The 57671-nt window shown below is 51.5% G+C and carries 59 protein-coding genes and 1 other RNA gene (2 of these 60 only partly in view); 20 read left to right on the top strand and 40 right to left on the bottom strand.

The window, feature by feature from the left end:
* From ftsI to rsmI, 5 genes are all read right to left on the bottom strand, one after another.
* Positions 1–528 carry the beginning of a peptidoglycan glycosyltransferase FtsI gene (gene ftsI / locus ACXAD4_RS01775; RefSeq protein WP_475238222.1) on the bottom strand. 1251 nt of this gene lie to the left of the window's left edge, so only the first 528 of its 1779 coding nucleotides appear in the window; it begins with the start codon at positions 526–528; its stop codon lies off the left edge, out of view.
* Entirely contained in the window at positions 528–848 is a 321-nt protein-coding gene (gene ftsL / locus ACXAD4_RS01770; protein WP_187461043.1) for a cell division protein FtsL, read from the bottom strand. Before ftsL ends, ftsI begins: the two co-directional genes overlap by 1 nt.
* Complete coding sequence (gene rsmH, locus ACXAD4_RS01765; RefSeq protein WP_317523711.1) at positions 845–1792, bottom strand: 16S rRNA (cytosine(1402)-N(4))-methyltransferase RsmH; 948 nt, start codon at positions 1790–1792, stop codon at positions 845–847. Before rsmH ends, ftsL begins: the two co-directional genes overlap by 4 nt.
* Positions 1793–2104: 312 nt before the next feature.
* Positions 2105–2493, bottom strand: an RNA gene (rnpB, locus tag ACXAD4_RS01760) — RNase P RNA component class A.
* Between the two features lie 245 nt (positions 2494–2738).
* Positions 2739–3599 carry a 16S rRNA (cytidine(1402)-2'-O)-methyltransferase gene (rsmI, locus tag ACXAD4_RS01755; protein WP_475238219.1) on the bottom strand — a complete coding sequence of 287 codons (861 nt, stop codon included), beginning with the start codon at positions 3597–3599 and terminating at the stop codon, positions 2739–2741.
* A 61-nt stretch (positions 3600–3660) separates the two neighbouring features.
* Here rsmI and ACXAD4_RS01750 point away from each other — a divergent pair, with 61 nt between their 5' ends.
* Genes ACXAD4_RS01750 through ACXAD4_RS01735 form a run of 4 tightly spaced genes read left to right on the top strand, consistent with a single transcriptional unit; the run spans position 3661 to position 6994 of the window.
* Positions 3661–5487, top strand: a complete 1827-nt coding sequence (locus ACXAD4_RS01750; protein WP_475238217.1) for a penicillin-binding protein activator — start codon at positions 3661–3663, stop codon at positions 5485–5487.
* Positions 5488–5515: 28 nt separating this feature from the next.
* Complete coding sequence (locus tag ACXAD4_RS01745) at positions 5516–5839, top strand: YraN family protein (RefSeq protein WP_475242686.1); 324 nt, start codon at positions 5516–5518, stop codon at positions 5837–5839.
* Positions 5840–5842: 3 nt separating this feature from the next.
* Positions 5843–6433, top strand: coding sequence for a phosphoheptose isomerase (locus tag ACXAD4_RS01740; protein ID WP_107300027.1), 591 nt, complete (start codon positions 5843–5845; stop codon positions 6431–6433).
* A gap of 21 nt (positions 6434–6454) precedes the next feature.
* The gene (locus ACXAD4_RS01735) at positions 6455–6994 is read left to right on the top strand and encodes a BON domain-containing protein (protein ID WP_475238215.1); all 540 of its coding nucleotides are present in this window, start codon (positions 6455–6457) and stop codon (positions 6992–6994) included.
* A gap of 96 nt (positions 6995–7090) precedes the next feature.
* Here ACXAD4_RS01735 and sspB read toward each other — a convergent pair whose 3' ends face one another.
* From sspB to zapE, 8 genes are all read right to left on the bottom strand, one after another.
* Positions 7091–7582, bottom strand: coding sequence for a ClpXP protease specificity-enhancing factor (gene sspB, locus ACXAD4_RS01730; protein WP_475242685.1), 492 nt, complete (start codon positions 7580–7582; stop codon positions 7091–7093).
* Positions 7583–7584: 2 nt separating this feature from the next.
* A complete protein-coding gene (gene sspA / locus ACXAD4_RS01725) occupies positions 7585–8223 on the bottom strand; it encodes a stringent starvation protein SspA (protein ID WP_475238213.1) in 639 nt (212 codons plus the stop codon).
* A gap of 85 nt (positions 8224–8308) precedes the next feature.
* Positions 8309–9046, bottom strand: a complete 738-nt coding sequence (locus ACXAD4_RS01720; protein WP_317523717.1) for a cytochrome c1 — start codon at positions 9044–9046, stop codon at positions 8309–8311.
* Positions 9043–10308, bottom strand: a complete 1266-nt coding sequence (locus tag ACXAD4_RS01715; RefSeq protein ID WP_475238212.1) for a cytochrome b — start codon at positions 10306–10308, stop codon at positions 9043–9045. The genes ACXAD4_RS01720 and ACXAD4_RS01715 overlap by 4 nt, the downstream gene beginning before the upstream one ends.
* Positions 10308–10898: a ubiquinol-cytochrome c reductase iron-sulfur subunit gene (gene petA, locus ACXAD4_RS01710; RefSeq protein ID WP_107300021.1), complete on the bottom strand. Its 591-nt coding sequence runs from the start codon at positions 10896–10898 to the stop codon at positions 10308–10310. The genes ACXAD4_RS01715 and petA overlap by 1 nt, the downstream gene beginning before the upstream one ends.
* Before the next feature lie 438 nt (positions 10899–11336).
* On the bottom strand, positions 11337–11729 hold the full coding sequence (gene rpsI / locus ACXAD4_RS01705; protein ID WP_107300020.1) for a 30S ribosomal protein S9: 393 nt from the start codon (positions 11727–11729) through the stop codon (positions 11337–11339).
* A 15-nt stretch (positions 11730–11744) separates the two neighbouring features.
* Positions 11745–12173, bottom strand: a complete 429-nt coding sequence (rplM, locus tag ACXAD4_RS01700; protein WP_107300019.1) for a 50S ribosomal protein L13 — start codon at positions 12171–12173, stop codon at positions 11745–11747.
* Between the two features lie 285 nt (positions 12174–12458).
* Positions 12459–13556, bottom strand: a complete 1098-nt coding sequence (zapE, locus tag ACXAD4_RS01695; RefSeq protein ID WP_475242684.1) for a cell division protein ZapE — start codon at positions 13554–13556, stop codon at positions 12459–12461.
* 243 nt (positions 13557–13799) lie between these two features.
* Between zapE and zapG the strand changes: the two genes are divergently transcribed.
* The 3 genes from zapG (at position 13800) to degS (ending at position 16985) form a co-directional block, all read left to right on the top strand.
* The gene (zapG, locus tag ACXAD4_RS01690; protein WP_317523719.1) at positions 13800–14249 is read left to right on the top strand and encodes a Z-ring associated protein ZapG; all 450 of its coding nucleotides are present in this window, start codon (positions 13800–13802) and stop codon (positions 14247–14249) included.
* A gap of 110 nt (positions 14250–14359) precedes the next feature.
* Complete coding sequence (locus ACXAD4_RS01685) at positions 14360–15727, top strand: Do family serine endopeptidase (protein ID WP_475238209.1); 1368 nt, start codon at positions 14360–14362, stop codon at positions 15725–15727.
* A gap of 190 nt (positions 15728–15917) precedes the next feature.
* The gene (degS, locus tag ACXAD4_RS01680) at positions 15918–16985 is read left to right on the top strand and encodes an outer membrane-stress sensor serine endopeptidase DegS (RefSeq protein WP_475238207.1); all 1068 of its coding nucleotides are present in this window, start codon (positions 15918–15920) and stop codon (positions 16983–16985) included.
* 204 nt (positions 16986–17189) lie between these two features.
* On the opposite strand, the gene murA is transcribed toward degS, so the two are convergent.
* From murA to mlaF, 7 genes are read right to left on the bottom strand one after another with little or no spacing between them, the layout of a single operon-like run.
* Positions 17190–18446, bottom strand: coding sequence for a UDP-N-acetylglucosamine 1-carboxyvinyltransferase (gene murA, locus ACXAD4_RS01675; protein WP_475238204.1), 1257 nt, complete (start codon positions 18444–18446; stop codon positions 17190–17192).
* A 10-nt stretch (positions 18447–18456) separates the two neighbouring features.
* Positions 18457–18714, bottom strand: coding sequence for a BolA family iron metabolism protein IbaG (gene ibaG, locus ACXAD4_RS01670; RefSeq protein ID WP_107300014.1), 258 nt, complete (start codon positions 18712–18714; stop codon positions 18457–18459).
* A 20-nt stretch (positions 18715–18734) separates the two neighbouring features.
* Positions 18735–19046 (bottom strand): STAS domain-containing protein, encoded by a 312-nt coding sequence (locus ACXAD4_RS01665; RefSeq protein ID WP_475238202.1) that lies wholly within the window; start codon positions 19044–19046, stop codon positions 18735–18737.
* Positions 19039–19683 carry a phospholipid-binding protein MlaC gene (gene mlaC / locus ACXAD4_RS01660; protein ID WP_475238201.1) on the bottom strand — a complete coding sequence of 215 codons (645 nt, stop codon included), beginning with the start codon at positions 19681–19683 and terminating at the stop codon, positions 19039–19041. Before mlaC ends, ACXAD4_RS01665 begins: the two co-directional genes overlap by 8 nt.
* A gap of 12 nt (positions 19684–19695) precedes the next feature.
* Entirely contained in the window at positions 19696–20172 is a 477-nt protein-coding gene (gene mlaD / locus ACXAD4_RS01655) for an outer membrane lipid asymmetry maintenance protein MlaD (RefSeq protein ID WP_475238199.1), read from the bottom strand.
* 37 nt (positions 20173–20209) lie between these two features.
* On the bottom strand, positions 20210–20989 hold the full coding sequence (mlaE, locus tag ACXAD4_RS01650; protein ID WP_475242683.1) for a lipid asymmetry maintenance ABC transporter permease subunit MlaE: 780 nt from the start codon (positions 20987–20989) through the stop codon (positions 20210–20212).
* Positions 20989–21813, bottom strand: a complete 825-nt coding sequence (gene mlaF, locus ACXAD4_RS01645; protein WP_475238197.1) for a phospholipid ABC transporter ATP-binding protein MlaF — start codon at positions 21811–21813, stop codon at positions 20989–20991. The genes mlaE and mlaF overlap by 1 nt, the downstream gene beginning before the upstream one ends.
* Before the next feature lie 453 nt (positions 21814–22266).
* Here mlaF and ACXAD4_RS01640 point away from each other — a divergent pair, with 453 nt between their 5' ends.
* The 12 genes from ACXAD4_RS01640 (at position 22267) to mgtE (ending at position 31646) form a co-directional block, all read left to right on the top strand.
* Positions 22267–23235: a calcium/sodium antiporter gene (locus tag ACXAD4_RS01640; RefSeq protein ID WP_475238194.1), complete on the top strand. Its 969-nt coding sequence runs from the start codon at positions 22267–22269 to the stop codon at positions 23233–23235.
* Positions 23236–23249: 14 nt separating this feature from the next.
* Positions 23250–24221 (top strand): KpsF/GutQ family sugar-phosphate isomerase, encoded by a 972-nt coding sequence (locus tag ACXAD4_RS01635; protein WP_475238191.1) that lies wholly within the window; start codon positions 23250–23252, stop codon positions 24219–24221.
* A complete protein-coding gene (gene kdsC, locus ACXAD4_RS01630; RefSeq protein WP_187461030.1) occupies positions 24221–24772 on the top strand; it encodes a 3-deoxy-manno-octulosonate-8-phosphatase KdsC in 552 nt (183 codons plus the stop codon). Before ACXAD4_RS01635 ends, kdsC begins: the two co-directional genes overlap by 1 nt.
* Entirely contained in the window at positions 24769–25326 is a 558-nt protein-coding gene (gene lptC / locus ACXAD4_RS01625) for an LPS export ABC transporter periplasmic protein LptC (RefSeq protein ID WP_475238189.1), read from the top strand. The genes kdsC and lptC overlap by 4 nt, the downstream gene beginning before the upstream one ends.
* Complete coding sequence (gene lptA, locus ACXAD4_RS01620) at positions 25313–25816, top strand: lipopolysaccharide transport periplasmic protein LptA (RefSeq protein WP_475238186.1); 504 nt, start codon at positions 25313–25315, stop codon at positions 25814–25816. The genes lptC and lptA overlap by 14 nt, the downstream gene beginning before the upstream one ends.
* A gap of 6 nt (positions 25817–25822) precedes the next feature.
* The gene (gene lptB / locus ACXAD4_RS01615) at positions 25823–26548 is read left to right on the top strand and encodes an LPS export ABC transporter ATP-binding protein (protein WP_475238184.1); all 726 of its coding nucleotides are present in this window, start codon (positions 25823–25825) and stop codon (positions 26546–26548) included.
* A gap of 109 nt (positions 26549–26657) precedes the next feature.
* The gene (locus tag ACXAD4_RS01610; RefSeq protein ID WP_475238182.1) at positions 26658–28148 is read left to right on the top strand and encodes an RNA polymerase factor sigma-54; all 1491 of its coding nucleotides are present in this window, start codon (positions 26658–26660) and stop codon (positions 28146–28148) included.
* Positions 28149–28174: 26 nt separating this feature from the next.
* Positions 28175–28462: a ribosome hibernation promoting factor gene (hpf, locus tag ACXAD4_RS01605; RefSeq protein ID WP_107300001.1), complete on the top strand. Its 288-nt coding sequence runs from the start codon at positions 28175–28177 to the stop codon at positions 28460–28462.
* A 3-nt stretch (positions 28463–28465) separates the two neighbouring features.
* A complete protein-coding gene (gene ptsN / locus ACXAD4_RS01600; RefSeq protein ID WP_475238180.1) occupies positions 28466–28915 on the top strand; it encodes a PTS IIA-like nitrogen regulatory protein PtsN in 450 nt (149 codons plus the stop codon).
* A 40-nt stretch (positions 28916–28955) separates the two neighbouring features.
* Positions 28956–29807: an RNase adapter RapZ gene (gene rapZ / locus ACXAD4_RS01595; RefSeq protein ID WP_475238178.1), complete on the top strand. Its 852-nt coding sequence runs from the start codon at positions 28956–28958 to the stop codon at positions 29805–29807.
* Complete coding sequence (locus ACXAD4_RS01590) at positions 29804–30079, top strand: HPr family phosphocarrier protein (protein ID WP_475238177.1); 276 nt, start codon at positions 29804–29806, stop codon at positions 30077–30079. The genes rapZ and ACXAD4_RS01590 overlap by 4 nt, the downstream gene beginning before the upstream one ends.
* A 208-nt stretch (positions 30080–30287) precedes the next feature.
* A complete protein-coding gene (gene mgtE / locus ACXAD4_RS01585; protein WP_475238176.1) occupies positions 30288–31646 on the top strand; it encodes a magnesium transporter in 1359 nt (452 codons plus the stop codon).
* Positions 31647–31885: 239 nt separating this feature from the next.
* On the opposite strand, the gene pmbA is transcribed toward mgtE, so the two are convergent.
* A complete protein-coding gene (gene pmbA, locus ACXAD4_RS01580) occupies positions 31886–33229 on the bottom strand; it encodes a metalloprotease PmbA (RefSeq protein ID WP_475238173.1) in 1344 nt (447 codons plus the stop codon).
* Positions 33230–33399: 170 nt separating this feature from the next.
* On the opposite strand from pmbA, the gene yjgA reads away from it, so the two are divergent.
* Complete coding sequence (gene yjgA, locus ACXAD4_RS01575) at positions 33400–33924, top strand: ribosome biogenesis factor YjgA (protein ID WP_107299995.1); 525 nt, start codon at positions 33400–33402, stop codon at positions 33922–33924.
* A 171-nt stretch (positions 33925–34095) separates the two neighbouring features.
* Here the strand turns inward: yjgA and tldD are convergent, their stop codons facing one another.
* From tldD to ACXAD4_RS01480, 19 genes are all read right to left on the bottom strand, one after another.
* Positions 34096–35544, bottom strand: a complete 1449-nt coding sequence (gene tldD / locus ACXAD4_RS01570; protein WP_475238171.1) for a metalloprotease TldD — start codon at positions 35542–35544, stop codon at positions 34096–34098.
* A 43-nt stretch (positions 35545–35587) separates the two neighbouring features.
* Positions 35588–36412 (bottom strand): carbon-nitrogen hydrolase family protein, encoded by an 825-nt coding sequence (locus ACXAD4_RS01565; RefSeq protein ID WP_475238170.1) that lies wholly within the window; start codon positions 36410–36412, stop codon positions 35588–35590.
* A gap of 62 nt (positions 36413–36474) precedes the next feature.
* Positions 36475–40359, bottom strand: a complete 3885-nt coding sequence (locus ACXAD4_RS01560; protein ID WP_475238169.1) for a YhdP family protein — start codon at positions 40357–40359, stop codon at positions 36475–36477.
* Positions 40360–40373: 14 nt separating this feature from the next.
* Positions 40374–41843, bottom strand: a complete 1470-nt coding sequence (gene rng / locus ACXAD4_RS01555; protein ID WP_317523745.1) for a ribonuclease G — start codon at positions 41841–41843, stop codon at positions 40374–40376.
* 8 nt (positions 41844–41851) lie between these two features.
* Positions 41852–42430 (bottom strand): Maf family protein, encoded by a 579-nt coding sequence (locus ACXAD4_RS01550; protein WP_475238167.1) that lies wholly within the window; start codon positions 42428–42430, stop codon positions 41852–41854.
* A 107-nt stretch (positions 42431–42537) separates the two neighbouring features.
* Positions 42538–43026, bottom strand: a complete 489-nt coding sequence (gene mreD / locus ACXAD4_RS01545) for a rod shape-determining protein MreD (RefSeq protein ID WP_317523747.1) — start codon at positions 43024–43026, stop codon at positions 42538–42540.
* A complete protein-coding gene (gene mreC / locus ACXAD4_RS01540) occupies positions 43016–43876 on the bottom strand; it encodes a rod shape-determining protein MreC (RefSeq protein ID WP_475238164.1) in 861 nt (286 codons plus the stop codon). The genes mreD and mreC overlap by 11 nt, the downstream gene beginning before the upstream one ends.
* A gap of 40 nt (positions 43877–43916) precedes the next feature.
* Entirely contained in the window at positions 43917–44960 is a 1044-nt protein-coding gene (gene mreB, locus ACXAD4_RS01535; RefSeq protein WP_039464726.1) for a rod shape-determining protein MreB, read from the bottom strand.
* 198 nt (positions 44961–45158) lie between these two features.
* A complete protein-coding gene (locus tag ACXAD4_RS01530; protein ID WP_475238162.1) occupies positions 45159–50048 on the bottom strand; it encodes a DUF6701 domain-containing protein in 4890 nt (1629 codons plus the stop codon).
* Entirely contained in the window at positions 50023–50481 is a 459-nt protein-coding gene (locus ACXAD4_RS01525) for an MSHA biogenesis protein MshP (protein ID WP_475238159.1), read from the bottom strand. The genes ACXAD4_RS01530 and ACXAD4_RS01525 overlap by 26 nt, the downstream gene beginning before the upstream one ends.
* A complete protein-coding gene (locus ACXAD4_RS01520) occupies positions 50453–51241 on the bottom strand; it encodes a PilW family protein (protein ID WP_475238157.1) in 789 nt (262 codons plus the stop codon). Before ACXAD4_RS01520 ends, ACXAD4_RS01525 begins: the two co-directional genes overlap by 29 nt.
* On the bottom strand, positions 51241–51789 hold the full coding sequence (locus ACXAD4_RS01515) for a type IV pilus modification PilV family protein (protein ID WP_475238155.1): 549 nt from the start codon (positions 51787–51789) through the stop codon (positions 51241–51243). The genes ACXAD4_RS01520 and ACXAD4_RS01515 overlap by 1 nt, the downstream gene beginning before the upstream one ends.
* Positions 51776–52294, bottom strand: coding sequence for a pilus assembly FimT family protein (locus tag ACXAD4_RS01510; protein ID WP_475238152.1), 519 nt, complete (start codon positions 52292–52294; stop codon positions 51776–51778). Before ACXAD4_RS01510 ends, ACXAD4_RS01515 begins: the two co-directional genes overlap by 14 nt.
* A gap of 114 nt (positions 52295–52408) precedes the next feature.
* The gene (locus tag ACXAD4_RS01505; protein ID WP_475238150.1) at positions 52409–52939 is read right to left on the bottom strand and encodes a type II secretion system protein; all 531 of its coding nucleotides are present in this window, start codon (positions 52937–52939) and stop codon (positions 52409–52411) included.
* Between the two features lie 24 nt (positions 52940–52963).
* Complete coding sequence (locus ACXAD4_RS01500) at positions 52964–53542, bottom strand: prepilin-type N-terminal cleavage/methylation domain-containing protein (RefSeq protein WP_475238149.1); 579 nt, start codon at positions 53540–53542, stop codon at positions 52964–52966.
* Between the two features lie 43 nt (positions 53543–53585).
* A complete protein-coding gene (locus ACXAD4_RS01495; protein ID WP_475238148.1) occupies positions 53586–53993 on the bottom strand; it encodes a hypothetical protein in 408 nt (135 codons plus the stop codon).
* A gap of 55 nt (positions 53994–54048) precedes the next feature.
* Positions 54049–55269 (bottom strand): type II secretion system F family protein, encoded by a 1221-nt coding sequence (locus ACXAD4_RS01490; RefSeq protein ID WP_475238146.1) that lies wholly within the window; start codon positions 55267–55269, stop codon positions 54049–54051.
* 27 nt (positions 55270–55296) lie between these two features.
* Positions 55297–57012 (bottom strand): GspE/PulE family protein, encoded by a 1716-nt coding sequence (locus tag ACXAD4_RS01485; RefSeq protein WP_475238145.1) that lies wholly within the window; start codon positions 57010–57012, stop codon positions 55297–55299.
* A gap of 2 nt (positions 57013–57014) precedes the next feature.
* A protein-coding gene (locus ACXAD4_RS01480) for a tetratricopeptide repeat protein (protein WP_475238143.1) crosses the window boundary here: on the bottom strand, positions 57015–57671 show its 3' portion. 597 nt of this gene lie beyond the right edge of the window; only the last 657 of its 1254 coding nucleotides appear in the window; the start codon falls outside the window, past its right edge; its stop codon occupies positions 57015–57017.

The raw sequence follows: 57671 nt of genomic DNA, 5'->3' as shown, positions 1-57671 counted from the left end.
TGCAGGGTAGAAACGGCGGGATTCGTCTTTAAGGCCAATGCCGGGTAGTTTGAGTTTGCTGACGTAGGCAGCCATTGCGGGGCTGACCTGACGTTGCAGGTAGATAAAACGGCGTTTGCTGTTCTTCTCGAGGCGCGTCATCAGACCTTGGCGATCCAGCCCCAGTACATCAGCCAGCGCATACCAACGCTCGGCCTGAGCCAAGCCACCATTTTTGAAAATCTGGACCGGATCAGCCCATACCGCCTGGACAGGGACGCTGACAGCCAGCTGTTCGCCGTTACGATCGGAAATAATACCGCGGGCAGAAGGGAGCGCCTTGACCCGCAGCGAGCGCAGGTCACCTTCCTGGATAAGCTTGCCAGGCTCTAGGACCTGGATATAGGCCGAGCGCGCTATCAGCGCGACCATTGCCAGTAAAATACATGTACAAATAACACCAAAGCGCCACGGGATGAATGCCGGTGGCGCTTTTTGGCGACGTTGATTCTGTTTGTCAGAACGCTTGAAGGATTTTGTTATTTTCATTATTTAACAATAATTTCGCTATCACGGGATGGACGCTGCATTTCCATCTCCTGTTCGGCTAGACGTTCAATTCGACTGTGCTCGGCCAATGAACTTTCTTCAAGGATCTGATTTCGCCACTCGATATCGAGCTGATCCCGCTCAATAAGCAATTGCTCCTGCTGGGCAATCAGTTGGCGTGAATGGTGGGTGATCAAAACCACCCCCATGGCAGAAATCAGTACCAGAACCAACATTATCAGCGGAATACGGCCGACAGAGATCAAATCCCGGCCAATGATCTGGGCCAGGTTGTTTGTTGGTTCCGGCTGCTGGTTCATAGGCGTTCAGCCAGTCGCAGTACAGAACTACGGGAGCGAGCATTGTCGCTCACTTCATTTTTCGATGGCTTGATCGCTTTACCGACCGGCTTGAGATCAGCACTACCCAGTGCTTTGATCTGCTCTTCCGTCAATGGCAAGCCTGCTGGGACTTCCGGCCCCTTGCTCTGCTTGCGGATAAAGCGCTTAACCATACGATCTTCCAGCGAGTGGAAGCTGATCACCGACAGGCGACCACCGGTTGCCAAGATATTCACTGCACCTTTCAGGGCTGTTTCAATCTCTTCAAGCTCGCTATTGATGTAAATACGGATTGCCTGGAAGCTTCGGGTAGCCGGGTGCTTATGCTTATCCTTGAACGGTGACACATCCGCGATCAGCTTGGCCAGCTGAGTGGTACGAGTCAACGGCTCGTTTTCAGGATCTTCACGGTAAGCCACAATGCCACGGGCAATACGCTTGGCAAAACGCTCTTCACCAAACTCTTTTAATACCCAAGCAATATCATCGGCTTCGGCTTCTGCCAGCCAATCAGCGGCAGAAATGCCCGATGTTGGGTCCATACGCATATCAAGCGGCCCATCGCGCATAAAACTAAAGCCACGTTCGGCATCGTCCAACTGCGGCGAGGAAACGCCCAGATCCAATAGCACACCATCAACACGACCGATCAGATCGCGCTCTTCCATGTATTTTTCCATGCCAGAAAACGGGCCATGAATAATATTGAAGCGTGGATCATCAATCTTCTGGGCTTCGGCAATCGCCTGGGGATCGCGGTCAATACTGTAAAGGCGTCCGTTTTCACCTAGCTGGGATAGGATCAGGCGGCTGTGTCCACCGCGACCAAATGTACCATCGATGTAGATACCATCTGGCTTGATGGCCAAGCCATCAACAGATTCATGAAGTAAAACCGAGACGTGCTCAAACTGTTCAGACATAAGTAATTATTCAGCTCTTGTAAAAGCGAGCCAACCCGTTAGTCAACAAGTAGGCATAAAATCCAGTAACAGTGGAAATTCATTAACTTAGGCTATTAAAACACTGTTTTAAAAGCATTTTCCGCAAATTCCCACCGCAAAGTGTACGTATTTGATAAAAAAGATGTCAAGCCGAGGGCCGCAATTCTAACAATCACTTGAAATTTATCGCGGAGGCTAAAGCAGAGGCCAACGGTAAAATCACCGGGCCCAAAACGACAAAAGGTGATGTAAAGCCTCATTTGAGACCTCACATCACCTTTCGTACTTAAAGGGGTGAGTTGGCCGATGAGCCGGGTTCTGTCCCGCTTGCGCGGTGGTAACCATTCCTCTAGGCCTGCAATCACTCACAGGCTCAAGCAACCTACCCGTCCCCAACGCGGGCCACGCCATTAGGGACCTATTTGGTCTTGCTCCGGGTGGAGTTTACCGTGCCACGAACTATTACTAGCCGCGCGGTGCGCTCTTACCGCACCCTTTCACCCTTACCTGTGCACCACTCCGAAGAATGGGCCATCGGCGGTCTGCTCTCTGCTGCACTGGTCGTAGGCTCACGCCTCCCAGACGTTATCTGGCACCCTGCCCTGTGGAGCCCGGACTTTCCTCCCCCCCGTCAGTCTCCCAAAGGACATCAACGAGGCAGCGGTTACCTGGCCAACTCAGGCGGGCGATTGTATAGGACTTAGTTCACAGTTACCAGTGAAAAAGCCGACAAAAGCGCGAAGCGGTGGAAATAGCAACAGCGGTCCTGGGTCCTGGGTCCTGGCGGCAGCGCTCGCTATACAAATATCAACTAGCAAGCTCTTGCTCCTGCTTTTTCGCTTTTCCTAGGACCGAGGACCATTTTTTCCTAGGGCCCACTACTCCTAGGAACAAGGATCTAGGAACTAGCATCTCCCCCCAATAATTAATCTAGATTTTCCAGTCCCCACTTATACAGCGCGTTCTTCTTCACGCCGTGGATTTCTGCCGTCAGGGCCGCGGCCTTCTTGAGCGGTAGTTCCTTGACCAGCAGGCCTAGGGTACGCAGGGCATCAGCCGGTAGATCTTCTTTCTCGGCACGATGGCCTGCCACCAGCAGTACCATTTCCCCACGGGTACGGTTGCTGTCTTCACCCAGCCAGTCAATCAGCTCACCCAGCGGCGCGCCGTGGATAGTCTCGTAGGTCTTGGTCAGCTCGCGGGCCAGCACGACCTGACGCTCTGGGCCGAGGACAACCAGCATGTCTGCCAGCGAGTCCATGATACGGTGCGGTGACTCGTAGAAAATCATGGTGCGCTCGTCATTGGCCAGCTCCTGGAAGCGATCACGACGGCCCTTGCTTTTTGGCGGCAGGAAGCCTTCGAAGCTGAAGCGATCCGACGGCAGACCGGCACCACTCAATGCGGTAACCACCGCGCAAGGTCCTGGAAGTGGGACAACTTTAACACCCGCCTGACGACAACGATTGACAAGATGGTATCCTGGATCACTGATCAGCGGCGTACCGGCATCGGATACAAGAGCGATACTGGTACCACCCTGAAGTTTCTCGATCAGATAGTCAGCTTTTTGCTGCTCGTTGTGATCGTGAAGCGCAAAGGTGCGGGTCGAGATCGAAAAATGGGTCAGCAGGCGCGATGTGTGTCGCGTATCCTCGGCGGCAATCAGATCGACATTTGCCAATACGTCCAATGCACGCTGAGTGATATCCGCCAAATTACCGATTGGAGTAGGTACGATGTACAAAGTTGCGACATCTACCGTGCATGAATTGGTCTCACTCATTTGTCTAAGATCTCATCTGCAATTAATATAGAGAGTAATTTGTCACAGTTGAATGAATTCAATGCTCAATTTTACCCATAAGCGTAAAAGTGTATCACGACTGTTAGCCCCTGTAGCCCTTGCCGTGCTTCTGGCAAGCTGTAGTACCTCTAACCAACCTGTCGTGGTCACCGATATTACAGCTGCCGCTACTGATAGCGCAGCCAATTATCTGATCAAAGCCGAGTCAAGTGAAGGTGCCGAGAGCATCAACTGGAATATCCTGGCACTCAAAGCATTGATCAAGGAAGGCCAATGGAACCAGGCCGAGCAATTGGCCGACCGCCTGAGCCGGATGAACATGGATCCGCTGCAGATGGCCGAATGGCAGTTGGCACGTACGACCCTGCGCTACCAGCAAGGTCAGCCTAAAGCCGCCCTTGATTCACTCAACTTCCAGCCATGGTGGACGCTGGCAGACAGCCAGTACCTGCGCTACCACATGCTGCGTGCCGAGCTGTTCCGCCAGACCAACCAGTCACTCAATGCGGCCCGCTCCCGCACTGCTTTGGATCAATACCTGAGCAATGACAAGAAAGCGGCCAACTGGCAGAACCTCTGGCAGGACTTGTCCAACTACAACAATAACCAGCTGCAATCTGTCACCCTCGCCGGTGATGAAGAAGTGCTGCGCGGCTGGATCCAGTTAGCCGTCCTGAAAAACACCTACTCACAGCGCCCAGCCAAGCTTAAGGCAATGGTCGAAGAGTGGCTGGGTAGCAACCCATATCACCCGGCGAACCAGTACCTACCGACTGATCTCGACAGCATCATGTCGCTGGAAATTGCCCAGCTAGACAACGTGGCGCTATTGCTGCCACTGACCGGCCGTTTCGAGCAGTCAGGCAAGGCCGTTCGCGATGGCTTTATCAATGCCATGCTCGACGATTCCGGCCGCGAAGCCGAAACTGAGCTGACCGTCTACGATACCGAGGCAGAAAGCATGGCTTCAATTATGGCCAAGCTTGAGCAAAGCGGTGTAGAAATGGTGATTGGCCCACTGCGCAAGAACAAAATCACTGAGTTCCAGCGCGCCAACAATAGCAACATTGCCTTGCTGGCACTGAACGAGCCGGATCCAAGCCAGCTTACTCAAGACAACGCGTGTTACTTCTCGCTATCTCCGGAGCAAGAAGCCGAGCAAGCTGCCCGCCACCTGTTTGCCAAAGGACATCAATATCCGATGGTCTTGGCGCCGGGCAACAGCTACGGTGAGCGTGTCAGCAATGCCTTCATCGAGCAGTGGCAGCAGCTGACCGGCAAGACGCCGGCGACCCGACAGTTCAGCTCACGCAAGCAGATCCAGCAAGAAATTGCCTCGGTATTTGGCTTGACCGACAGCCAGAGCCGTATCCAGCAAATGCAGCAAGTATTGGGCATGGAGCTGGAAGCAGAGCCGCGTAGCCGCCGTGATACCGATGCGGTTTACCTGATTGCCAACGTCAATGAGCTAACACTGCTCAAGCCGTTTATCGAAGTGGCGATCAACCCGGATGCCTCGCAACCGAAGCTATATGCCAGCTCGCGCAGCTACCCTGATCGCAACGCAGATACCTCGGAAATCCGTGGCATCGAGTTCAGCGACATCCCATTGCTGGTTGATGCCAACCACAACTTCATGAACCGCTATGAAGAGCTGTGGCCGGATAGCAAGAATACCGATGTTCGCCTCCACGCCTTCGGGATGGATGCCTACAAAATGGTGTCCGAGCTACCGCAGATGCGTGTGGTCGATAACTACAGCACCCAGGGCAACACCGGTCAGCTCAGCCTTGATGACCAGTGCGTGATCCAGCGCCAGCTGAGCTGGGCAATCTATACCGGGAACGGTATTGAGCCAGCTCAATAAGCGCCAGCTAGGGCAAACCTACGAGGCCATGGCCGAGCAGTATCTCTGCCGCCATGGCCTGCAACCCCACACCCGCAACTTCCAGTGCCGCAGTGGCGAAATCGACCTGATCATGCGCCATCAGCAGTGCTGGGTCTTTGTCGAAGTCAAATTCCGCAAAAACAATCATTACGGTTCGGCCGTAGAAGCGGTAAACTGGCGCAAGCAGCAACGCGTTAAGCGTGCTGCCTTGTTTTGGCTAAAGAAAAATGGCTTTGCCATTGAACATACTGAGTTTCGATTTGATGTGGTCTCACTCGAGGGCACGCCACCGCAAATCGAATGGTTTACCAACACCCTAGTAGAAGGTTAATCCATGCTAGAGAGCATCAAAGAAAGTTTCACCGAAAGCATCCAAACCCAGATTGCCGCCGCCGAGGCTCTGCCAGACGCAATTTCCCAGGCAGCCCAGGTCATGGTGCAAAGCCTGCTCAATGGCAACAAGATCCTCTGCTGCGGTAATGGTGGCTCGGCGGCAAACTCACAGCACTTTGCCTCCTGCCTGATCAACCGTTTCGAGACCGAGCGCCCAAGCCTTCCGGCTTTGGCTCTGACGGCAGATACCACAACACTGACAGCTGTTGCCAACGACTACCACCACGATGAAATCTTCTCCAAGCAAGTCAGAGCCCTGGGGCAAGGTGGCGATATCCTGTTTGTGCTATCAACCAGCGGTAACAGCAAGAACATTATCAAGGCAATGGAAGCGGCACTGACCCGTGATATGACCATCATTGCCCTGACCGGCAAAGACGGTGGCGAAATGGCAGGACTGCTGGGGATCCAGGATGTCGAGATCCGTATTCCGTCCCAGCGCACGGCTCGTATCCAGGAAGGCCAACTACTGGTGGTTCACTGCCTGTGCGATCTTATCGACAAGGTTCTGTTCCCCCACCACGAAGGATAAGTACGACTAAGGAAGGTAACCATGAACTGGCGTCCGCTAATTGTCCTCCTGCTGGCGTTCGGCCTGCAGGCCTGTGCCGCGCTTGACCCGGCAGATACTCGCTCGACCAAACAGCAATGGTATGACCAAGAGATCGAAATGGAAGTCGGAGGGCTCGCCAACAAGCCGCCCTATCGCCAGCATGCCCGGGTCAATGCTATCGCTGTTGAAGGCAAGGTGCTGCTCGTTGGCCAGGCTACCGAGCAAACCTACAGTCACCAGCTGGAGCAGCAGATCCGTGAGCTGAAAAACGTCAACACTGTTTACAATCAGATCCAGATCCGACCGCTGCCACAATTTGGTGAATTCAGCAAAGACAGCTGGCTGACGACTAAGGTCAAGGCACAGCTCATCGGCAGCAAGCAATTACGTGATGCGACCATCAAGGTGATCACCGAAAACGAAGAAGTGTTCCTGCTCGGCTATGTCAGCCGCGAACAAGGTAATATTGCAGCAGAGCTCGCTCGCAATGTTTCCGGCGTCAAGAAAGTCGTCAAAGTTTTCGAATATCCAGATAACTAAGACGACTCCAAGCAAGCGAAGTCCAAAAAAGAAAAACGCAGCTAATGCTGCGTTTTTTTATGCTAATAGTTAACCTATAAATGGCAAACTACACGATTATTTCACCACACGAAGGCTTGGACGGCCACGAGGACGTGGTGGCTCATCATCAGGTTCGATATCCGAAACAGCTTCGGCCACAGGCTCAACAGGTGCTAACGCGTCCTGATGATCTTCTGCAATCTCTTCCACTTCTTCGATATCCGCCATATCTGTCGCATAAGCAGGCTCAGGCTCGAACATGGTGCCAGCACCATTTTCACGCGCATAGATAGCCATTGCAGCATAAAGCGGAACGATAACCGAGTGAGGACGACCGCTGAAGCGGGCACTGAAGCTGATCGCCTCGTTACCCAACTCCAGATTACCCACAGCACGCGGGGCTACGTTCAGGACAATCTGTCCGTCACTAACGAATTCCATCGGAACCTTGACACCCGGTAGCGTAGCATCGACCACCAAGTGAGGGGTCAAATCGTTGTCTACCAACCAATCATAGAAAGCGCGTAGCAAATATGGTCGACGCGGTGTCATGTTGTCGATGTCCATCATTAGCTGCCAGCCAAACGCATTTCGCGCTCAGCTTCAGTCAATGAAGCCAAGAATGAATCACGTTCGAAAACGCGGGTCATGTAGTTTTTAACTTCTTTAGCGCCAGCACCAGTCAGTTCGATGCCCATTTCAGGCAGACGCCATAACAGCGGAGCCAGGTAGCAATCAACCAAGCTGAACTCGTCGCTCATGAAGTAAGGGAACTCAGCAAATACAGGAGCAAGAGCCAGCAGCTCTTCACGCAATTGCTTACGTGCTTTATCAGCTTCGTCGGCAGAGCCTTTGTTGATCTTCTCAGCCAATGTGTACCAGTTACGTTCGATACGGTACATCATCAAACGGCTGTTACCACGAGCAACAGGGTAAACAGGCATCAATGGTGGATGAGGGAAACGCTCATCCAGATACTCCATAATGATACTTGCTTGGTAAAGTGCAAGCTCACGGTCAACCAAAGTCGGCACTGAGTTGTACGGGTTTAGGTCTAGCAAGTCTTCAGGCAGGTTTTTTGGGTCAACCAGCTCGATTTCAACGCTTACACCTTTTTCTGCTAGTACGATACGCACCTGATGGCTGTAGATGTCAGAAGCATCAGAATACAGAGTCATCACAGAGCGTTTATTGGCAGCAACAGCCATTAACCCCTCCAGTATACTTAAATACACAAAAAGCAACGGGGGCACCGGCCCCCATTGCGAGATTCTAACCCACTAGATTACCTGATCAGTGGACATCACGCCAATATTCTTTCTTCAACAGTAATGTTAGTACAAAGAATATGACAATAAAGCCCATGACCCAGTAACCCAGACGCTGGCGTTCCAGCTTCATTGGCTCTGCTGAATATTCGAGGAAATTGACCAGATCGCGAACAGCCTCGTCATATTCTTCGTCATTCAACTCACCCGTGCCGTCAGATTTGATACCGACATATTCCTGTACTTCCTCACCGTCAATCAGGCGGGTTTCGTACACTTTAGTCGGGACACCTTGCAGCTCTTCCAAAACATGTGGCATCCCCACACTCGGGAAGACAACGTTGTTGACTCCAAACGGACGACTAGGATCCGCATAGAAGGAGCGCAGGTAAGTGTAAAGCCAGTCGCTACCACGAACACGGGCAACCATAGTCAGATCCGGGGCCGGAGCACCGAACGAAGCTGCAGCGTATTCGGTCGGGATAGCATTGACCATCAGATCACCAATTTTGGCTTCCGGATCAAACACCATATTATCCATCATCAAGTTGGCAGGGATACCAAGATCCGTCGCCACTCGCTCGTAGCGCTGGTACTGGGTCGCATGACAGCCGAAGCAGTAGTTCATGAAGGTCTGGGCACCACGCTGAAGCGAGGCTTTGTCCGTCAGATCATTGCCGGCTTTGTCCAGTGGCACCGATGGTCCCGCCGCCATAGCCAGAGACGGCAGCAGGGCAAATAGCATGACAATCAACTTCTTCATTTGAATGTTACCCTCTCTGGTAATGGTTTGGTTGCTTCATTCTTGCTGTAGAAGAACAGCAGGACGAAGAACATGAAATACGCAAAGCTGAAGATCTGCGCCAGGATGGTGTATGTCGGCGTTGCCGGCAGTGCACCCAGAATACCCAAAGCAATGAAGCTGATAGTGAACTGGACAATGTTCGCCAGGTGCAGCTTGCTGCGGTAGCGGTATGAACGCACCTTACAGCGATCCAGCCATGGCAGCAGGAACAGCACCACAATCGAGGCTCCCATCGCAATAACACCCAGCAGCTTGTCCGGCACCGCACGCAAGATGGCGTAGAACGGTGTGAAGTACCATACCGGTGCAATGTGCTCAGGGGTCTTCAACGGGTTGGCCGCTTCAAAGTTAGGTGGCTCAAGGAAGTAGCCGCCCATCTCTGGGTTGAAGAAGATCACGTAGCTGAACAGGAAGGCGAATACCGCAATACCGACCATGTCTTTCACTGTCCCGTATGGGTGGAAAGGAATCGAGTCGATAATGTCGTATTTCTTGCTGTAGTAGCTATGGAACGGGAACTGGGTCTTGTAGTCATCGCCCTTAGTGCCTTTCGGCAGCTTGGTTTCGATACCGTCAGGGTTGTTAGAGCCCACTTCGTGCAACGCGAGAATGTGCAGAACAACCAGCAGCAGCAACACGATAGGCAATGCGATAACGTGAAGGGCAAAGAAGCGGTTCAGGGTCGCACCGGAGATCACGTAGTCACCACGGATCCAAAGTGTCAGATCATCACCGATCACCGGAATCGCACCGAATAGAGAGATGATTACCTGGGCACCCCAGTAAGACATCTGGCCCCATGGCAACAGGTAGCCCATAAAGGCCTCTGCCATCAGTACCAGGAAGATCAGCATACCAAACAACCACAGTAGCTCACGTGGCTTCTGGTAAGAGCCGTAGATCAAGCCACGGAACATGTGCAGGTAGACCACGACAAAGAAAGCCGAGGCACCTGTCGAGTGCATATAACGCAGCAGCCAGCCGTACTCAACATCACGCATGATGTATTCGATCGAGGCAAACGCCCCGTCGCCGGAAGGCACGTAGTTCATGGTCAGCCAGATACCGGTAATGATCTGGTTTACCAGTACCAGCATGGCCAATGATCCGAACAGATACCAGAAGTTAAAGTTCTTCGGCATCGGGTATTCCGACAAATGCTTTTTATAGGCATTCATCATCGGCAGGCGTTTTTCAACCCATCCAAGTAAAGCGTCCATTAGGCAGCCTCCTCATCTACACCGACCAGAATGGTATTGTCATCCAGGAACGTATGAGGCGGCACGACCAGGTTCAATGGTGCTGGCACCCCCGCAAAAACCCGGCCAGCCATGTCAAACTTCGACCCGTGGCATGGGCAGAAGAAACCGGCCGAAATACCGCTAACCTGCTCACTGAAGGTATTTGGTAAATAGGTAGGTGAACAGCCTAGGTGAGTACAGATACCTACGGCTAGAAAGATTTCAGGTTTAACTGAACGAAATTTATTTTGGGCATATTCGGGCTGCTGCGGTTCCGCCGAAGACGGATCACGAAGCTGGCCATCATGGCCACCCAATTCATTTAAAACAGCATCGCTACGGCGGACTACCCAGACAGGTTTACCACGCCACTCGACGCGAACCATCTGGCCTTCTTCCAACTTGCTGATATCAACTTCAACTGGCGCACCCGCGGCTTTTGCTTTCGCGCTCGGGTTCCAAGATTTGATAAAAGGCACGGCTACAGCGGCTGCACCTAAGCCTCCAACAACCGAAGTCGTCGCAGTCAGGAAGCGGCGTCGGCCGTTACTTACTGGCGCATTGCTCATCCAACATTCTCCCATGTGCTCCCGCTCTGGATTATTATTATGTCCTTGTGCGTCCCTGGAGCTTACGGCTAACTTTCAAACGGAAAGAAACAACAGCAGCAACCCCTTCCAACCCGGAAGGTTAAAGTGGCGGTATAAAGCTGTTGCTTATCACGCCAAATGATAAAGAAAACCCCACTTTTTGACAAGATAAAGCTACTTTTTCGCAACAAATGTGAGAGGTATGTTCTTTTTGTTACTTTGTGTAATGCAAACGGCTGTTGTACAGCAAATTTAAACTGGAGAAAGGATCAAACAAAGGTGTGGATATAGGCCTCAGCAAGGCCAGTTTGTTGCTCAGATGTGACAGGGATAACAGGATTTTCAGGCAATAAAAAAGCCCAACCCGAAGGTTGAGCTTTTGCACACAGTTTCCAGAATAAATTCTGAAGCGTAAAATTAACGCTTAGAGAACTGTGGACGACGACGTGCTTTACGTAGACCAACTTTCTTACGCTCAACTTTACGTGCGTCACGAGTTACGTAACCCGCTGCGCGTAGTGCTGGACGTAGAGTCTCATCGTATTCCATAAGTGCACGAGTGATACCGTGACGGATAGCGCCTGATTGACCAGTGATACCACCACCTTTAACAGTGATGTATAGATCTAGTTTCTCAATCATTTCAACTAGCTCAAGTGGCTGACGAACAACCATGCGAGCAGTTTCGCGACCGAAGTATTCTTCGATGCTACGCTTGTTGATTACGATGTTACCAGTACCCGGTTTAATGAAAACGCGAGCAGCTGAGCTTTTGCGGCGACCAGTGCCGTAGTATTGATTCTCTGCCATTGTCATCTTCCCCAATTAGATGTCTAGAACTTTAGGCTGTTGTGCAGCGTGGTTGTGCTCAGTACCCGCGTAAACTTTCAGCTTACGGTACATAGCACGGCCTAGAGGACCTTTAGGAAGCATGCCTTTAACAGCAGTCTCGATAATCATTTCTGGTTTCTTATCAAGAAGCTTGTCGAAGCTGATAGACTTCAGACCACCGATGTAGCCAGTGTGGTGGTGGTACATCTTGTCAGTGCGCTTAGCACCAGTTACTGCAACTTTTTCAGCGTTGATAACTACGATGTAGTCACCAGTGTCAACGTGCGGAGTGTACTCCGGCTTGTGCTTACCACGTAGACGAGATGCGATTTCAGTTGCTAGACGACCAAGAGTTTTACCTTCAGCGTCAACAACATACCAGTCACGTTTTACAGTTTCTGGTTTAGCAACGAAAGTTTTCATGCTAATTCTTACCCAAAATTAAATAGTTTCACTTTACAGGAGCAGCATTGCTCCCTCTGTACAGAGCCCTCTCATCACCCCTTCGAGTGGTTGGCACTCCCGGCTTTTGCCGTTACAGGTACGGTGGGTCGCAAGATTATAGGGAAGGGTGGAGAAAAAATCACCTTTTTTTGAAAAAAAATTGCGATTTTTTCTCTGGCAGGCTTTAAGGCCCAAAACAACAGGTTATCAACCACCTTTTCGGGCTATTTCCCTATCGTTGAACCTTGTCAGTACAAACCATTCTTATGGGAGATGCGGGCTGGCCAAGTAATCGTGGCTCTGCATCTCGATAAGCCTTGAACAACAGCGCTTGAACTCGAAAGCCAGCCTTTCGCCCTGATAAAGCTGGGCCAGTTCGACCTCGGCCGAGATGATCAGTTTGACATTGCGCTCATAGAATTCATCAACCAAGGCAATAAAGCGTCTTGCTGAGTCACTGTCGTCCTCTTGCATCTGGGTCACTTCTGATAACAAGACGGTATGGTAGATCTGCGACAACTCCATGTAATCACTCTGACTGCGGGCAGTCTGGCACAGGGTGGCAAAATCAAAGTGGATCACCCCTTCTCCCTCATGCCGGATAGGCAAGGTCCTGTTATTGACCTCTACAGTCCCCCCCGTCCGGTGCTCACCGGCAGCCAACTGCTGGAAATAATGCAGCATGTTCTGTTCGGCCTGCTCATCAAGCGGGAAATGGTAGATTTCGGCCTGCTCAAGTGTGCGCAGGCGATAATCTACCCCCGAGTCGACATTGACCACTTCGCAATGGGTATGGATAAGGTCGATAGCCGGGAGGAAACGTGCCCGCTGCAGGCCATTACGGTAAAGCTCGTCAGGCGGGATATTCGATGTAGCCACCAAAGTAATTCCCCGGCGGAACAGGGCTTCGAACAAGGTGCCGAGGATCATCGCATCGGTAATATCCGAAACAAAAAACTCATCAAAACAAATGATATCGGTCTCGGCAGCAAACCGTTCGGCCACCACTTCCAGCGGATCGCTTTGCTGCTCCAGCTGCTTCATTTCCTGATGCACCCGGTGCATGAAACGGTGGAAGTGAACCCGCATCTTGCGCTCTGTCGGTAAGCAATCGAAGAACGTATCGACCAGGTAGGTCTTGCCTCGCCCAACACCGCCCCAGAAGTAGAGCCCTTTCACCGGTACCGGCGGTTCGGCCGGGCGGCGCATCAGGCGATCAACCCAACTTTGCGTGACTTCCGGCTTCGGCACCTGAAGTCGATGGTACAAATCATCCAGGTGGCTAACGGCCATTGCCTGAGCCGGATCGGCAACGAAATCGCTACGCTTAAGATCTTGTTGGTATTTTTGTTGTGGGGTCATCCTTGTAAAGCCCAAACCGTCATTCTCCGTATGCGAGATAGTACCATGCTGCTTCATGTACATGTATAGTATCTAGACAAGTTGATGAGCAGATGAAGTTGACGTGCTATTCAGCACCAATTAAATCTCGATGTTATACAACAGGCGTGATGATGTACGTACACCACTCCCCCAGCAGGCTAGCCTGCCTGTGGTACGTTATCCCCCTGTCCCTATATAAGAGAAGAGCAAAAGGAGTTTTTCATGGCTTGGATTTATGCGCTGCTGATTTTCATTGCCGGTGCCATTGTCGGTGCCTTTGCCACGAGGCTGAGCAACAAAGGTTTGAAACAGCAAAAAGAACTGAAAAAAGAGCTGGATAAGTCAAAATACGAACTCGAGCAATTCCGCCAGGAACTGGTCGATCATTTCGCCCAGAGCTCAGAGCTACTTGATAACATCGCCAAAGACTACAGCAAGCTTTACGAGCACATGGCGAAAACCTCAACCGAGCTAATGCCAAACCTACCAGAGCAAGACAACCCGTTTGCACACCGCATCAGCACACTGGAAGCGGTAAAAGAAGTAAAAGACAGCCAAGACGAGCAACCTCGCGATTACGCCAACGGCGCAACGGGCCTACTAAAGGACCAAAAACCTGAAGTAGTTACCGAAGAGCCAAAGCCTGCGGCTGAAGAATCAAAGGCAAGCTAAGAAAATTCTTAGGAACTAAACACCAGTTTTCAAGTCTGAGATTAAGCAGCCATATCAACACACTAGGATGTGTGGCTGCGATTGGACTTGAAAACCGGAGTTTAGTAATAATGAAAAAAACATTACTTGTTTTAAGTGCCCTGACTATCGGCATCAGCTCAGTTATTACCCCAGTGACGGCGACCGCCGCCCTTCCCCAGTCAGTCAGCAACCAGCAGGTCCCCAGCCTAGCTCCGATGCTAGAGCAAGTGACCCCAGCTGTCGTCAGCATTGCCGTTGAAGGTAAACAAGTATCCAGACAACGCTTACCAGAAACCTTCCGCTTCTTTTTCGGCCCCGACTTCCCTGAAGAACAAATGCGCGAACGCCCGTTTCGTGGTTTGGGCTCGGGGGTGATTGTCGATGCCGACAAGGGCTATATCGTCACCAACCACCACGTCATCGGTGGTGCGGATAAGATCATGGTACAGCTGCACGATGGCCGTGAAGTCACTGCCGAGCTGATCGGCAGCGACGAGATGTCAGATATCGCTCTGCTCAAACTCAAAGACGTCAGCGATCTGACCGAAATTAAACTGGCCGACTCAGACAAACTGCGGGTCGGTGATTTCGCGGTTGCCATCGGTAACCCGTTTGGCCTCGGCCAGACAGTTACCTCAGGGATCATCTCAGCCCTGGGCCGCAGCGGTCTGAATATCGAGAATTTCGAAAACTTTATCCAGACCGATGCCGCGATCAACAGCGGTAACTCAGGCGGCGCTTTGGTCAACCTCAATGGCGAACTGGTCGGTATCAATACCGCTATTCTTGGTCCGAACGGCGGTAACGTCGGGATTGGCTTTGCGATTCCGGTCAATATGGTGAAAAACCTGACCGAACAGATCATTGAATTCGGTGAGGTCAAACGCGGTATCCTCGGCGTTCAGGGCGGTGAGCTCACTTCAGAGCTAGCCGAAGCCTTCGGTTACGAAACCAACCATGGTGCCTTTATCAACCAGGTCATGCCTGACTCGGCAGCCGAGAAAGCAGGCTTGAAGGCCGGTGATATTATCGTGTCGGTTAATGGCAAGCAGATCCGCACCTTCGGTGAGCTCAGAGCGAAGATTGCCACCCTAGGGGCAGGCAAAGACGTGTCACTGGGTATTGTCCGTGACGGCAAAGAGCTCGATGTCACAGCCAAGCTGCAGGAAGCCTCAGTCAATAAGGTCAAAGCCGACAGTTTGCATGAAGGCCTAGCCGGCGCCGAATTTGCCAACACCACCTCAAAAGATGATGCCAAAGGGGTTAAGGTCACCAGCCTGCAGGAAAACTCCGAAGCAGCCCGCTACGGTTTGCGTGAAGGCGACATCATCCTTGGTGTCAACCGCCAGCCAATCCGTAACCTGGGTGAGCTAAGAAAAGCACTGGACAAGAAACCTAGCGTACTGGCTCTCGAAGTGAAACGAGACAACAGTATCCTCTACCTCATCATCCGCTAAACGTTACCCCCGGCAGCCGGTCGACACCGGCTGCCATACCCCCTCCCCATATCTATTGCCGCATAAATATCCCGGCTAAGCTTTCGCTACATTATTCAATAAAATACACAGCCAACATTTGGTATCTTGTCTAAGGTAATGGTACCCTCTTCGACTATTATCAGTAGTTTATTCATTCAAGGGAGCGAACATGCTGGCTTTTTTGGCTAGATCAACGTTGCTTGGTGTCGTTACAGCCATCGCTCTACTGCTGATCTTCCCTGATCTCCGAACCCAAATGCTCGATACGCCTCAGGTATTGGCCCCGGTTGAAGTCAACCAAACTCAAGTTTCTTTCAACTATGCCGTCCGCCGTGCTTCACCGGCTGTCGTGAATATCTATAACCGTCGCTACAATGCCGAAGACCGTTTGCAGCTCAGCACTCAGGGCCTTGGCTCCGGCGTGATCATGAGCGACAAAGGCTACATCGTTACCAATTACCATGTTGTCGCAGAGGCCGATCAGGTCATCGTCGCCCTACAAGATGGCCGCATCCTTACCGCCCAGCTGATTGGTAAAGATCAGCGTACTGATTTGGCCGTGTTGAAGATCCAGGCCGAAAACCTACCTGTTATCCCGACCAGTCCTGACTACCGCCCGGCAGTTGGCGATGTCGTTTTGGCAATCGGTAACCCTTATAATCTCGGCCAGACGACAACTTACGGCATCATCTCGGCCACTGGCCGTTCAGGCATGAGCTTCTACGGCAGGCAGGACTTCCTCCAGACCGACGCCGCCATCAACGAAGGCAACTCCGGTGGTGCCTTGGTCAACACCCGCGGCGAGTTGGTCGGCATCAATACCGCCTCCTTCCAGCAGGCGACCGACATTGAAACCTACGGTATTTCTTTTGCTATCCCTTATGAACTGACCCGTAAGATCATGGACAAGTTGATTGCCGATGGACGGGTGATCCGTGGTTATATCGGCTTGGAAGCACGAGATATCAACCCGGTAATGGCAAGGCTCTATGATGCCGATCAGATCAGCGGGATCATCGTCATGGGCATGGATCCTAATGGTCCTGCGGCCAAAGCTGGTTTCAAGGTACAAGACATCCTGATCGAAATTGACGGCAAGCGGGTTACTGACCGCCGTAATGTATTGGATATTGTTACCGAGCTTCGCCCGGGAACAGAAGTGCCAATGAAGGTTCTGCGCAATGGCGAGCCAACCGATCTGATGGTTCGGATTGGTGACGAGCCGAATGGGTATTGATTCGGGGCGGAAGGCCCCAGGCTCGAGGCAATGGGGAAAAGCTAAAGGCTAACAAAGCCTGGAGCAAAATCATTGTCATGTTCTTCGGCTCTTCCCAGAGTCTAGGGCCCGCTTTTCCAAGGGCCACTACTTTGATTGCCGCATAAAAAAATCCTCGGCCAAGGCCGAGGATTTCTCACATATTCAATTCAAACAGAGCAGCTCTTACTCGCTAAAGCGCTCGATGTTCATGCCTAGGGCGCTGAACTTGTCTTCGATGTGCTCGTAACCACGGTCGATGTGGTAGATACGGTCAACGATGGTCTCGCCTTTGGCAATGCTGCCGGCAATCACTAGGCTGGCAGACGCACGTAGGTCGGTTGCCATTACCTGCGCACCGCTCAGGCCGTCGGTATCACCACAAATCACTGTGTTGCCTTCGATTTCCGCACGAGCGCCCATACGGATCAGCTCAGGAATGTGCATGAAGCGGTTTTCGAAGATGGTCTCGGTAATGATGCCTGTGCCTTTGGCAATCAGGTTCAACAGAGAGAACTGGGCCTGCATATCCGTTGGGAAGCCAGGGTGCGGAGCCGTACGGATGTTTACTGCCTTCAGCTCGCGATCCGTCATGTCCAAGCTGATCCAGTCGTCACCGGTTTCAATCTTGGCACCGGCTTCTTCCAGCTTGGCCAACGCCGCCTCAAGCAGTGATGGACGCGTATGGCGACACATAATCTTACCGCCAGATACCGCTGCAGCCACTAGGAAAGTACCGGTTTCGATACGGTCAGCAACCACTTCGTGGTAACCACCGCCCAAACGTTCAACACCTTCAATCGTAATGGTATCGGTACCCGCACCGGTGATTTTGGCACCCAGGGTATTAAGGAAGTCCGCCGTATCAACGATTTCTGGCTCACGTGCCGCATTCTCGATAACGGTTGTGCCTTCAGCCAACGTGGCCGCAGACATGATAGTCACGGTCGCACCAACGCTGACCTTGTCCATCACGATGTGAGCACCTTTTAGGCGGCCATCAACCGTGGCTTTGACGTAACCTTCTTCCAAGGTGATTGTTGCACCCAGCTGCTCAAGGCCGTGGATATGCAAATCAACGGGACGTGCACCAATCGCACAACCACCCGGCAGCGATACTTGGCCCTGGCCAAAACGCGCTACCAACGGGCCAAGAGCCCAGATAGACGCACGCATGGTTTTCACCAAATCATACGGCGCACAAAATTCGTTAACCGGACCAGCATCTACATACACTGAGCCGTTGCGTGATACCTTGGCACCCAGGCGGCTCAAGAGCTCCATCGTGGTGTCGATATCACGTAGCTTTGGTACATTCGCAACTTCTACCGGTTCTTCGGCCAACAGGGCTGCGAACAAAATAGGCAATGCTGCATTCTTAGCACCAGAAATGGAGACTTCGCCGCTTAATGGGCCACCGCCCTGGATTCGAAACTTCTGCATCATTAACCTCTTAAGACAGCGACATCAATTTTTTGTCACGTGCCCACTCTTCAGGTGTGTACGTCTTGATGCTCAACGCATGAATTTCATTCGCTGCGATCTGTCCCATCAGCGGGCCGTAAATAGCCTGCTGCTTCTTCACACGGTTCATACCTTCGAACATTGCGCCAACCGCAATCACTTCGTAGTGACTGCCGTCGCTCTTGACGATCACTTCGTCAAGTTCCAGAGCATTTTCTAGAATTTCTTTAATTTCAGAGATTTCCACAAGCTATCCTCTTTCGCAGCTCACTCGATGCAAGCCGCTAACATTGACTCAACGTGACTCAGACGAAGCAGCGTGACAAGCTGCTCTGGCACATTCAATATTTTCAGCTCAGAGCCATTTTGGCTCAGCTGTTGGTATATGTGTAGCAACATCACCATACCGGCTGAATCGATACGCCCGACCGCTGCCAGATCCAACTGTACCTGGCAATCCTTCGGCATCCATTCATGGCGTTGCTGCCAAAAAGCTGGAACTGTGTCACGTTCCAATGCCCCTGACAAGCAGTAAAGACCATTTTCCTGAGCTTGCCACTCAATCTTTTGCTTAGTCATTGTTTTCTGGCTCACGACGAATTGGCTTGGCCGCCAATCGCTTCAGATCCTGGGTGACGGCATCCACACCCTGGCTACGAAGCTGGCCACTCCACTCGCTCTGTTTGGTCGAGATCATGCTGACCCCTTCGGCCACCATATCGAAGCCCTGCCACTCGCCGGTTTTCTTGTTCTTACGCAACTTGAAATCAAGGCGGATTGGCGGGCGCTTGGTATCGACGATATCCACCCGGACAGACACCACACTGCGATCAGCCGGGATCGATTTAGGTGATTCGATTTCAATGTCCTGATCGGTGTACTGGGTCAGGACTTGGGCATAGGAAGCGACCAAATAATCAGTGAACGCTGCCACAAAATCATTACGCTGCTGCGGCGTGGTTTTCTTCAGCTGCGGGCCTAATACCTTGTATGCTGCATAGCGGGTATTGATATAAGGCAGCAGCTCTTGTCGCACTACGGTACGCAGACGCTCAGGGTTCTGCTGAATCAGGCTCTGCTCCGACTTCAGGCGGGCAAAGGTCTTCTGCGAAACCTGATCCATCATGGTATAAGGGTTAGTTTTATCAATCAGCGCGGCCTGTGAAACCAGCGGCAGGCAGACAAACATCATAAGTACATAGCGAAACCATTTCATAATTGTGCTCTCTTAATTACTGTCACCGCCGATGCTATACAGCACCTGGCCAATCATATCTTCCAATACTAGTGCAGACTTGGTGTCCTCAAGTAGATCGCCGTCACCAAGCATTTCAATGTCTTCATCAACAAAGCCCGGAGAAATGCCCAGATACTGCTCACCCAGCAGACCAGAAGTCAGAATGGCTGCCGAACTGGTCTCAGGGAAATAACCATATTTTTTCTCAATCGACAGTGTAACCACTGGCACATACGTATCAGTATCTAGGCTAATGTCTGTAATCTTTCCAACGGTAACCCCTCCGACCTTGATGGGTGATCGGACTTTCAAACCACCGATATTGTCGAAGTGGGCCTTGAGGGTATAAGTCTCCGCGCCACCTAAATTCTGGACATCGGCAACCTTGAAGATCAATACCAGCAGGGCAGCAAAGCCAGCCAATACAAAGCTGCCTACCCATAATTCTAGTTTTTTCGTTTGCTGCATCAGTTTTTTCCTGTTGTATTACCGCATTGCGGCTTTATCAGTTGCCAAACATCAGGGCAGTGAGGACAAAATCCAGTCCCAAGACTGCCAGTGACGAATTCACCACGGTACGTGTGGTTGCGCGGCTGATCCCCTCGGATGTCGGGACCGCATCATAACCATTGAAGACCGCAATCCATGTGACGGTGATTGCGAAAACCACGGATTTGATAATACTGTTGCCAATGTCGTAGCCCAAATCGACCGAAGACTGCATCACCGACCAGAAGCTACCGTGATCGATCCCTTTCCATTCGACACCGACCAGCTCACCACCCCAGATCCCCACGGCACAGAACAGCATCGCCAGCAATGGCATCGAAATCACACCGGCCCAGAACCGCGGGGCGATGACCTGACGCAACGGATCGACCGCCATCATCTCCATGCTCGACAACTGCTCGGTGGTTTTCATCAAACCGATTTCGGCGGTCAGCGCCGAGCCGGCCCGGCCAGCAAACAGCAAGGCGGTGACAACCGGCCCGAGCTCGCGCAACAGGGACAAGGCGACCATCTGACCCAAGCTGGTTTCAGCCCCGAAGTCCACCAGCACGATGTAGCCCTGCAGACTCAGTACCATACCTATAAACAAGCCCGAGACCAGAATGATAGCAACCGACAACACACCAACGTTGTAGAGCTGGCGCACTAATAACGGGAACATTTTGCCGGGCTGCGGCCGGCTGACCAATGCGCCATACAACACCAAGGTTGCGCGCCCCATGGTCTGGAAGATATCCAACGCCCGACGCCCCTGACGGGAAATAAACTCTGTCATCATGCTCGGCGCTCCTTGCCGTCAAGGGCAAATAACGCCTGCTCCATCGGCTCGGCAGGAAAACGAAACGGCACAGGCCCATCAGCATCGCCATCGAGAAACTGACGGACGCGCGGATCAGGGTTATCCCATAATTGCTGTGGTGTGCCCTGGCCAATGATCTGGCTGCCGGAGAGAATGTAGACATAGTCCGCAATGCTCATCACCTCAGGCACATCGTGGGAAACAATCACCGAAGTGGTACCCAGCGCCTTGTTCAGATCACGGATCAACTTCACCAGTACTCCCATGGTGATCGGATCCTGGCCGACAAACGGCTCGTCATACATGATCATATCCGGATCCAGCGCAATCGCGCGGGCCAATGCGGCCCGTCGGGCCATACCGCCAGACAATTCGCTCGGCATCAATTGCGCAGCCCCGCGTAGCCCAACCGCTTCAAGCTTGAGCAGTACCAAGGTGCGCAGGAGATCTTCGGGAAGTTGGGTATGCTCACGGAGCGGAAACGCTACGTTGTCGAATACCGTCATGTCAGTGAACAAGGCTCCGGATTGGAATAACATGCTCATTTTCTTGCGGGCCAGATACAGTTCACTGCGACTCAGCGCCGGAATATTCCAGCCCTCAAACCAGATTTCACCGCTATCAGGCAAGATCTGGCCGCCAATTAACCGTAGCAAGGTGGTTTTACCTATCCCTGACGGGCCCATTATGGCCGTCACTTTACCCTTGGGCACGTCCAACGAAACATCATCAAAGATTTTTCGTTCACCACGGGAGAAGGTCATTTGCCGGATAGAAACCAGCGCCTCTGTCTGCTCCATAGTTACCTTTATGGCTGTCCTGCCAGTCCAAAAGTCGGCCTACTAACATAGCAAGCGACATTATATGAATAGAATTAATTAGTTATCTTTATGTCTTTGATGATAGGTAGATTATGCAACCAACTCAAGAGATGAACTGTAAGAAGTCTGTGATTTCTCGGTCAGCACAGTGCTAATAATGACTGCTATTCCCTTGGAAACATTAGGCACAATGACCTATACCCTGCAAGACATAAGGCTGTTTGGGTCGAATCCATCCCGCCTTGTTTCGACATTGTCCCAACCTGTTAAAAATCCACAGACAATAATCATTTTCTCGCCCCTTTTGCTTTCCTTTTCATGGCCGAACCGTCAAAATTAGTCTCTTATTATTAATCACCCCAATTGGATCACAGCCGCTTTCCGGCATGTTGTCGTGATTCAATCCAGCACACTTTTACAAAAGGGATAACAATGCTCGAAGCCATCGTGTTTCTCTGTATCGGCCTGACCTTACTGGTATGGAGCGCAGATCGACTTGTTTATGGCGCTGCGGCGCTTGCAAAAAATCTTGGTGTCACCCCACTTGTCATCGGTATGACCATTCTTGCCATGGGCTCTTCAGCCCCTGAGATGATGGTATCGGCCACCGCCGCCCTGGATGGCAAAACAGACACTGCAGTCGGAAATGTGCTGGGTTCGAATATTGCCAACATTGCCCTTATTCTGGGTATTACTGCACTTATCAAGCCTTTATCTATTAGCTCGGAAATTATCCGCCGCGAGCTGCCACTGATGATGGGCGTGACCCTGATTGCCGGTGTTCTGTTATGGGATAGCCACCTGGGCTTCTTTGAAGGTGTACTGCTGGTTGTTCTATTTGTAGCCTTTCTGCTGGCGATGCTCAGGATCAGCCGCAATGCCAAAGCAACCGGCGGCGATCCGCTGGTTGAAGAGCAAGAGTCCGATATCCCAGATGGTGTCAGCAACCCGAAAGCTGTTATGTGGACACTTATCGGCTTGGTGCTGTTGCCTTATGCGGCCAGCATGCTGGTTGACTCTGCGGTGACCATTGCCAAATATTTCGGCATGAGTGATCTGGTGATCGGCCTGACCATTATTGCGATCGGTACCAGCCTGCCGGAACTGGCTGCTTCGGTTGCCAGTCTGTTCAAAGGCGAAGATGACATGGCAGTCGGTAATATCATCGGCTCCAACGTCTTCAATATCCTTGCGGTGATGGGGATCCCCGGCCTGCTGAACCCATCCACCCTGAGCCCGCTGGCCATGGGCCGCGACTACTATGTGATGCTGGGTGTATCGATCTTGCTGGTTCTGATGGCTCTTGGAAAGCGCCGCCGAATCAATCGTGTAGAAGGTTTCATCCTATTGGCGACCTTTATCGCCTATCAAGGCTATCTGTTTTATAATCTGGCAGCCTAACGGAGAGGAATATTATGTCTACAGCGTTTGATTATTGCGAAATTGGCCGTAAAGTTATTGAAATTGAAGCAGAAGCTCTTCATGGACTGACCCATTACATCAATGGCAGCTTCACCGAAGCTTGCCAGTTGATCAGCCAATGCAATGGCAAGGTCATCGTTATGGGGATGGGAAAATCAGGCCATATCGGTAACAAAATGGCAGCGACCCTCGCCAGTACCGGTACGCCAGCCTTTTTTGTTCACCCGGGCGAAGCCAGCCATGGCGACTTGGGCATGATCGAAAAAGGTGATGTGGTTCTTGCGATTTCAAATTCGGGCGAAGCATCGGAAATTTTGACTTTGCTGCCAGTGATCAAACGCTTGGGCATTCCATTAATAAGCATGACGGGCAAGCCAGAATCAAGTATGGCGAAGCTGTCTCAGATCCACTTGCAGATCACCGTCAACAAAGAGGCCTGCCCGCTGAATCTTGCTCCTACTTCAAGTACCACAGCAACACTGGCGATGGGTGATGCGCTGGCGATTGCCCTGATGGAAGCGCGTGGCTTTACTGCCGATGACTTCGCCTTATCCCATCCGGGTGGTGCTCTGGGCCGCAAACTGCTGCTCCGCATCAGTGATATCATGCACACTGGCGATCGCCTACCGGTTGTTAGCGATCAGGCACTGATCAAAGACGCCCTGCTGGAAGTCTCTCGCAAAGGCTTGGGAATGACGGCTATCATTGATAAAGACCAACAACTGCTTGGTATCTTTACCGATGGCGATCTTCGCCGCCTGCTGGATAACCTGGTAGACATTCACACCACAACCATTGGTGAGGTGATGACCCGTAACCCAGCGACCATCAGTGCTGATGTACTGGCTGCCGAAGGCCTGAAAATGCTGGAAGACCGTAAGATCAGCGGACTGCTGGTTACCGACAACGGCAAGCTGGTTGGCGCCCTCAACATGCATGACCTATTGAAAGCGGGAGTGATGTAATGCAAATCGAAACGCTTTATGGCCCAGTCAGCCAAGCAATATTCTCCCGTGCCCGCACCATCCAGCTGCTGATCTGCGATGTCGATGGTGTCTTTTCCGATGGCCGTATTTACATGGGCAATGATGGCGAAGAGCTGAAAACCTTCCACACCCGTGACGGCTACGGCATCAAATCCCTGATGGGCGCCGGTATTGAAGTGGCTATTATCACCGGCCGCAAGTCTGCGATTGTCGAGAACCGCATGTCCGCTCTGGGCATCAAGCATGTCTACCAGGGGCAGGACAACAAGCTGGCCGCCTATGAAGATATCATGGCCAATCTTGGTATCTCACCAGAGCACACCGCCTACATCGGCGACGATCTCATTGATTGGCCGGTGATGGAAAAAATTGGCCTGTCTGTCTGCGTTGCCGACGGCCACCCGCTATTGGCCCAACGTGCCGACTTTGTTACCCGTATCCAAGGCGGGTTCGGTGCCGTACGCGAAGTGTGTGATCTGATCCTTGAAGCTCGAGGAGAATTAGATAAACATAAAGGCTTAAGTATATGACCTTACAACGGCTAATCTATGCACTGCTTATTGTGTTCTGTGCATGGACAGGCTATTACCTGCTGGAGAAACACTGGGCCGAAGATATCCAGGTAGCTCCGGATGCAGAGAAACCGATTTTTACCGGTAAGTCCGTTGTCAATACGTCCTACAATGAATCAGGACTGCGCAGCTATCAGATAGATGCCGATCATCTCGAGCATTTTAGCCAAAGCGGCAATACGGACTTCGTTGAACCGGTCTTGTGGGTATACAAGGACGGCAGCGAGACCGAATGGCGGATCAGCTCCAATGAAGCTCGTTTGGACAAAAACCATATCCTGCAGATGACAGGCAATGTGCGTATCTTCAACTTGCTACCAGAATCAGCTGTTCGCGTTATCCAGACCGACACCCTGCGTTTGGACTTGGTCAGCAAAGATTTTGACACTCCGGATCATGTCATTATCACCGGTGATGCCTTCCAGAACGAAGGGACAGGCATGAAAGGCAACATGGACCGTAACATCGCCACCTTATTGAATAATGTAAAAGGTAGATATGAAGCGCTATAAATTGACCACCCTGCTCTGCCTGTGCTTGAGCACAGCCAGCTGGGCACTGAGTAATGACACTGAGCAGCCTATCTATATCGACTCAGACAACCAGGAGCTCGACATTCAAAACAATGTCGTCACCTTCACCGGTAATGTCATTCTGCGCCAAGGCAGTATCGATATCCGTGCCGACAAAGTGGTTGTCACTCGCCCTGGCGGTCAGGAAGGCAAAGAGACCATCGATGCCTATGGTAACCCAGCGACCTTCCACCAGATCATGGATGACGGAAAGCCGATTGACGGCGCAGCCAAGAAGATGCGCTACGAAACCTCCACTGAGTTCCTCAAAATGACCGAGGAAGCTGTTCTGATCCAGGAAGGCAGTGAAATCAAAGGTAATGTGATCAGCTACCGTATCGACCAACAAAAACTGGTGGCCGAAAGCGGCAAGAAGCAGCGTGTTACCACGATCCTGCAGCCTAACCAGCTAAACAACGACAAGAAGTAACCACGCATGGCAACCTTAAAAGCACAGCATCTGGCCAAAAGCTATAATGGCCGCAAAGTGGTTTCTGATGTCAGCCTAGCGGTTGAGTCGGGCAAGATTGTCGGTTTGCTTGGCCCTAACGGTGCCGGCAAAACCACCTCTTTCTACATGATCGTTGGCCTTGTTGCCCGCGATGAAGGCACCATCACCATTGATGATACCGACATCAGCTTACAGCCAATGCATAACCGCTCGCGTATGGGGATCGGCTACCTGCCGCAGGAGGCTTCTATTTTCCGTAAGCTCTCTGTGCACGATAACCTGATGGCCGTTTTGCAAACCCGCAAAGAGCTATCCAAGCGTGAACGTCAGGAAAAACTGGAAGAATTGTTGGATGAATTCAACATACAGCACATTCGTAACAGCTTAGGTATGGCACTATCAGGGGGTGAACGACGCCGGGTAGAAATCGCCCGAGCGCTAGCCGCAAACCCAAAATTCATCCTGCTGGATGAACCTTTTGCCGGCGTTGACCCTATATCCGTGATCGACATCAAGAAAATCATTGAACATTTGCGCGATCGTGGGCTTGGCGTACTGATCACCGATCATAATGTTAGGGAAACGCTGGATGTCTGTGAGCAAGCCTACATCGTCAGCCAGGGGCAACTGATCGCCCATGGTACGCCATCAGAAGTACTTAATGATGAACATGTAAAACGAGTCTATCTGGGTGACCAGTTCCGTCTATAGTTAATTTATAGATGCTTCATGGAAGTCAATGTGGAAGCAGAGGATTTGATCACCATTTTGGGTACTAGGCAGCAAGAACCAGCGATAAAAATAAGGTACGTACAATAATATGAAAACCTCGCTCCAGCTTAAACTTGGTCAACAATTGGCAATGACGCCGCAGCTTCAACAGGCTATCCGCTTGTTGCAGCTATCTACCTTGGATTTGCAACAGGAAATCCAGGAAGCATTGGATGCAAACCCATTACTCGAGCTGGAAGAAGGAACCCCTGAAACCACCAATGGCGAAGACGAAAGCAACGCTACTGCAGCCGAAGCGAGCGACAGCAGTAATGATGACGGCCTGTCCGAGGTAGCCGATACCGAAACCTTCGATACCTCCGATGCCATTGAGCAACAGGAAATGCCAGAAGATCTTCCTGTCGATACCACCTGGGATGACGTCTACAGCGCCAGTACCGGCAATACCGGTATCGCTCTTGACGACGATATGCCGGTTTACCAGGGCGAAACAACAGAAAGCCTACAAGACTACCTGATGTGGCAGGTCGAGCTGACGCCGTTCAGCGAAACGGACCGCACTATTGCCACAGCTATCATTGATGCCATCGACGAGAAAGGCTACCTGACCTGCTCTGCCGAAGATATCCTTGAAAGCATGGGTGACGACGATGTCGAGCTCGACGAAGTGGAAGCTGTTCTCAAGCGAGTACAACAGTTCGACCCTCTGGGTGTTGCCTCGCGCAACCTGCAGGAATGTCTAATGCTGCAGCTTGCCACCTTCCAACCTGATACCCCTTGGCTGGCTGAAGCCCGGATGTTGCTGACCGATTACATCGATCTGCTAGCCAACCGCGACTACCGCCAGTTAATGCGTGATACCAAGCTCAAAGAGCCTGAACTCAAGCAGGTAATGCAACTGATCCACGGCCTTGACCCGCGTCCGGGCAATCGCGTGGTGGCTTCCGACACCGAATACGTGGTTCCAGATGTGTCGGTATTCAAAGATCATGGTAAGTGGGTGGTGACTATCAACCCTGATAGCGTGCCGCGAATCAAGGTTAACCAACAATACGCCGCCCTTAGCAAGAATACCCGTAACTCGGCAGACAGCCAGTTCATCCGCACCCACTTGCAAGATGCAAAATGGCTGATCAAAAGCCTTGAAAGCCGCAACGAAACCTTATTGAAAGTCGCCCGCTGTATTGTCGAGCACCAACAGGACTTCTTCGAGTATGGCGAGGAAGCCATGAAGCCGATGGTACTCAACGATATCGCGCTGGCGGTCGATATGCATGAATCCACCATATCCCGCGTGACGACGCAAAAATACATGCACACGCCGCGTGGGATTTTTGAATTGAAATACTTCTTCTCCAGTCACGTCAGCACCGACAACGGTGGCGAGTGTTCATCCACCGCTATCCGGGCCTTGGTGAAAAAGCTGGTTGCAGCCGAGAACCAGGCCAAACCGCTGAGTGACAGCAAGATAGCGACATTACTGGCGGACCAAGGGATCATGGTAGCAAGACGGACCATTGCCAAATACCGTGAATCGCTGGGTATTCCGCCGTCCAATCAGCGAAAACGTCTGCTCTAACAGACGCCACAAGAAGGAAGATGTCTATGCAAATCAATCTTACTGGCCACCATGTTGAAATTACCCCATCCATGCGTGAGTACGTGGAGACGAAGTTCGATAAGCTAGAGCGGTTTTTCGATAAAATAAATAATGTTCAGGTCATCCTGAACGTGGAAAAATTACAGCAAGTGGCTGAAGCGACGTTGCATATTAACGCTGGAGAAATCCACGCAAAAGCGGATTCGGAAAATATGTATGCCGCTATTGATGCATTAACTGATAAACTGGTGCGTCAACTTAACAAACACAAAGATAAGCTCAAAAGCCACTGAATCATGCAACTGAGTAATGTATTGAGCCTGGACTGCACGAAAAGTGCAGTCCCTTGCTCCAGTAAAAAACGTGCCTTGGAAATCATCAGCGAAGTTGCTGCCAAGCACCTAGACCAAAACCCCCAACCGTTGTTCGAGTGTATGCTCAGCCGCGAAAAGATGGGCAGCACCGGGATCGGTAACGGTATCGCTATCCCTCACGGTCGAATCAGCAGCAGTGATCAAGCCATTGCCGTTCTGATCCAGTGTCAGGACCCGATTCAGTTTGATGCCATCGACAACCAACCTGTCGATCTTCTTTTTGCTTTGCTGGTACCCGATGAGCAGTGTCAACAGCACCTCAAAACCCTCTCCAGCATGGCGGAAAAGCTCAGCAACAAACAGGTTCTTAAGCAGCTACGCACCGCAAAAAGTGACGAAGAGCTTTATCAAATACTCACCTGTGATTCATAATGACCTTCACACCATCCATGAATGTTAAGGACTGCCAGCCATGATGTTAATGGTCGTAAGCGGACGCTCGGGCTCAGGTAAATCTATTGCCCTGCGGGTATTGGAAGATCTGGGCTACTACTGTGTTGATAACCTTCCGGTCAACCTGCTGCCTCAATTCATCGAGACCCAGCAAGGCAATCAGCAAAACATCGCCGTCAGTATTGATGTGCGCAACATGCCTGAAGATCCCGAGGAAATCAGCCATACCCTGGATACCCTCGGTGACGATGTCGACGTCAATGTGATTTACCTCGATGCCGATGACAAGACCCTGGTCAAACGCTACAGCGAGACCCGCCGTCTGCACCCGCTTTCCCGTCATGGCATGACCCTAGAGCAGGCCATCCAGTCCGAGAGCGCTCAGCTTTCCAGCCTCAAGGCGCGTTCCGATCTAGTGATCGATACCACCACCAAGTCCATTCATGATCTGAGTGAAACCGTTCGGTCACGAGTGCTTGGCCGCGAATCGCGCGAGCTAATCATGGTGTTCGAGTCATTTGGCTTCAAACACGGTTTGCCAAATGATGCCGACTATGTATTTGATGTCCGCTTCCTACCGAACCCCCATTGGATCCCTGAGCTCAAACCGTTGACCGGACTAGACCAGGAAGTCAAAGACTACCTGTCTGGCCATGCGGAAGTGAGCCAGCTTATATACCAGGTGCGTAACTTCATCGAAACCTGGCTGCCAATGCTGGAAAAGAACAACCGTAGCTACCTCACCGTCGCGATCGGTTGCACCGGCGGCCAACACCGCTCGGTCTATATTACCCAGCAGTTGGCAGAATACTTCCGCTATGAAGGGCATCAGGTCCAGGTCAGGCACCGTACGCTGGAAGCCAAGTCATGACCGTTTTCTCGCGTGAGTTATTTATCAAGAACCGCCTGGGCCTCCATGCCCGGGCCGCTATCAAATTGGTTGAACTGGCGCAAAGCTTCGAGTCCTGCATCACTATCAGCAACGGTGAGAAAAGTGCCACCGCCGACAGTGTGATGGGGCTCTTGATGCTTGAATCTGCCCAAGGCCAACAAGTGTTAGTCTGTGCCGAGGGCGGCGATGCCGAACAGGCAATCAATGCTGTCAGCTCCCTGATCGAAGCTGGTTTCGACGAAGACAGCTAGCCAGCGGCAGAACATCCCCTGCCCGCTTTCCTCCGGGCAGGCAAATCTTCAATAATTCATCAATTCCTCTCACATCTGGTGAGACAACACCCTAACGATTGCGTTAAAATTCAATTTATTGCGCTGATATACCGTCCAGTCATCCATCCATTGCATTCAGGACACACTGGGGTATTTCACATCTGAGTCATTTGGGGTACTGCAAACAATGGCCGATGTCATCGATCAAGATCAAACTCATCAAACGCTGCAAGAAGTTAACCAGGCGCTTGAAAACGGCATGTTTGTCCATGTCCGCCGTATGCTCCAGGATATGGAGCCGGAAGATATTGCCCACCTACTAGAGGCCTCTCCCCCCAAAGAACGTCAAGTTCTGTGGCAGCTGACCGATCCCGAAGAGCAGGGTGAAATCCTCGACGAGCTGTCGGAAGACGTCAAAGACGGCATCGTTGCCCAGATGGCACCGGATAAACTGGCAGCGGTTACCGAAGGCATGGAAACCGATGATGTTGCCTACGTCCTGCGTAGCCTGCCTGATAGTAAGTACCAGGAAGTACTGGCCCAGATGGATGCCACAGATCGGCACCGGGTCGAAAAAGCGCTGGCCTACCCGGAGGAAACCGCCGGCGGGATCATGAGTACCGACTTCATCACTATCCGTGGTGATGTCACCGCTGATGTGGTTCTGCGTTACCTGCGTATGAAAGGCGAACTGCCGGAAGCAACCGATGCCCTGTATGTGGTAGATCAGAACGAAAAGCTGATCGGCCACCTGTCGCTGGCGACCCTGATCACCACCCAGCCCGATACCGAAATCCATGATGTAATGGACGATGCCGACGAGGCGATCCCGGTTGATATGGACGATGGTGAAGTCGCTAATCTGTTCGAGCGCCGTAACTGGCTCTCGGCCCCAGTCGTCGATGCCGACGACCAGCTTGTCGGCCGTATCACTATCGATGACGTAGTTGATATCATCCGTGAAGATGCCGAACACTCGATGATGAGTATGGCTGGTATGGATGATGACGAAGATACCTTTGCACCTGTGGTCAAATCTGCCAAGCGACGCAGTATCTGGCTCGGGGTCAATGTACTGGCTGCGCTGGCCGCTGCTTCGGTTTCAAACCTATTCGAAGATACCTTGGAGCAAATGGCAGCCATTGCCATCCTGATGACCATCGTCCCTTCTATGGGAGGCGTTGCCGGTAACCAGACCGTGGCATTGGTGATCCGTGGTTTGGCCGTTGGCCATATCGGTGAGACCAATACCCGTTGGCTATTGAGCAAAGAAGCCCGCGTCGGCCTGCTCAACGGTATCCTGTGGGCTGCCATCATCGGCGGCGTAGTCGTTCTGTGGAAAGGCAACTTGCTGTTGGGTGCGATTATCGCCGGTGCGATGCTGACTAACCTGCTGGTCGCAGGCGTGGCCGGGGTCTGTATTCCTATTATGCTCAAGAAGATGAATATCGACCCTGCGCTGGCGGGTGGTATGGCCTTGACCACCATTACCGACATTGTCGGCCTGTCGGTCTTCCTCGGCTTAGCGACCCTCTTTCTTGTCTAAACAGTTTTTGTAAACCGCCAAGCCCGAACGATACATATAAAAAAGCGAGAGGTGGAAGCCTCTCGCTTTTCTGTTTCTGGGTCCTGGGTCCTGGGTCCTGGGTCCTGGGTCCTGGGTCCTGGGTCCTTCAAAAAGTAGACACCGCATTCAATTCTGTTCAAAGCTTTTGAACTAGATTTTGCTTTGCCCAGCGCCTAGGGCCGGCTCTTCCTAGGACCCGACGAATAGGGCTTCGCCCCCTATTCTCCAGCAATCTTCATACTATCAAGCAGCATTGAGCCAGTTTGGATCTGGCTACGGGTTTCAGTATCGCTACCGATCGCCACGATGTTCTGCATCATGTCTTTGAGGTTACCGGCAATGGTGATTTCACTCACCGGGTATTGGATTTCACCGTTTTCCACCCAGAAACCGGCTGCACCTCGGGAGTAGTCACCAGTCACGATGTTTACGCCTTGTCCCATCAGCTCGGTAACTAGCAGGCCACGATCCATCTTTTTAAGCATCTGTTCGAAGCTCTCACCGGTCGAGTTCACCAACCAGTTGTGGATACCACCAGCATGACCGGTAGGCTGACGGCCCAGTTTACGGGCAGCGTAGCTGGTCATCAGGTAGGTTTGCAGACGGCCGTCCTGGATGATTTCCAAGTCTTTGGTTGCCAGCCCTTCGCTGTCAAAAGGCGTACTGGCCATACCGCGCAGGATATGCGGGCGCTCGCTAATATTCAGCCACTCTGGGAAGATTTGCTCGCCCAGCTTATCAAGCAGGAATGATGACTTACGGTACAGGTTCGAGCCGCTGATACCCATCACCAAATGACCGAACATACCGGTGGCAATATCGGCGGCAAACATCACCGGTGCTTCGCGAGTGGACAGTTTCTGCGGGTCGACTCGGCTTGCGGTACGTTCAGCTGCTTCCTGACCAACTCGCTCAGGTGTCCATAGCTCATTAGCACGGCGTGCCGTGGTGTAGCTGTAGTCACGCTCCATCTCACCGTTCTTGCCTTCGGCAATCACACAACAGCTGGTGCTGTGACGGCTGGATGCATAGCTCGCCAGCATACCGTGGCTGTTACCGTACACACGAATACCGTAGTGGCTGTCGTAGCTGGCACCATCACTCTGCTTGATGCGAGGGTCGAACTCTAGTGCGGCCTGCTCAGCTCGGGCAGCAATTTCGGCAGCATGATCAGGCTCTGGCTCATCCGGGTGGAACAGGTCCAGATCAGGAATATCCTTGGCCATCAACTCAGCCGGTCCAGGCCCTGCAAACGGGTCCTCCGATGTATAACGAGCAATATCCAGCGCAGCTGCCACAGTTTGGGCAATGGCTTTCTCACTCAAGTCAGACGTTGATGCGCTGCCTTTACGCTGGCCACGATAAACCGTGATGCCAAGGGCACCGTCACTGTTAAACTCAACATTCTCGACCTCGCACATCCGGGTCGATACGCTGATCCCTGTGGTTTTGTTGATGGCAACTTCTGCTGCATCGGCTTGCTGACCGGCAACTTCCAGCGCTTTTGCCACCGCTGCCTCTAGTTCCACACGCTGCTGAGCAACCTGTTCTCTCACGTCCATAATTATTATCTCAATAATGGCCCCAACCTATATCGCTGCATAGCAACGCACGAGGTAAGCCAATGAAATTGGTATTACTCTTAGGATAACACTGCACAGGTGGATTTTGCGCCCCAAATCACGATTAAACTGGTAAAATAAAAACCAAATGCAAAATTCATGAGCCAGTTATGAGCCGTAAAAACCAAAAAGCCCCATGGGAACCGGAAGAAGAAATCATCTGGGTAAGTAAATCCGAGATGAAGCGCGACATGGAAGCCCTGCAAAAGCTAGGTGAGGAACTTGTTAACCTCAAGCCTAATGCCTTGGCGAAAGTGCCTCTTGATGAAGAGATGCTTGAAGCGGTCAAAGACGCGCAGCGCTTCAACAAAGAAGCCCGACGTCGCCAGCTACAGCGTATCGGTAAGCTGATGCGCCAAGTTGAAGTTGAGCCTATCCAAGCGGCACTGGACAAGATCAACAACAAACACAACCAAGCGACAGCTGAGCTGAAGAAGCTAGAGCAAAAGCGTGAAAAGTTGATTGAAAACGGCGACAGCATGATCAATGCCATCTTGGTTGATCACCCTGATGCAGACCGCCAGCGCCTACGCCAGCTAGTTCGCCAGGCCAATAAAGAAAAGGCCCAGAACAAGCCAGCGAAAGCCTACCGCGAAATCTTCCAGTACCTAAAAGAGCTGTATCTGGAAGACTAAAATCAGACACCCCATTTTAAAGCTTGGGGCAAGGCTTGATTTCAAAGCTTACCCGCCATGGACGGCGGGTTAGAGCTACAAGGAAGTATTTATGCGTCTTTGATATCAAGTCTTGGCTCAAAGCGATAACAAAGTGTCGGATAAAAAAAGCCAGCTGACGCTGGCTTTTTTTTACTGGGTACCGCCGACTGTCATCGACTCGACTTTCAGGGTTGGCTGACCAACGCCGACAGGAACACTCTGCCCCGCCTTACCACAGACACCGACCCCGCGGTCGATATCCAAGTCATTACCGACCATCGACACCTGCTGCATCGCCTCGATGCCGCTGCCAATTAGGGTTGCACCTTTAATTGGACGGGTGATCTTACCGTTTTCGATCAAGTAAGCTTCCGATGCCGAGAACACAAACTTACCGGAGGTAATATCAACCTGGCCACCACCGAAGTTCGGCGCGTAAACGCCCTGCTTGACGCTGGCAATGATTTCTTCCGGCGAGTGCTCGCCTGGTAGCATGTAGGTATTGGTCATACGCGGCATCGGCAAGTGTGCGTAAGACTCACGGCGGCCGTTACCGGTCGGCGCGACGCCCATCAGGCGGGCATTGAGCTTGTCCTGCATGTAACCTTTGAGCTTGCCGCCCTCCACCAACACGTTGTACTGGCCCGGCGTGCCTTCGTCATCAATGTTGAGCGAGCCACGACGATCCTTCAGGGTGCCATCATCGACAATGGTGCATAGGCTTGATGTTACCTGCTGGCCCATCTGACCAGAAAACATCGACGATCCCTTGCGGTTGAAATCGCCTTCGAGGCCATGACCGACCGCCTCGTGCAGCAATACGCCCGGCCAACCTGCACCGAGTACCACTGGCATGGTACCTGCCGGTGCTTCATCGGCATCGATATTGATCAGCGCCTGACGGATAGCCTCATCGGCATAGTTCAGAGCCACCGATTTGCCGTTGGCTTCTTCGGTCTGGAAGTATTCGTAACCATAACGACCACCACCGCCAGCACTACCGTGTTCACGCTTGTCACCCTTCTCAATCAATACGCTGATAGACAGGCGAACCAACGGACGAATATCCGCCGCATAGGTGCCGTCCAGCGCCGCCACCAGCACCTGCTCGTAAACGCCATTGATACTGACAGACACTTCCTTAACCAAAGGCTCTTTGGTGCGGATGTAACGGTCGATTTCTTCCAGCAGAGCAATCTTCTGATGCTTGTCGAAGCTGTCCAACGGATTGACTGGCGCATAGATGCCATTGGCCATTATCGGAGCAAATGCCTTGACCTGACCATTACCGCCGCTACGGGTAATACCACGGGCCGCTTTGGCAGATTGCTGCAAGGCAAGCTGGTTGATTTGATCAGAGTAAGCGAAGCCTGTCTTCTCGCCAGACACCGCCCTCACACCGACACCTCGGTCAATGTTAAACGAGCCATCTTTAATGATGCTGTCTTCAAGCACCAGAGACTCATGCCAGCATGACTGGAAATAGATGTCGGCATAATCAACATTGCGTGCCGCCACCAGTCCCAGTACCTGATTAAGCTCTTCACGTCCTAACCCAGACTGGGCCAGCATTGTGTTTTCTACAGTTTCCAGCGTCATTTAATTTGCTCTTATATTCATTGCCACCCGGCCCCTCTGCCGGTCAGCCTTCACGATGCTGAACACTAAATCGCGCGTGCTCAACAAGTGGCATATTTGTTCGGATCGCCTTGCTCAAATCAAGGTCGATATCGGCCACCATGACCCCCGTCCCCTGTTGCTGGCAAGCAACGACCTGACCCCACGGGTCAACAATCATTGAATGGCCCCAGGTTTCACGCTGTTCATTGTGCTCACCCCACTGAGCGGCAGCGACCATCCAACACTGGGTTTCAACAGCACGGGCCCTCAGCAGTAGCTCCCAATGCGCCTTACCGGTTACCTTGGTAAAGGCAGCAGGTACGACAATAATGTCAGCTCCCTGCTCACGCAATGCCGCATAAAGTTGTGGGAACCTGACATCATAACAGATCGATAAACCAATATTGCCATACGGCGTAGGGATTACCTTGGTTTCGCGGCCAGCCCGGAAGGTGTCAGATTCACGATAGCTGTGATGGGCATCGTCGATCTCCACATCGAACATATGCAGCTTATCGTAATGCCCCTGAAGCAAACCCTGATCATCGAACAGCAAAGCCGTCGTGGTGATCGCCCCATCATGCTGGCGGATAGGCATAGAGCCTATCAGCACCCAGATCCCCAGTTGCTTGGCCAAAGCGGCCACTTGCGCCTGAAGCGGGCCTTCGCCCAGCGGCTCGGCGTGAGCTAGATAATCCTCGCGGGAGCCAAATACCAAGCAGTTTTCCGGCGTGACAACCAGCTTGGCACCCTGCAGTTGCAAGCCTTTGAGTTTCATTTTCAGGTGCTTGAGATTTATCTCAGGATCTGCGCCCGAAGTCATTTGTACAATACCGAATTTAGCCATCTGCATTCTCCCTTTGCTGCCGCTATCAAGCTACTTATACGCTAGCTTGGCGGGTATTGTTGTTATTTTGCTTCCTTGTCTTTGCCTTTTAGCATCTCTGAGACATTGTACTCGCCAGTGAAGCGCGACTGCTCGGTCACCACCGGCGAATCAATCGGCCCTTTCACCACATAGTTTACTTGGGTAAATACATCCAGAACGGGCGACAGTGCCGTTGAGATAGCAAAGACATATATTGCAGTTTGAGGTGCCACCGCAAACGCGGTTAGAACTGGAATGCCTGATGTAAAATCAGGAATGAATCTCACCCTTGCATCAACTGTCTCATTGACAAGATTAGCACTTCCGCGGATAAACATGTCACCGGCAAGTGCTTGCATTTTAATATTGTCAGTCTCAAACCGGCCATTTTCTATCCTGCCGCTACCACGGATGTAGTTGAAGGCTAGCCCGTCATCAAAAATTCCTGAGAAATCAAGCTGCATTCGGCGGATCAACGAGTCAATACTGAACAAGCCAAGCAAGCGGCCCGCACCACCAATATCGCTGATGACCCCTTGCCCGGTTTCTGACTTCAGCTCACCGGTCAATGTTTCGCGGTGCATCGACCACGGCGCGCCCTGCCACTGGATAGAGGCATAGGTGCTGAATTTAGCCCCCTGGATCCCGCCAGTAATACCAAAGCGCCCCATCAAGTCGGAGCTGTTTTGGCCATCAATATCAAAGGCTATCTGGGTTTCACTGCGATCGCCATCGAGACTCCAGTGACCATCAAGATTCAGTGAGGTCGCCCCTGAGTCGACGGTAAAGTTTCGCAACTCCAGCATATTGCCTTCGCGGCGCAGCTTGCCGGACACCTCACCAAGACGGTAGCCCTGCAACCACGCATCACGCAGCATCAAGTCAATCTCAGGCATATTAGCCATCATGCTGCGGTCAAAATCAGTCGCGGCGGGAATATCTCGCTGTGGCTTGTACTTCTGTTTCGGCTTTTCTACATCCACCTGAGGTAAATTGAGGTGGAATGTCTCTATCGCCAAATCCAAAGGCTGCCCTTTCGGCCAGCGCCCCTGGCCTTTCACCTCACGGCTATCAAGATGGAACTGCCACGTATCGGCAAGGTTTTTAGCTGAAAAAACAGCACGGTTCCAATCCAGTGAGGCCAGCTTTATCTGGCGTACATTAGCTTCGATACGGCTTGGCACTGGGATATCTGGTTTCACCGATGTACCGCCAGAGGCAGCATCCGCTTCCACTTTATCGTGTACCGCCGAAATCAGATCAACCCAGCGATCACCATCGACTTTGTCAGCCACAATATCCAGCCCGTGTTCACCGTGTTTAAGCGGGTGCAGAGCCGTTTTGCCTATCGCCATCTGGCTGGCATCGATATTGAGCTTGTCGCCAGTTAAGTTAATCTTGGCCTGATAAGCCACGCCAGGCAGGTTGGCCTTACCGACCAACGACTGGCCATCGCCCGTCACATCAAGCTTGAAGATATCAGGACTGCCAGCATTGAGTGCCAATGGATACGGCAAGGTGCTCACTGCCTCTTTCAACGCGGCCTGAATGCCAACCTGATATTCAAAACCGGTATCATTGAGATCGACACCCACCGTGCCTTGCCAGCGACTTCGGCCTGTCACTTTGGCCAATAATGGGTCTTGAACCTGTTGCTGAAGGGTCTCGATTTGCCAATCACCATCCAGCGCAACGTCGACCCGGTAGCCCTCAGCCACACTGTTGCCAGTAAAGCCGACATTGACCGGTTGCGCCAATAGGTTAGCCGTAATTTTCTCGGCCGATACCTTGTCGTCATCAAATTTAATGGTGCCACTTGCCCCTTCAAGCAAAAGCGGCGGCGCATCCAGTTGTACCTGATTGTCAGTCAGCTCCGCGCTACCCCACGCCCGTACATCTTCACCATCGAAGGGAATATCGAGCTTAAACTGAGAGGTCACCGGGCCACTCACCTGCACCGTTGTCAGTGCCGCACCGACAGAGTCCACCAGCGGGGTCGCCAGCATGTAATCACGAACCTGATCACCCTCGGCGGCGACATCGACCGTCAGTTTCAAGTGGCCGTCACTGCTAAGCTCTGCATCACCGGTCACTCTGGAAGCAGTTGCTCCCATGGTCTTGGCATGCGTGGCATCAAGGTACATGAAGTCGTTTTCAAACAGCAGATCAAGTTTGAGATCGGTCAGTTCGGGCCAAGCAGTATCGAAACTGAATTTGCCTTGGCGCAGCGGAACATACGCCTGGAACACCCCGTCATGGTTACCGTAAGGGAAGTCCGATAGCTCACCGTACCACAGCAGCTGTGCCGACTCTGCCTGTCCGCCGCGGATCGCTGCCGACAGATAATCGGTCAGGCTGCGACCCAGCGCCAAGGTAGGTAGATAGCGCCAGGTTTCCCCGGCATTATTCAGACTGGCTTCGCCGTAGAATGACAGCCACGATGGGGCATCAGCAGGGAAATCCAAGCGGAATTGGCCATCAACCTTGAGGTGTGGTGTCGCCACATCAATCTTGTCGCTCCACAAGCGCCAGCCGTCTTCACCGACTTGCCAATAAGCAGTCACATCTGCAGCTTTAATGTTGAGAGGGGCCTGAAAGACCTCGCCATAAGGCAGCTCATCATCTTGCAAGTTAACGATAGCGCGGCCACCCTGGGTGTTGCCCGCGACCACGGCATCCAACTTATGGATCCCCGGCAACAGCTCCCACTGCTTCAAACCCAATTGGCTAACATGGAAAGAAAACTCAGGCGCATTGTTGCCGTTAGCAGCCACGCGGATATCGCTGATCTGGCCAGAAGGCTGTAACGTCGATAACACGTCAACCAACTCGCTGTCATCCGGTAAGAAAGTAACAAACGGCTGCAGATTCTGAAGAGATAGGTTACTCGCAGCCAATTTCCAGTCATCAGGTAACCAGCTTGCCGCGATATCAAATGCCGGCCAAAGCACGCCATCGGTCTCCAAGACCATCTGATCGCTATCGATACGCCAGCCCGGCTCACCATGTTTATTTTCCAGCGGCTCAAGTTGCACCAAACCTTGGCGAACCCGGAATTGGTGCTTGTCTTCGCCAAGCTGCCAGCGCAGGAAACTGTCATCAAGCTTGACCAAGCTCTGTTGCAACTTACCGCCCGACAGGGTCAGCCACACTTCGGCATTGAGGTTACTGCCGGTAATATTGGCGTCGGTCAAATGCTGCTTGTTGAGCCATGGTGTCACAGACAGGTTACGCGCCTGCAAATAGATATCACCGGACATCTTGGCCCAGGAACGGTTATCTGAGAGGTTAGCAATCACTTGCATCTGGCTGAAATGGGTATCAGCAATGCTGACAATCCCTTCTGCACGGCGCTGGCGGTTATGGGTATCCCACTTGAGCTCCTTGATATCGACCGTCAGCTTTTCATCGGCGGGTGACATCAGGGTAATATCGGAATTTCGGACCGAGAACTGGCCCAATTGGACAAACAGCAGCTCCTCTAGCCGTTCGATTGTCGCCATCTGGCTACGCTCAGAGGTGTCGGTATTGCTACTTTCCGTGCCTGACAGGCGGGTCAAGTCCAGACTCAGCTCGTCAATACGGATATCCTGGAAGACCGGGCTGAGACTCAATGCCGAGCCCAGCAAATCCAGCTGCATCGACACATCGCCGACCTTGACCAGCGATTCCGGCGCTCCGGGCAAGTTGACCTTGACGCCCTGCAGAACCAGAGACGGGCCAAAGTTGCGCCAATGGCCCTCAACCAACTCAAGGTCGAGATCCATATCGATTTGCTCGGCAGCCCATTGGCGTATCGGCTCACGGTATTCATTGAGCTGGGGAAGATAAAATCGCAGACCGCTAATCGCAACAGCGGCCAGTACCAACACTGTCAGTACCAGCCACATCAATCCACGCGCCAGTCGAACTGGAACTGTTGTCACTCTATTGCTCCGCTTTACATCATCACGACATCAAACTGTTCTTGTACGTACAGCGGCTCTGCCTTGATTTTCACTTGCTTGCCGATGAAGACTTCCAACTCGGCAAGGGCATGGTATTCATCACCGGCCAACGCTTCGGCCACAGCCGGAGACACGTATACGACAAACCTGTCAGCATCGTAGGCACGGTTAACTCGGGTGATCTCACGAAGAATTTCGTAGCAGACACTTTCCACCGTTTTCACGGTACCTCGACCTTCACAGGTCGGACAGGTATCACACAAGACATGCTCGATGCTCTCGCGGGTACGCTTACGTGTCATTTCAACCAGGCCTAGCTGGGTAAAGCCATTGATGTTGGTCTTAACCCTATCGTAGGACAAGGCCTGCTCCAGCGCCATCAATACCCGGCGACGGTGATCGTCATGGGCCATATCGATAAAGTCGATAATGATGATCCCGCCCAAGTTACGCAGGCGTAACTGACGAGCAATGGCCTTGGTGGCTTCAATATTGGTATTGAAGATGGTCTCTTCAAGATTGCGGCGGCCAACAAAGGCACCGGTATTGATATCCACCGTCGTCATCGCTTCAGTCTGGTCGATGATCAGGTAACCACCTGATTTCAGTTCAACCTTGCGATCCAGCGAGCGCTGAATTTCATTTTCAGTATCAAACAAGTCAAAGATTGGCTGCTCACCGGCATAGTATTCCAGCTTGTCGCTCAACTCCGGCACGAACTCATCGGTAAATTCCTTAAGCTTCTCGTAGCCCAAACGGGAATCAACCTGAATGCAATCAAGCTCGGTGCCAACAAAATCACGCAAAATACGCTGCGCCAGACCCAGCTCACCGTAAAGCATAGATTTCGGCTTGTACTTGGCACGTCGCTCAAGCACTTTACGCCATAGATGTTTGAGGAACGCCGCGTCCTGCGCCATTTCTTCATCAGTTGCCCCTTCAGCGGCAGTACGGATGATGAAACCGCCCAGATCATCGCAGTATTCATTGACCACGGCTTTAAGACGCTCTCGCTCATCTTCACTTTCGATACGCTGCGAAACGCCAACATGGCTAGCCCCCGGCATGAACACCAAGTAGCGAGATGGCAAAGTGACATCCGTCGTCAGGCGAGCGCCCTTGGTACCCAGCGGATCTTTGACCACCTGTACCACCAAATCCTGCCCCTGGCGAACCAGCTCAGAAATATCGCGAACCTGGAACTGCTGCTTCTCGTTCTCCGCCACACATTCGGTGTGCGGAACAATGTCCGAAGCGTGCAAGAACGCTGCTTTTTCCAAGCCGATATCAACAAAGGCTGCCTGCATTCCCGGTAGAACGCGGCTGACACGCCCTTTATAAATATTGCCAACAATCCCGCGCTTGGATTCGCGTTCAATGTGGACTTCCTGCAGGGTCCCCGACTCGACCATTGCGACACGAGTTTCACTCGGGGTCACGTTAATTAGCAGCTCTGTGCTCATGGTTGCCTCTAAATTGATAAATCTAAAAAGTCTTGAACCATGATGTCGGTTTCCACCAAAGGTAACCCCACCACAGCGTAATAACTGCCATCGATACGTTCGACGAACTTGCCGCCGATCCCCTGAATGCCGTAGCTTCCTGCTTTATCCTGCGGTTCACCACTTTGCCAGTAGTCTTCTATTTCTTTATCTGACAGTGTCTTGAACCACACGTCGGTCACCACCAAGCGCGTTTCACAGCGCTCTTCGCTGGCCACGGTTACCGCGGTCATCACTTGATGGCGCTTGCCTGACAGCAGGCTAAGCATTTGCCGGGCATCGTCAAAATCCTTGGGTTTTTCCAAGATACGATCCCCCGACACCACAATAGTATCTGCGCCCAATACCGGCACCTTGCCATCGACGACTGCAACGCCCGCCATTGCCTTGTCAACAGACAAACGCTGGACATAATCAGCAGGTGATTCACCCACCTGGTGCTGTTCTTCAACATCCACGACGACCCGTTCAAACTGGTAGCCAAGTTGGGTCAAGAGTTCTTTGCGGCGTGGCGAGCCCGAGGCCAAATAGAGTTGCGGTGTCGACATGATATCATTCATTTGGTTTTGTGTGATAAATCAATGTGATCCATTCAAGCACGTTCGATGTGTCTGGTTACACCCTAGCATTGAACGGATCCCATTGGGAGACTATTTTAACGAATTGAGAGCTTACGACGCATCCGTCGCAACAGCAGGAATAACCACGGCCATAACAAGAAGTTAAGCAGTACAGCCCATAGCCTTTCCGGATCAAAAGTGATCACGGAAACTAGGTATTCTGCCCAGAACTCAACCAGCTTGCCACCCAGCGTCAGCAAGGCCACCAGCATCGCCTGCTGCCACAATGAAAGGTTACGCAATACCTGAAAGTTTAGCGCGACGATATAGCAAAGGACTGACATCATCAGCCCCCGCACACCCAGCGTCGAGCCGAGCATCAAATCCCACAGCAGACCCAATATCAATGCGGTACCGACATTGACCCGGTGCGGCAGAGCCAGCACCCAGTAAAATGCGACCAGCACCACCCATGACGGGCGGAATGGCTCCAACTCCCCCGGCCAAGGGGCAGCTTGCAGGATCAGCGCAATCAAAAACGATAGCCAAATCCAAATTCGGCCGTTAGCGCGACTATTCGCCACTGTTGAACTCTCCCTCAATCAAGGTTTCACGCGGAGTCGGCCATACCAGCAACAGGTAACGCAGACGATCGAACTGCACCGTTGGCTTTGCCTTGATTTGGGCAAACGGGCGCTTGTTATCGAACGAAAATTCGGTGACATTGGCGACCGGATACCCTTCCGGATACCTTCCTCCCAAACCCGAACTGACCAGCAAGTCACCCACTTCGATGTCGGTACTGCTCGGTACGTGCTCAAGCTGGATCTGATCAATTTGGCCACTGCCCGAGGCTATTACCCGAATATCATTGCGCACCACCTGAACCGGGATAGCATGCGTTGGGTCAATCAGCAGCAGCACCCGGCTGTTATGGGCGCCCACATAGGCAACCTGGCCGACAATCCCCTTCTCATTGATCACCGGCTGGCCCTCGTAGACACCGTCTACCCGGCCCTTGTCGATCATTACCTGATGGCTATAGGGATCAGAGTCCACCGCCATCACCTCGGCGATCAGCTTTTTCTCATCGCGGACAAACGGCGAGCCCAATAGCTCACGCAGGCGCTGGTTTTCTTGTTTTAGCTGCTCGAGCAGCAAGACATCGCTCTGCTGAACCAGCAGATCACGTTGCAAGGCTTTGTTTTCTGCCAGCAGACGCCGGTGCGAGCTGAACTGTCCGGATACGCCACCGAGTAAATCACGAGGCAGGTTAGCTGCGTATTGCAACGGGGAAATGGCCGAGTTGAGCAGGTAACGGACGTTGGCAAAGGCGTCAAGACGACTGTCGGCCAGCATAAGGCCAACCGACAGTAAAATGGCTAGAAACAGGCGCAGTTGCAGGGAGGGGCCCCTGCCAAAGATAGGTTTCATGTAACACTATAACCTGTTTGTCGATATGCCCGGACGGGCATTATTCTTCGCTGAATAGATCGCCACCGTGCATGTCGATCATTTCCAGTGCCTTACCGCCACCACGGGCAACACAAGTTAGCGGCTCTTCTGCCACAACCACTGGAATACCGGTTTCTTCGGTCAGTAGACGGTCTAGGTCACGCAGCAGCGCACCACCACCAGTCAGTACCATACCGCGCTCTGAGATATCCGATGCCAGCTCTGGCGGACACTGCTCGAGTGCAACCATTACTGCCGATACGATACCTGTCAGCGGCTCTTGCAGCGCTTCTAGGATTTCGTTTGAGTTCAGGGTAAAGCTGCGTGGCACACCTTCAGCCAAGTTACGGCCTCGAACTTCGATTTCACGCACTTCGTCACCCGGGTAAGCCGAGCCGATTTCGTGCTTGATGCGTTCTGCTGTCGCTTCACCGATCAGGCTGCCGTAGTTACGGCGCACGTAGTTGATGATTGCTTCGTCGAAACGGTCACCACCGATACGCACTGATGATGAATAAACCACACCGTTTAGCGAGATAACCGCAACTTCAGTGGTACCACCACCGATATCGATCACCATCGAGCCGGTTGCTTCAGATACAGGCATGCCCGCACCGATCGCAGCCGCCATTGGCTCGTCAATCAAGTACACCTCGCGTGCACCAGCACCCTGTGCCGATTCACGGATAGCACGGCGCTCAACCTGAGTAGAGCCGCAAGGTACCGCAACTAGAACTCGTGGGCTTGGACGCAGCAGGCTGTTGTCATGCACCTGCTTGATAAAATGCTGCAGCATTTTCTCAGTAACGTAAAAGTCCGCGATAACACCGTCTTTCATCGGACGGATTGCCGCGATATTACCCGGAGTACGGCCCAGCATCTGCTTGGCGTCGTGACCGACTGCGGCCACACTCTTAGTTGCTCCGGCACGATCCTGGCGGATCGCTACTACTGATGGTTCATCCAGTACGATGCCCTGTCCTTTGACATAAATAAGGGTATTGGCTGTACCCAAGTCAATAGACAGGTCATTAGAAAACATGCCACGAAGTTTTTTAAACATAGTCTTCGGCTAATCCTGCAAGCTCACAAATTCGTTAAATTGCGCTAAATGTATCAAGGGGTGCGGATCGAGACAAGGCAAGGATTGTCAAACCTGCCACAGATCGGCATTTTATTTAATCGAGCATTGTATTAATGCCCGTTAAGTCATGATTAGCGCAATTTTCCTACCAATCACGACTATTGTCACTAAAACAACTCAATCAAGCTTCTCGCGCCACCAAATGATCCGGTCACTGCCACGATAAAGCCCGAACTGAATCTTTGCTTGTTCCTCATCATCAAACTGCCCGTCACCAGTCCTATCTACCCTCAACCAAGGGAGTCCGGCATCGGTTAAGTTCAGTGTTGGCGTAACAACACCACGATTACCCTCACCCGGAGCACTAAAGTGAAGCGCCCCTTCACCCTGTACCAACCTTTCAAATGACGCCGACGTTGTGCCATCCCCTACGGGTAAGGCTGCAGGGTTACTGCCTTCAGGAAAATCAAAGTCATCCAACGCCAAGGCGGTACACCTGTCGGTGGCACTGGTAACAAATGCCCCCACTAGGCTGTAGTACTCGATGTAGACAGGCGATACCAGCGGAGAGATTTCAGGACCACTTGCATCCGTCAAACGCACCCGGCCCCAGCGAAATTTCAAGCCACTCGCCAGCTGAGAAGCTGTCGCTGACGCCCCTGGTTTTCCAGCCGGTGCTTCATTCAAAGGAGACAAAGGTACACCATCAGGCCCTTCGCCCTGTAAGCTCAGGGTTAAATCTTCATAGGGATACTGCGGATCAGGCAGTTTCTTCACCTCGTATTGCCAAGATGTCGTCGTCGCACCTTGCTGCCATGAATAAGCTGACTTATTCGGGATAATTTGATCCTTCAGTGCGATCCCACTGTCAGCGTCCTCGCCGTTGAGTTCGAAATCCTTGGTCTGGGCTAATGCTGCATATTTGCCTGCTGCATAGTTTCGGGTTGTTTTCCCCTGGGCATTTTTCGCAGTCAGCCGGTATTCCACCTCTGAATCAGGCTTACCCAGATAGTTAAAGACACTGCAGTTGTTGGTATGCGCTATTGGCGAAACCTCGAGGTACTTAGGGTAGAAGCGACCAATATCGGCATAGGTATAAAATGGTATGCTGTTATCCGAGACCAAAAAGTTAGATGCTGCGCTACCGCCCGGTTTCAGGCTACCCACTTCACTGTAGGTCGCTTCTACCGACTGCGGCGAAACCCCTGCAGCATATGGCAACAGTGCTGGGAATGCCAGATCCCCTTTGGTTCCATTGCTTGGCGTAAAGGTGCTGACTCCGATACTTGCTGGGTAGCTACCCGAAAAGTTCTCGGTTACTGACAATGAACCGGGATCGGACACCGGCCAACCATTGGCATCGGACACCGAGCTGTCCCACACCACACTTTTGTAGGAAACCAGGAAGGTTTCACCAGCCGGCTTGAAGCCTTTACCGCTATCACTGGCCGTCCCTTTCTGGTTTCCGGCGGTATTGGATACAACCAACCAAGGGCTGACATTGATGATCTCTTGCGCCAGCCAGTCCTTGCTTGGATCGTCCGGCGGCAACACCACATCATCGGCCTGTTTGACCGTCAGTTTGATAGCCCCCGCTTCGGCATAGTTGAAGTCCATGTCCGCCACACCACCTTTGAAAGTCATAGTGATGTCTTTGTCGGCCCTCATATTGAGTTTGGTGCCGTTGACCGTCGGCAGCACCTTGTGGGAAGCCGCTGTTTCATAATCAAAACGGAAAGTGACCTTCTTTTCATCAACAAAAGATTCTATCGGCTTGCACTGGCCTTTTGCTGAAGGGTCTTCGGTAACCGCCGACAGGGTATAGGCCAAAGGTTTGTTGGCGATTGCGGTTTTCCGGCCATACGGGAACCCATACTTACGCTCCAGCACCAAGCCTTCAGCTTGATAATTGATGTCGCCGGTTTGCTTCAACTCTTCACCCGACGGACTCGTCAAGATGACCTGGATTGTCCCTACATGGAGGTAATCGAGTGAAAACGTCGCGCTTCCTTTATCCGATTCCGAATAGTGGTAACTGGCATTCCCCGAATCCGGATTACCGGCCACAAACGAACCTGCACCAGTTTTAAGCCGCCAGTCGCCCTTGCCCGAGCTGGTTTTTAGGCCAATTTGCCCAACGAAATCGGTGATCGGGGTGCCGTCATCTTTATCAACAACATTGACGGTAAAATCGACTGGGGTACAGGTTAGCGCTGAATCTGGATGCGGACCAAACTCAAAGTCCGGCTCGGCCTCATCCCGCTCAATAGAAAACGCCATATAGGAAACATCCTCTGGCACGTGCGAGCGTTCTTCGTCTGAGTCTTGGTCCTCATCCATTACGATACTCATTACTTTGCTGTCACGATGACAGCGGCGGATCCATCCACCGTTATTCCCAGACCGTGACAGTTTACCAACAACCATTACAGGCGGAGAGTTGAAGTCTTGATACTTGAATGGCGTCGTTTCATTACAGCGAGTTTCGAAGTCTTGTACTCCATCTTTCCTGCCTGAGCGTGCATGCTGGAAGTCATAGCCTACAGTTTTTCCAAACAGTTCAAACGTGCCGTGACCGGGCAAGGCTGCCAGATAAGCCACAGTTTCAGGGTTATCAGCATTTCCCCCTCTAACCTCTGACTGCTCCAATGCCGCTTTAAAACGTGTCTTCGTAACCTGATTACCAGCTGCAGTTAGCCAACGGCTGTTATTATTTGATTGAATTTCCAACATTAATGTCGGCTTTTGGCCGAACATCTCAGGGGGAAATAACACAGACTTCCAACCACGGTGGGGATCTGTCGGATTACCATTTTTGGAGCCTTGCAGCTCTTTATCAGTATTCTCAGCACGCAATTTAAACGTCCCAGCATACATCTCCTGGCCATTAGACAAGGTAATTTTACCCGGCAGCGCGGCAACATAGTCGATATCAGCCATCAGTTGGCTGGGTGTATAGTATGAAGGATTGGCACTAGGCTCGAGTTGACGAACCTTAAATCCGGTATTGCTAACTTCAAGCAATCTCAACGAGGACGGTCCGTCTTGGTCTGGTGTTGCGGCATTAATGGATGGAGAAAGAAAGACCAATGGTTTAGTGCCCGCCGGAAAAGCTTGGTCGAAAACTACTTCTGTCTCATACGATATGGTAGGAACCCGTCCATAGCGGATATTTGAATCAATAGTGATATCATCACAAGGGTGCCTTTCTCGGGCGAGGTCCGCGATTTCACTGTCCGACAACGCACTATTAAACACCCTTACCTCATCAATACTTCCCTTGAAGAAGCGCGTGCTGATCCCTTGATCTTGGCCGACCTGAAATGGCAGTTGGTTGGTTTCTACTTTATGGTGAATATCCAGGGAGCTATCTTCGACCCCATTAATGAAGATCCACTGACTCGTCTTATCACTGCCCGTCGCTTTTTGATAACGGATAGTAATATGCGTCCATTGGTTTAATTCAATATCACTTTGGCTTTCAAGCGTATGCTCAAACTTATTACCCTGCTGCTGCCACCACCAATATATTTTCTTATCGGCGTTCAAATGGAATTCATAGTTACCGTCTTTGGAAACGATCGTTTTTAATTGCTCTGCTTGTGTTGGATAGGCGGTGGGCCTTATCCATGCTGAAACCGTAAAGTTATCGCTGAAGCTCAATTTCTCATCATGCTGAAGCTCTACATACTGGTCTTGCCCGTTAAACTCGCCATAGTTACATGTACCGTAGCCAAAGTTGTCTGTCGGTAAGGCAGGAGAAAGTCCAGCCGGTTCAACACCGTTATAGGCGGTACCGTGTAAGTCATTTCCTGACGCATCGATAACAACATTCGTCTCATCCTGCCAGGTATGTTCATCCATCTGCCATGACAGAATTGGCCCCGATACTGATGGCGTGCAGGCATCAATCGGATCACTCTTCGGCAAGCAAACACCAAAAATGCTGCTATCGCCATTAACCTCAACCACAGAGTAATCAGGAGCATAAAGATCGCCGTGAATAGTCACACCATCAACAACCACTTTCTCCCACCCGTCTGCTGAATCGATTTTCACTCGGCTACTCTGGGTACCAATCTGACTCTCTGTAATTTTGATATCATTTGCAGTGATATTACCTGATGGCATCGCGACTTCGTCAAACACAAGAGAGTTATTCCCCGTAACTTCCCCTGTAATAGTTGAATCAACTACCGTAATTGAACCATGGGCAAAAATACCATCCATGAGATGACTACTTTCAATAGTAACGGTGCAACAGTCTGATCTGACATTCCCTGAAATATAGCTGTCTTCAATATCCACTTTACCATGTGGTGCCGTGATAATTCCTTCAACCCCGGCTTCCGCCAACTCCACCCCATTTGAACCATGGATGTTGCCGTTTATATCACTTTCAGAAACCTTAACCTCACCATTGTCGGCAAAGATATTGCCAGAAACCGTTGAGTCATCAACCTCCATCCCATTATTTCCGGTGACGTTTCCACCCACTTGCGTATTAGATATCTTTACTGTTCCACTGGTTTCAACACCATTGGTCACAGTGGCATCGGTTATGGTTATATTACCCGTATTAGAGGTCACCCCGGCATGAAGTTTGTTATTGCCCTCAAGGGATATTTCACCGCTTGTCGATGAGAGGTCAAAATAGAAGTTATTGTTTTTGCCGTCTGCAGAAATTTTACCGGATTGGGTAGAGACTAAACCGTAAATGTTGGAGCCATTGTCAACAAACTCAATATCTCCGTAAGTCGTTTCGATATTGATTGAAACACCAGCGCTACCAACACGATTCTGGTGAAGCTTAAAACCTGCCGTGGCCATTATGGTATATGGCGAGTTAGCAAAGATTTTGTCATTTTTATTGAGTTCAACAGAGCCATTACAAGTTAATAAGTTGCCACTAGTATGCCAATTTCCAGAGCTACATGTTGGATATTTCCCATTGCTCAAGTTATAGTTTTTTGCCGTCGCCAGTGAAGGGAACATTACAGTAAAAGCACACAACGTCAGTGCAAATAGTTTTTTCATCACCTCAATTCGAGCCATTTTCTTTTTCATCACCAATCAAACCTACTTCAATGACGCGCTTAACCGTCTGTTCACCGACACGGCAATAGCCCTCGCTTTCCAAGCGATATATTATTTGTTCTGTTTTGTTTTGACCGAGTACGGTGCAACTCACCGCTGCCCAACAGGCATTGAGCCCCTCGCCGGTAAAGCGATATTCCTGGGGCTCGGATTGCTGACATGAACCACTATCCTCGGTTTGATACAGTGCACTGATATCTAATTGGGCTCCGGAGCGGGCGGCCATATCCGCCCTTGTCCCGACCACTTCATGCATCAAGGCGTCGCTGCTACGCTCAATATTCTTCAAGCCAAGTACGGCCAGGCTGCCTAACACCACAACAATAAATAGCGCCATAACAAGCGCTGAGCCTTTTTGCCCTCGCATTGCGGGGCTACGGCGCATTGGCAATGAGGACATCATGGTCAAAACGTACCTTCTCTCCGCGCGCGTTGAATTCAAGGTGAAACTTAACCAGGCCATTGCGCACCAAAGAAGCCTGGTCGACGTCAAACTGTAATTGACTGATATTTTGAGCCATTAATACCTTCTCGCCACCCGTGAAATTAGGAGAGCTCGGCTCGCTTCGCTCCAGGGCATAGTTGCTGTATCGCCACACATCGCTACCTTCAAGGCAATAGGCAACAGGACTGTCGAAGATGAAGAAGCGTTTGGCTGGCGATGCACTTGGAAACAGGGTGGCAGCCTTGAGCTTCAGGGAGGCCATATTTTCTTGTGGGGAAGGCGTAAACACGACATCCTCTGCGATCACCGCAGTCTTATTAGTACCGCCATTTGGCACTGTTGCAGAATAAATGTCTGATGCCGAAACAGGGTATATCACTACCCTCTGCTCTTTGCTGATATTGCCATCCGGAATAATTTCTAGCTCCTTTTCCGGCTTGATCGGCAAATCCGAATAAATCCCAGCGGCCCTGATAGGCAACCACTCGATACAATGCCCTTCATTCGAACTGACAACACTGTTGGGTACAGCCTGGCGAAGCTCACGAACAATCCGTTCAGAGACGAAACGCCCCTCTTGCAGGGTCAGCTCTCGTGCTGTGCCCTCAACATAAATTTGGGCGCTCTGGGTGAGAATGCCCGATAGCGACAGACCAACAATGCCCAACAGCACCATTGCCATCACCATTTCTATCAAGGTAAATCCCTTCATTCTCATCAGAAATTCCCTCGGTAAACCGCAAAGTCATAGTGATTGCCTTGTGGGTCGGTGATTTGTACCGCAATCCTTTTGCTATCTCCTTTTTCCTCATCGGCAACACCATCAAGATCAGCATCATAAAAAACACGGATGGCGATAAAGTAGTTGGGGTACTTGGCACCGATCTCTTCCCCTAGCAGATCAGCGACACTCCCACGACTACCGTCAAAGTCATCGACATCATTAAACTCGCTCCATGTACTCTCATTGCCATCTGGCCCCAAGCCATCAAGAGGCGTACAAGGCCGTTCATCATCAACAAGTGCCCGATCTTCGCTGATACAAACTGGCAAGCCACCAAGCTCGCCGCTGTTGTGATCAAACTTACGGCTAATCACTTCATCCATAACCGCATGGCCAAGCTCTGCCGCCCGCGAAGCAAGTACTAACTCAGCACTTTGCCTCGATTGCGGAAATAGGCTCACTGAAATCCCCACAACAGCAATACCAATCAGCACAATGGCAATGATTAATTCGATTAAACTAAACCCCTTACTGGCACGCATGGATATACCCCTCTTTTTCAATACAGATTGAGAGGGTGTCAGAGCCCTGAATAGTGATTCTGCAGCCTTCGCGGCACTGGTTTATCCGGCCCAGGGAGTCAAAGTCAAGGGAGTGAGGAAGTAAGATAGGACTGCCATTGATAGAAAGGGAAAAACTGACAGCTAGGTTATCTTCGGCAACCACCGCCGTTTGGTCTGTATTACCACCAACGGGGAAACTATTGCTGGTACAAGTAGGCATACCGATATCAACTTGCCCGGCTTGATTACCGGCCAGCAGCCAGCGATGACAAACATCCCTCGATTGCATAGCGCGCATTTGGCTGAGACGCAAAGAGCTGATCAGTTGGTCACGATATACAGGTGCACTGATGCTCTTGGCGCCAAAAAAGCGCGAGGAAGCGGTCACGCCAAGGATACCTACCAGCACGATAACAATGATGAGTTCGAGAAGTGTAAAGCCACTGCTTTTGGCGTAACTTTTTCGGTAATACTGTCGGGGCATGAATCACCCGGGAGGTTATTGGTGGTTTCTATTTATTCAGAGCAATAGTCATGATTATTACCCTGAATAAATAGCGCTCCGAGGAGCGCTAAGTATAATTACAAGTCAGCAGACTTAATTTGAGGTTTTTTCACAACCGTCACCATCTACAACTTCAATCTTTGCGCCTTCTTTAGCATTTTCAGCTTGGGTATAAAGAACATAGCAACCTTCCGTTTTACGTTCTTTGAAGGTATATGCAATCTGCTTCGTTGGGTCAAATTCACCAGCGCCGATGATTTTACCGTTATCGCCTGTTTTATCAGTAATAGCTTTCCAATCATCATTAGTGAAAGCTTTACCAATACCATCTTCAGTAGCAATCGGATAGCCAAATGATACTTTGATTTCATCAACTTCTGGAGCAACTGCCGGGGTACCGCCGTTCTCTGCAGTGGCTTCAATACTTTCAACACCTGTCACAGCTGATTTACCGTATACAATACCAGCCGCACCATCCATCGCACCTTTCAGACCTTGTAACGCAGAGTTACGAGCATCATCTTGCAAGTTCAAAAAACGAGGCGCCGCTGTTACAGCTAGAATGCCCAGAATAACGATCACAACGACCATTTCAATTAGCGTAAAACCGCCTTGACGTTTCATACTACTTTCTCCAAATACAACTTATTATTTAACGATGTTTACTTCAACTTGGCCGTTGGCAAGTTTATAAACGAAAGAATGGCCCGATGTTAGGTTTGAAACTTCGCCAGACGTAGAAGCCGATGCAGAAGCCAACTGATAGTAATGACACTGCGATTTATTATCTGCTTTGGTAAAATATGCAAAACCATCTTTTAATGCGTCTTCCTGCTTACTCGTCACCTTAGGTGGGTTTTGCAGTAAGTTTTCCATTAACCATTCACAATCCGTTTCATCAACATCAGAAATATTTCGAGTTCTTTTAGATAGCGGATAACCTTCAGCTACAACCTTATCGTCTTTACTAATTGTTGATAGATAAAAATCTTGACCGTCATAATTAACGGCATTGTAACCACTTTTTTCAGGGCGACCGTAAGCCTCCCACTGAGCACGCGCAGACAGTACTGCTGTTGCGAAACCACCCGCAACACCTTCAATTTGTGCTTTTTTAGCTTCATCCGTGACGTTCAGGAATCGAGGCAAAGCGGCTACTGCAAGCAGGCCAACCACGATAATGACAATCACCAATTCCACCAACGAAAAACCGGCTTGTTTTTTCATCTTTACTCACCCTTTTTTTGTTTTTGTCAAATCGACGTCACCGCTATTCGGAAAGCGTCAAAAAACTGTTGGTGTGTATTGTCTCATTTTCATAAAATAATGCTAGCCATTTTCCGTCAGTAATTTGGAAATAACACGAATTATAACGCTCTGATCTCACATTTTTTTTATCAACTAGGCTTATATAATCGACAGGCCTTTGTCGTGAAGACAATAATTCCCACATTTCAGCGCAATCAACATGGTCATTTCGTATGATTATCGGCCAACCTTTATGGGTAAATGAGTAATTGATGCCATTGGTTTGGGAGTGGCTCGGTTTATTTTCCAGCTCCCATTTTTGACGTAATGAGGAGGCACTGCGGCTCATTGTTTGCGCCAATAATTTGACTTGCGTACGTTCAGCTTCTTCATTTACCCGGTGCCACTCGACGAGCAGTACCCAGATCATCAAGAAAATGACACCTCCCCACAAGAACCATCGTACATGACCGAAGTACTTTAGATTAGACGCCACGCGCAACATCGAGCAGGCTCCACATTGGCAGGAAGATACCCAGTGCCAATACCAGCACCATAATCGCAACAATAAACAGCAAGATAGGCTCGATGCGGGCAGTCAGTGTCTTGAGGTCATAGTCCACCTCTCGATCATAGAAGTCGGAGACTTCCAGTAGCAGATCATCGACCTGACCGGTCTCTTCGCCGACGGCAATCATCTGTAGCACCAAAGGCGTAAATACCCCTGACTGGCGGGCCATTGCCGCAATACTACTACCGCTTTCAATACCGTTTTTCATCTCGATCAAGCGGTTTTCCAGGTAATTGTTACCCAGTGATTCCGCCGACATCTGGATCGCCTGATTGAGGGGAACACCTGCGCGTATCATTAGTGAGAAAGTTCGGGAAAAGCGAGATAGCTGGGCACGATTAACAATATCGCCCACAATAGGCACTTTTAACCGAAATTTATCCCACTTCTCACCACCGGCAGGAGTTTGACGCCATGCCTTTAGAGCAATCCAGCTCACAATCACAGCCCCGAGCATCAACGGCCAGTAATGAACGAAGAAATTTGAGGTGGCAATCAGGATTCTTGTCGGCAAGGGCAGTTCAACACCGAAGCGACTGAACATAGAGGCAAACTGCGGGATCACCTTGATGTTCAGAACCGACATCGCCAAGGTGATGGCAACAAGTACAAAAGTTGGGTATCGCATCGCCGATTTGATCCGGCGACGGGTCTCCATTTCCTGCTCGAAATACTGTGCCAGCTGAAGCAAGGTTTCGTCTAAACGACCGGTATTTTCACCTACGCTGATCATCGATACGAACAGCTCGGAAAAGACCCTAGGATGTTCTTTCATCGAGGCTGACAACGATTTACCGTTGGTCAACTCAACCACCACGGCGTCTAGGGTTTCCCGCATCAAGGGATGACTGGCACTCTGGCCCAACCCCCGCACCGCGCGCAACAGCGGCACACCGGCTTTGGTCAGGCTGTAGAGCTGGCGACAGAAAATCACCAGTACTTCGAGTGGAATGCGGCTTTTGAACAAGCGATCAATATCGAGTCCGCCCGACTTGGCTTTGCCTTCGCGAATTTCCAGCGGAATAATACCTTGGCGCATCAAGATATCAGCCGCCGCGTCTTGCGAAGCCGCTTCGAGCTGACCACGTTTGATATCGCCCTGGCTACTGCGGCCTCGGTAATTAAATACTGCCATGCTAAGTCCCCTATGCCCTAACCGCCGTTACAACACGTAGCTGTTATGTTCGTCGCCCTCGCCGAGCAGTAACACTTCGTCAAGGCTGGTTACCCCTTTTAGGGCCAACTCCATCGCCGACTCGATAAGCGGTTTATAACCCGGTGACTGGCGGGCGATCTGGCTAAAATGCACCGCATCGCCAGCACGCAGGGCATCCATCATATCCGGGCGCATTTCCAATAGCTCAAACACACCAATACGACCACGGTAACCGGTGAAGTTACAGGTCTGGCAGCCTCGTCCTTTGCGGAAAGCGGTTTCGCTCAAATACGGGAAGCGAGCCATCAGCCATTGCTGCTTGTCTGGCTCAACATCATGCTCAGTCGCACAATCTTTACAGACTCGGCGCACCAAACGCTGGGCCAATACCGCACGTACCGCACTGGCAACCAAGTAACCCGGCGCTTCCATATCAATCATCCGCAGGGCACTGTCGACCGCATCATTGGTGTGCAACGTCGACAAAACCAAGTGACCGGTAAGGGCAGAGCGCAAACCAATTTCGACCGTTTCCTGATCGCGCATCTCACCGACGAGGATGATATCGGGATCCTGACGCAAGAAAGTACGCAGAATCGACGAGAAGTTCAGGCCGATCTTGCTGTTAACCTGTACCTGATTAACCCGCGGCAAACGGTATTCCACAGGATCTTCGGCAGTGATCAGTTTCTTGCCCGGCTGGTTCAGCTCACTGAGCGCGCCGTACAAGGTGGTGGTCTTACCCGAGCCTGTCGGACCGGTTACCAAGATCATGCCGTGCGGTCTGCGCAGCTGGCGGCGGAAGCGCAGCAAGATGTCTTCCGGCATACCTATCTGCTCAAGACTGAGGATCCCCGCCGACTGGTTGAGCAAACGCATGACCACCGACTCGCCGTGCTGAACCGGCATGGTCGAAAGACGGACATCAACCGACTGGCCGCGCACAGTCATATTGAATCGGCCATCTTGTGGCAAACGCTTCTCAGAAATATCCAGGCTACCCATGAGTTTCAAGCGAAGCACCAGCGCCGATGCCACGCCGGACTCTTTAAGCAGGGTTTCATGCAGAACGCCATCAATACGCTGACGGATACGCAGCACATCGCTGTCCGGCTCGATATGGATATCCGATGCACCAACTTGGATAGCATCTTCAAACAGCGAGTTGATCAGCTTAACAACGGTAACTTCATCGTTGTCGTTATCATCCAGGCCAAAGGCATATTCAGAATGGTGCTGGTGCTCAGCCTGAAGCTGCTCAGCAAAAGAGACAATTTCCTGAGTACGACGGTAGTAACGATCAAAGGCGGTGATCAACTGGCGCTCTGAGGCAATGACCAGCTCGATACGGTATTGGCCAAGCTGATCGTAGACCGCTTCCTGTGCGGCTAGGTCCGCCGGATCGCTCATGGCAACCCGTACCATACCCTCCTGTTCGCTAATCACCAGCGCCCGCAAACGACGGGCATGCACTTCGGCTAGCAAGGCGACAGCATTGGTATCCACCGTCAGGCGGTTAAGATCCACCAAAGGGATGTCCAGCTGGCGGGAGAGGAACTGCAGCATCTGCTGCTCGCTCAAGAATCCCATGCTGATCAGGGTATCACCGAGCTTGCGGCCGGTTGATTGCTGGTTGTCCAACGCCTGCTCGAGCATGTCTTGAGAAACAATGCCCTCTTCAATCAACAGATCGCCGAGGCGTTTACGAAGTCGAAGTGCCATGGTTACCCCTTACTCTTTGCCAGTACGGCCAGACGTTGACGAATAAACTGTTGCGTCTCACCAGAGATCTGTCCCATACGCAGTGCTTGCTGGTAGGCTTCTTCGGCCTGCTCCCACTCTTGACCTCTCTCTAGTGCAACTCCAAGCCCTAACCACCAGCGGCCATCGTAAGGCTCGGCTTTTACCAGATTTTGGTAACTGCTCAGAGCCAAATCATTCTGGTTAAGCTGCTGGGCCAAGGCACCACGCATTGCCAGATAACCGCTATGGGCATAAGAAGGCATCTGGCTCAACACATTCAGTGCCGCCTGCTGCTGTGACTCATTGACTAGTAATTTCGCCATGGTCAAGCGCAGATCGGGCTGATTGGTATCCAACACCAGACCTTGCTGTAACGTGGTGATCGCACGGCGGGTCTCTCCCCTGCCGTAATACAGTGCCGCCAGCTTCTGACGAGCGGTGATCCATTCAGGGTTATATTTGACAGCCGTTTCCAGGTAACCAATAGCCTTGCGGCTATCACCTTCTTTGAGAGCCTTCTCTGCTCGCTTGTATTCAATTTGGGCCAACTGACCGGCATCAAGCTCGACGGTTTCAATCATCAGGCTTTCTTCACCGTCAGCGATATCCATGTCGATACTGTGCTGGAAGTCATCATC

This window comes from Photobacterium sp. AWH4_225 (assembly GCF_056158405.1).
Note: the sequence above shows the minus strand (reverse complement) of the source record. Positions and strands in the feature narration are given on the sequence as shown.

Bases quoted from the DNA above. Each gene is read 5' to 3' on its own strand.
- ftsL (WP_187461043.1), bottom strand. From the start codon at position 848: ATGAACCAGCAGCCGGAACCAACAAACAACCTGGCCCAGATCATTGGC.
- rsmH (WP_317523711.1), bottom strand. From the start codon at position 1,792: ATGTCTGAACAGTTTGAGCACGTCTCGGTTTTACTTCATGAATCTGTT.
- rsmI (WP_475238219.1), bottom strand. From the start codon at position 3,599: ATGAGTGAGACCAATTCATGCACGGTAGATGTCGCAACTTTGTACATC.
- ACXAD4_RS01750 (WP_475238217.1), top strand. From the start codon at position 3,661: ATGCTCAATTTTACCCATAAGCGTAAAAGTGTATCACGACTGTTAGCC.
- ACXAD4_RS01745 (WP_475242686.1), top strand. From the start codon at position 5,516: ATGGCCGAGCAGTATCTCTGCCGCCATGGCCTGCAACCCCACACCCGC.
- ACXAD4_RS01740 (WP_107300027.1), top strand. From the start codon at position 5,843: ATGCTAGAGAGCATCAAAGAAAGTTTCACCGAAAGCATCCAAACCCAG.
- ACXAD4_RS01735 (WP_475238215.1), top strand. From the start codon at position 6,455: ATGAACTGGCGTCCGCTAATTGTCCTCCTGCTGGCGTTCGGCCTGCAG.
- sspB (WP_475242685.1), bottom strand. From the start codon at position 7,582: ATGGACATCGACAACATGACACCGCGTCGACCATATTTGCTACGCGCT.
- sspA (WP_475238213.1), bottom strand. From the start codon at position 8,223: ATGGCTGTTGCTGCCAATAAACGCTCTGTGATGACTCTGTATTCTGAT.
- ACXAD4_RS01720 (WP_317523717.1), bottom strand. From the start codon at position 9,046: ATGAAGAAGTTGATTGTCATGCTATTTGCCCTGCTGCCGTCTCTGGCT.
- ACXAD4_RS01715 (WP_475238212.1), bottom strand. From the start codon at position 10,308: ATGGACGCTTTACTTGGATGGGTTGAAAAACGCCTGCCGATGATGAAT.
- petA (WP_107300021.1), bottom strand. From the start codon at position 10,898: ATGAGCAATGCGCCAGTAAGTAACGGCCGACGCCGCTTCCTGACTGCG.
- rpsI (WP_107300020.1), bottom strand. From the start codon at position 11,729: ATGGCAGAGAATCAATACTACGGCACTGGTCGCCGCAAAAGCTCAGCT.
- rplM (WP_107300019.1), bottom strand. From the start codon at position 12,173: ATGAAAACTTTCGTTGCTAAACCAGAAACTGTAAAACGTGACTGGTAT.
- zapE (WP_475242684.1), bottom strand. From the start codon at position 13,556: ATGACCCCACAACAAAAATACCAACAAGATCTTAAGCGTAGCGATTTC.
- zapG (WP_317523719.1), top strand. From the start codon at position 13,800: ATGGCTTGGATTTATGCGCTGCTGATTTTCATTGCCGGTGCCATTGTC.
- ACXAD4_RS01685 (WP_475238209.1), top strand. From the start codon at position 14,360: ATGAAAAAAACATTACTTGTTTTAAGTGCCCTGACTATCGGCATCAGC.
- degS (WP_475238207.1), top strand. From the start codon at position 15,918: ATGCTGGCTTTTTTGGCTAGATCAACGTTGCTTGGTGTCGTTACAGCC.
- murA (WP_475238204.1), bottom strand. From the start codon at position 18,446: ATGCAGAAGTTTCGAATCCAGGGCGGTGGCCCATTAAGCGGCGAAGTC.
- ACXAD4_RS01665 (WP_475238202.1), bottom strand. From the start codon at position 19,046: ATGACTAAGCAAAAGATTGAGTGGCAAGCTCAGGAAAATGGTCTTTAC.
- mlaC (WP_475238201.1), bottom strand. From the start codon at position 19,683: ATGAAATGGTTTCGCTATGTACTTATGATGTTTGTCTGCCTGCCGCTG.
- mlaD (WP_475238199.1), bottom strand. From the start codon at position 20,172: ATGCAGCAAACGAAAAAACTAGAATTATGGGTAGGCAGCTTTGTATTG.
- mlaE (WP_475242683.1), bottom strand. From the start codon at position 20,989: ATGACAGAGTTTATTTCCCGTCAGGGGCGTCGGGCGTTGGATATCTTC.
- mlaF (WP_475238197.1), bottom strand. From the start codon at position 21,813: ATGGAGCAGACAGAGGCGCTGGTTTCTATCCGGCAAATGACCTTCTCC.
- ACXAD4_RS01640 (WP_475238194.1), top strand. From the start codon at position 22,267: ATGCTCGAAGCCATCGTGTTTCTCTGTATCGGCCTGACCTTACTGGTA.
- ACXAD4_RS01635 (WP_475238191.1), top strand. From the start codon at position 23,250: ATGTCTACAGCGTTTGATTATTGCGAAATTGGCCGTAAAGTTATTGAA.
- kdsC (WP_187461030.1), top strand. From the start codon at position 24,221: ATGCAAATCGAAACGCTTTATGGCCCAGTCAGCCAAGCAATATTCTCC.
- lptC (WP_475238189.1), top strand. From the start codon at position 24,769: ATGACCTTACAACGGCTAATCTATGCACTGCTTATTGTGTTCTGTGCA.
- lptA (WP_475238186.1), top strand. From the start codon at position 25,313: ATGAAGCGCTATAAATTGACCACCCTGCTCTGCCTGTGCTTGAGCACA.
- lptB (WP_475238184.1), top strand. From the start codon at position 25,823: ATGGCAACCTTAAAAGCACAGCATCTGGCCAAAAGCTATAATGGCCGC.
- ACXAD4_RS01610 (WP_475238182.1), top strand. From the start codon at position 26,658: ATGAAAACCTCGCTCCAGCTTAAACTTGGTCAACAATTGGCAATGACG.
- hpf (WP_107300001.1), top strand. From the start codon at position 28,175: ATGCAAATCAATCTTACTGGCCACCATGTTGAAATTACCCCATCCATG.
- ptsN (WP_475238180.1), top strand. From the start codon at position 28,466: ATGCAACTGAGTAATGTATTGAGCCTGGACTGCACGAAAAGTGCAGTC.
- rapZ (WP_475238178.1), top strand. From the start codon at position 28,956: ATGATGTTAATGGTCGTAAGCGGACGCTCGGGCTCAGGTAAATCTATT.
- ACXAD4_RS01590 (WP_475238177.1), top strand. From the start codon at position 29,804: ATGACCGTTTTCTCGCGTGAGTTATTTATCAAGAACCGCCTGGGCCTC.
- mgtE (WP_475238176.1), top strand. From the start codon at position 30,288: ATGGCCGATGTCATCGATCAAGATCAAACTCATCAAACGCTGCAAGAA.
- pmbA (WP_475238173.1), bottom strand. From the start codon at position 33,229: ATGGACGTGAGAGAACAGGTTGCTCAGCAGCGTGTGGAACTAGAGGCA.
- yjgA (WP_107299995.1), top strand. From the start codon at position 33,400: ATGAGCCGTAAAAACCAAAAAGCCCCATGGGAACCGGAAGAAGAAATC.
- tldD (WP_475238171.1), bottom strand. From the start codon at position 35,544: ATGACGCTGGAAACTGTAGAAAACACAATGCTGGCCCAGTCTGGGTTA.
- ACXAD4_RS01565 (WP_475238170.1), bottom strand. From the start codon at position 36,412: ATGGCTAAATTCGGTATTGTACAAATGACTTCGGGCGCAGATCCTGAG.
- rng (WP_317523745.1), bottom strand. From the start codon at position 41,843: ATGAGCACAGAGCTGCTAATTAACGTGACCCCGAGTGAAACTCGTGTC.
- ACXAD4_RS01550 (WP_475238167.1), bottom strand. From the start codon at position 42,430: ATGTCGACACCGCAACTCTATTTGGCCTCGGGCTCGCCACGCCGCAAA.
- mreC (WP_475238164.1), bottom strand. From the start codon at position 43,876: ATGAAACCTATCTTTGGCAGGGGCCCCTCCCTGCAACTGCGCCTGTTT.
- mreB (WP_039464726.1), bottom strand. From the start codon at position 44,960: ATGTTTAAAAAACTTCGTGGCATGTTTTCTAATGACCTGTCTATTGAC.
- ACXAD4_RS01530 (WP_475238162.1), bottom strand. From the start codon at position 50,048: ATGAAAAAGAAAATGGCTCGAATTGAGGTGATGAAAAAACTATTTGCA.
- ACXAD4_RS01525 (WP_475238159.1), bottom strand. From the start codon at position 50,481: ATGATGTCCTCATTGCCAATGCGCCGTAGCCCCGCAATGCGAGGGCAA.
- ACXAD4_RS01520 (WP_475238157.1), bottom strand. From the start codon at position 51,241: ATGAGAATGAAGGGATTTACCTTGATAGAAATGGTGATGGCAATGGTG.
- ACXAD4_RS01515 (WP_475238155.1), bottom strand. From the start codon at position 51,789: ATGCGTGCCAGTAAGGGGTTTAGTTTAATCGAATTAATCATTGCCATT.
- ACXAD4_RS01510 (WP_475238152.1), bottom strand. From the start codon at position 52,294: ATGCCCCGACAGTATTACCGAAAAAGTTACGCCAAAAGCAGTGGCTTT.
- ACXAD4_RS01505 (WP_475238150.1), bottom strand. From the start codon at position 52,939: ATGAAACGTCAAGGCGGTTTTACGCTAATTGAAATGGTCGTTGTGATC.
- ACXAD4_RS01500 (WP_475238149.1), bottom strand. From the start codon at position 53,542: ATGAAAAAACAAGCCGGTTTTTCGTTGGTGGAATTGGTGATTGTCATT.
- ACXAD4_RS01495 (WP_475238148.1), bottom strand. From the start codon at position 53,993: ATGATCTGGGTACTGCTCGTCGAGTGGCACCGGGTAAATGAAGAAGCT.
- ACXAD4_RS01490 (WP_475238146.1), bottom strand. From the start codon at position 55,269: ATGGCAGTATTTAATTACCGAGGCCGCAGTAGCCAGGGCGATATCAAA.
- ACXAD4_RS01485 (WP_475238145.1), bottom strand. From the start codon at position 57,012: ATGGCACTTCGACTTCGTAAACGCCTCGGCGATCTGTTGATTGAAGAG.